At 65.7% G+C, this 50,308-nt stretch carries 55 protein-coding genes and 1 tRNA gene; 25 read left to right on the forward strand and 31 right to left on the reverse strand.

The features are described from left to right. Positions 1-96 precede the first annotated feature (96 nt). Together ACNS84_RS14365 and ACNS84_RS14370 are read right to left on the reverse strand one after the other, a co-directional pair. Positions 97-1,581 carry a sodium:solute symporter family protein gene (locus tag ACNS84_RS14365; RefSeq protein ID WP_435075544.1) on the reverse strand — a complete coding sequence of 495 codons (1,485 nt, stop codon included), beginning with the start codon at positions 1,579-1,581 and terminating at the stop codon, positions 97-99. Next, positions 1,578-1,847, reverse strand: coding sequence for a DUF3311 domain-containing protein (locus ACNS84_RS14370; RefSeq protein ID WP_435075545.1), 270 nt, complete (start codon positions 1,845-1,847; stop codon positions 1,578-1,580). Before ACNS84_RS14370 ends, ACNS84_RS14365 begins: the two co-directional genes overlap by 4 nt. Positions 1,848-2,018: 171 nt before the next feature. On the opposite strand from ACNS84_RS14370, the gene dnaG reads away from it, so the two are divergent. Beyond that, positions 2,019-3,629 (forward strand): DNA primase DnaG, encoded by a 1,611-nt coding sequence (dnaG, locus tag ACNS84_RS14375; RefSeq protein ID WP_435075546.1) that lies wholly within the window; start codon positions 2,019-2,021, stop codon positions 3,627-3,629. Positions 3,630-3,670: 41 nt separating this feature from the next. Here dnaG and ACNS84_RS14380 read toward each other — a convergent pair whose 3' ends face one another. Next, on the reverse strand, positions 3,671-4,681 hold the full coding sequence (locus ACNS84_RS14380) for a prepilin peptidase (protein ID WP_435075547.1): 1,011 nt from the start codon (positions 4,679-4,681) through the stop codon (positions 3,671-3,673). 136 nt (positions 4,682-4,817) lie between these two features. On the opposite strand from ACNS84_RS14380, the gene ACNS84_RS14385 reads away from it, so the two are divergent. Continuing rightward, the gene (locus tag ACNS84_RS14385; RefSeq protein ID WP_435075548.1) at positions 4,818-5,339 is read left to right on the forward strand and encodes an HPP family protein; all 522 of its coding nucleotides are present in this window, start codon (positions 4,818-4,820) and stop codon (positions 5,337-5,339) included. A 322-nt stretch (positions 5,340-5,661) separates the two neighbouring features. On the opposite strand, the gene ACNS84_RS14390 is transcribed toward ACNS84_RS14385, so the two are convergent. The 3 genes from ACNS84_RS14390 to gatD are packed head-to-tail and all read right to left on the reverse strand — an operon-like array spanning position 5,662 to position 8,255. Then, positions 5,662-5,877: a hypothetical protein gene (locus tag ACNS84_RS14390; protein ID WP_435075549.1), complete on the reverse strand. Its 216-nt coding sequence runs from the start codon at positions 5,875-5,877 to the stop codon at positions 5,662-5,664. 24 nt (positions 5,878-5,901) lie between these two features. Continuing rightward, the gene (locus ACNS84_RS14395) at positions 5,902-6,966 is read right to left on the reverse strand and encodes a GNAT family N-acetyltransferase (RefSeq protein WP_435075550.1); all 1,065 of its coding nucleotides are present in this window, start codon (positions 6,964-6,966) and stop codon (positions 5,902-5,904) included. Continuing rightward, positions 6,963-8,255, reverse strand: coding sequence for a Glu-tRNA(Gln) amidotransferase subunit GatD (gene gatD, locus ACNS84_RS14400; RefSeq protein ID WP_435075551.1), 1,293 nt, complete (start codon positions 8,253-8,255; stop codon positions 6,963-6,965). The genes ACNS84_RS14395 and gatD overlap by 4 nt, the downstream gene beginning before the upstream one ends. Positions 8,256-8,515: 260 nt before the next feature. Between gatD and deoC the strand changes: the two genes are divergently transcribed. Continuing rightward, positions 8,516-9,154 carry a deoxyribose-phosphate aldolase gene (gene deoC, locus ACNS84_RS14405; protein WP_435075552.1) on the forward strand — a complete coding sequence of 213 codons (639 nt, stop codon included), beginning with the start codon at positions 8,516-8,518 and terminating at the stop codon, positions 9,152-9,154. 175 nt (positions 9,155-9,329) lie between these two features. Then, positions 9,330-9,581 carry a hypothetical protein gene (locus ACNS84_RS14410; RefSeq protein WP_435075553.1) on the forward strand — a complete coding sequence of 84 codons (252 nt, stop codon included), beginning with the start codon at positions 9,330-9,332 and terminating at the stop codon, positions 9,579-9,581. Positions 9,582-9,712: 131 nt separating this feature from the next. Here ACNS84_RS14410 and ACNS84_RS14415 read toward each other — a convergent pair whose 3' ends face one another. Beyond that, positions 9,713-10,564 (reverse strand): universal stress protein, encoded by an 852-nt coding sequence (locus ACNS84_RS14415; protein ID WP_435075554.1) that lies wholly within the window; start codon positions 10,562-10,564, stop codon positions 9,713-9,715. Between the two features lie 196 nt (positions 10,565-10,760). Here ACNS84_RS14415 and ACNS84_RS14420 point away from each other — a divergent pair, with 196 nt between their 5' ends. Continuing rightward, positions 10,761-10,943, forward strand: coding sequence for a hypothetical protein (locus ACNS84_RS14420; RefSeq protein ID WP_435075555.1), 183 nt, complete (start codon positions 10,761-10,763; stop codon positions 10,941-10,943). Positions 10,944-10,998: 55 nt separating this feature from the next. Here ACNS84_RS14420 and ACNS84_RS14425 read toward each other — a convergent pair whose 3' ends face one another. Genes ACNS84_RS14425 through ACNS84_RS14435 form a run of 3 tightly spaced genes read right to left on the reverse strand, consistent with a single transcriptional unit; the run spans position 10,999 to position 13,696 of the window. Next, the gene (locus ACNS84_RS14425; RefSeq protein WP_435075609.1) at positions 10,999-11,856 is read right to left on the reverse strand and encodes an ABC transporter ATP-binding protein; all 858 of its coding nucleotides are present in this window, start codon (positions 11,854-11,856) and stop codon (positions 10,999-11,001) included. Between the two features lie 11 nt (positions 11,857-11,867). After that, a complete protein-coding gene (locus ACNS84_RS14430) occupies positions 11,868-12,671 on the reverse strand; it encodes an ABC transporter permease (RefSeq protein WP_435075556.1) in 804 nt (267 codons plus the stop codon). Beyond that, on the reverse strand, positions 12,671-13,696 hold the full coding sequence (locus tag ACNS84_RS14435) for an ABC transporter substrate-binding protein (RefSeq protein ID WP_435075557.1): 1,026 nt from the start codon (positions 13,694-13,696) through the stop codon (positions 12,671-12,673). The genes ACNS84_RS14430 and ACNS84_RS14435 overlap by 1 nt, the downstream gene beginning before the upstream one ends. A 221-nt stretch (positions 13,697-13,917) precedes the next feature. Between ACNS84_RS14435 and ACNS84_RS14440 the strand changes: the two genes are divergently transcribed. From ACNS84_RS14440 to ACNS84_RS14450, 3 genes are all read left to right on the forward strand, one after another. After that, on the forward strand, positions 13,918-14,829 hold the full coding sequence (locus ACNS84_RS14440) for a 1,4-dihydroxy-2-naphthoyl-CoA synthase (protein ID WP_435075558.1): 912 nt from the start codon (positions 13,918-13,920) through the stop codon (positions 14,827-14,829). A gap of 138 nt (positions 14,830-14,967) precedes the next feature. After that, on the forward strand, positions 14,968-15,189 hold the full coding sequence (locus ACNS84_RS14445; RefSeq protein WP_435075559.1) for a hypothetical protein: 222 nt from the start codon (positions 14,968-14,970) through the stop codon (positions 15,187-15,189). Between the two features lie 99 nt (positions 15,190-15,288). Beyond that, positions 15,289-15,657, forward strand: coding sequence for a cupin domain-containing protein (locus ACNS84_RS14450; protein ID WP_435075560.1), 369 nt, complete (start codon positions 15,289-15,291; stop codon positions 15,655-15,657). An 11-nt stretch (positions 15,658-15,668) separates the two neighbouring features. Here the strand turns inward: ACNS84_RS14450 and ACNS84_RS14455 are convergent, their stop codons facing one another. From ACNS84_RS14455 to ACNS84_RS14465, 3 genes are all read right to left on the reverse strand, one after another. Continuing rightward, positions 15,669-16,391 (reverse strand): hypothetical protein, encoded by a 723-nt coding sequence (locus ACNS84_RS14455; RefSeq protein WP_435075561.1) that lies wholly within the window; start codon positions 16,389-16,391, stop codon positions 15,669-15,671. A 76-nt stretch (positions 16,392-16,467) separates the two neighbouring features. Further along, complete coding sequence (locus tag ACNS84_RS14460) at positions 16,468-17,019, reverse strand: hypothetical protein (RefSeq protein WP_435075562.1); 552 nt, start codon at positions 17,017-17,019, stop codon at positions 16,468-16,470. Between the two features lie 56 nt (positions 17,020-17,075). Continuing rightward, positions 17,076-17,420: a hypothetical protein gene (locus ACNS84_RS14465; RefSeq protein ID WP_435075563.1), complete on the reverse strand. Its 345-nt coding sequence runs from the start codon at positions 17,418-17,420 to the stop codon at positions 17,076-17,078. A gap of 114 nt (positions 17,421-17,534) precedes the next feature. Here ACNS84_RS14465 and ACNS84_RS14470 point away from each other — a divergent pair, with 114 nt between their 5' ends. Next, a complete protein-coding gene (locus tag ACNS84_RS14470; protein ID WP_435075564.1) occupies positions 17,535-20,231 on the forward strand; it encodes an AAA domain-containing protein in 2,697 nt (898 codons plus the stop codon). 396 nt (positions 20,232-20,627) lie between these two features. Here ACNS84_RS14470 and ACNS84_RS14475 read toward each other — a convergent pair whose 3' ends face one another. The 3 genes from ACNS84_RS14475 to ACNS84_RS14485 all read right to left on the reverse strand — a co-directional run bounded on the left by ACNS84_RS14475 (position 20,628) and on the right by ACNS84_RS14485 (position 23,015). Then, entirely contained in the window at positions 20,628-20,966 is a 339-nt protein-coding gene (locus ACNS84_RS14475) for a DUF7344 domain-containing protein (RefSeq protein WP_435075565.1), read from the reverse strand. A gap of 49 nt (positions 20,967-21,015) precedes the next feature. Next, positions 21,016-21,819, reverse strand: coding sequence for a helix-turn-helix domain-containing protein (locus ACNS84_RS14480; protein ID WP_435075566.1), 804 nt, complete (start codon positions 21,817-21,819; stop codon positions 21,016-21,018). A 98-nt stretch (positions 21,820-21,917) separates the two neighbouring features. Beyond that, on the reverse strand, positions 21,918-23,015 hold the full coding sequence (locus ACNS84_RS14485; protein ID WP_435075567.1) for a phosphoribosylaminoimidazolesuccinocarboxamide synthase: 1,098 nt from the start codon (positions 23,013-23,015) through the stop codon (positions 21,918-21,920). A 162-nt stretch (positions 23,016-23,177) separates the two neighbouring features. Here ACNS84_RS14485 and ACNS84_RS14490 point away from each other — a divergent pair, with 162 nt between their 5' ends. After that, positions 23,178-23,765 (forward strand): tRNA (cytidine(56)-2'-O)-methyltransferase, encoded by a 588-nt coding sequence (locus ACNS84_RS14490; protein ID WP_435075568.1) that lies wholly within the window; start codon positions 23,178-23,180, stop codon positions 23,763-23,765. 12 nt (positions 23,766-23,777) lie between these two features. Here the strand turns inward: ACNS84_RS14490 and ACNS84_RS14495 are convergent, their stop codons facing one another. Continuing rightward, positions 23,778-25,259, reverse strand: coding sequence for an ATPase domain-containing protein (locus ACNS84_RS14495; protein ID WP_435075569.1), 1,482 nt, complete (start codon positions 25,257-25,259; stop codon positions 23,778-23,780). Positions 25,260-25,530: 271 nt separating this feature from the next. On the opposite strand from ACNS84_RS14495, the gene ACNS84_RS14500 reads away from it, so the two are divergent. Beyond that, positions 25,531-27,069: a PAS domain-containing protein gene (locus tag ACNS84_RS14500; RefSeq protein WP_435075570.1), complete on the forward strand. Its 1,539-nt coding sequence runs from the start codon at positions 25,531-25,533 to the stop codon at positions 27,067-27,069. Positions 27,070-27,115: 46 nt separating this feature from the next. On the opposite strand, the gene ACNS84_RS14505 is transcribed toward ACNS84_RS14500, so the two are convergent. Continuing rightward, positions 27,116-28,123 (reverse strand): hypothetical protein, encoded by a 1,008-nt coding sequence (locus ACNS84_RS14505; RefSeq protein ID WP_435075571.1) that lies wholly within the window; start codon positions 28,121-28,123, stop codon positions 27,116-27,118. A 124-nt stretch (positions 28,124-28,247) separates the two neighbouring features. On the opposite strand from ACNS84_RS14505, the gene ACNS84_RS14510 reads away from it, so the two are divergent. The 5 genes from ACNS84_RS14510 to ACNS84_RS14530 all read left to right on the forward strand — a co-directional run bounded on the left by ACNS84_RS14510 (position 28,248) and on the right by ACNS84_RS14530 (position 32,444). Further along, positions 28,248-28,772 carry a transcription factor gene (locus ACNS84_RS14510; protein ID WP_435075572.1) on the forward strand — a complete coding sequence of 175 codons (525 nt, stop codon included), beginning with the start codon at positions 28,248-28,250 and terminating at the stop codon, positions 28,770-28,772. After that, the gene (locus tag ACNS84_RS14515; RefSeq protein WP_435075573.1) at positions 28,772-29,467 is read left to right on the forward strand and encodes a DUF2110 family protein; all 696 of its coding nucleotides are present in this window, start codon (positions 28,772-28,774) and stop codon (positions 29,465-29,467) included. Before ACNS84_RS14510 ends, ACNS84_RS14515 begins: the two co-directional genes overlap by 1 nt. Before the next feature lie 4 nt (positions 29,468-29,471). Beyond that, positions 29,472-30,236, forward strand: a complete 765-nt coding sequence (locus ACNS84_RS14520; protein WP_435075574.1) for a DUF5803 family protein — start codon at positions 29,472-29,474, stop codon at positions 30,234-30,236. Positions 30,237-30,303: 67 nt separating this feature from the next. Next, positions 30,304-30,996, forward strand: a complete 693-nt coding sequence (locus ACNS84_RS14525) for a competence/damage-inducible protein A (protein ID WP_435075575.1) — start codon at positions 30,304-30,306, stop codon at positions 30,994-30,996. Between the two features lie 311 nt (positions 30,997-31,307). Further along, the gene (locus ACNS84_RS14530; protein WP_435075576.1) at positions 31,308-32,444 is read left to right on the forward strand and encodes an ATP-NAD kinase family protein; all 1,137 of its coding nucleotides are present in this window, start codon (positions 31,308-31,310) and stop codon (positions 32,442-32,444) included. A gap of 178 nt (positions 32,445-32,622) precedes the next feature. Here the strand turns inward: ACNS84_RS14530 and ACNS84_RS14535 are convergent, their stop codons facing one another. Then, positions 32,623-34,911, reverse strand: a complete 2,289-nt coding sequence (locus ACNS84_RS14535) for a nitric-oxide reductase large subunit (protein ID WP_435075577.1) — start codon at positions 34,909-34,911, stop codon at positions 32,623-32,625. 180 nt (positions 34,912-35,091) lie between these two features. On the opposite strand from ACNS84_RS14535, the gene ACNS84_RS14540 reads away from it, so the two are divergent. Further along, entirely contained in the window at positions 35,092-35,535 is a 444-nt protein-coding gene (locus ACNS84_RS14540) for a MoaD/ThiS family protein (protein WP_435075578.1), read from the forward strand. A 142-nt stretch (positions 35,536-35,677) separates the two neighbouring features. On the opposite strand, the gene ACNS84_RS14545 is transcribed toward ACNS84_RS14540, so the two are convergent. From ACNS84_RS14545 to ACNS84_RS14565, 5 genes are all read right to left on the reverse strand, one after another. Next, positions 35,678-35,992, reverse strand: coding sequence for a HalOD1 output domain-containing protein (locus tag ACNS84_RS14545; RefSeq protein ID WP_435075579.1), 315 nt, complete (start codon positions 35,990-35,992; stop codon positions 35,678-35,680). A 226-nt stretch (positions 35,993-36,218) separates the two neighbouring features. Continuing rightward, a tRNA-Leu gene (locus ACNS84_RS14550) sits at positions 36,219-36,303 on the reverse strand. Positions 36,304-36,380: 77 nt separating this feature from the next. Beyond that, on the reverse strand, positions 36,381-36,731 hold the full coding sequence (locus tag ACNS84_RS14555; protein ID WP_435075580.1) for a ferredoxin: 351 nt from the start codon (positions 36,729-36,731) through the stop codon (positions 36,381-36,383). 91 nt (positions 36,732-36,822) lie between these two features. Then, on the reverse strand, positions 36,823-37,062 hold the full coding sequence (locus ACNS84_RS14560; protein ID WP_435075581.1) for a DUF7508 domain-containing protein: 240 nt from the start codon (positions 37,060-37,062) through the stop codon (positions 36,823-36,825). A gap of 40 nt (positions 37,063-37,102) precedes the next feature. Then, the gene (locus ACNS84_RS14565; protein ID WP_435075582.1) at positions 37,103-37,561 is read right to left on the reverse strand and encodes a DUF5796 family protein; all 459 of its coding nucleotides are present in this window, start codon (positions 37,559-37,561) and stop codon (positions 37,103-37,105) included. Between the two features lie 192 nt (positions 37,562-37,753). Between ACNS84_RS14565 and ACNS84_RS14570 the strand changes: the two genes are divergently transcribed. From ACNS84_RS14570 to ACNS84_RS14590, 5 genes are all read left to right on the forward strand, one after another. Next, positions 37,754-39,046, forward strand: coding sequence for a hypothetical protein (locus ACNS84_RS14570; protein ID WP_435075583.1), 1,293 nt, complete (start codon positions 37,754-37,756; stop codon positions 39,044-39,046). Then, positions 39,046-39,507: a hypothetical protein gene (locus ACNS84_RS14575; protein WP_435075584.1), complete on the forward strand. Its 462-nt coding sequence runs from the start codon at positions 39,046-39,048 to the stop codon at positions 39,505-39,507. Before ACNS84_RS14570 ends, ACNS84_RS14575 begins: the two co-directional genes overlap by 1 nt. A 53-nt stretch (positions 39,508-39,560) precedes the next feature. Further along, positions 39,561-40,175 carry a hypothetical protein gene (locus ACNS84_RS14580; RefSeq protein ID WP_435075585.1) on the forward strand — a complete coding sequence of 205 codons (615 nt, stop codon included), beginning with the start codon at positions 39,561-39,563 and terminating at the stop codon, positions 40,173-40,175. 86 nt (positions 40,176-40,261) lie between these two features. After that, positions 40,262-41,167, forward strand: coding sequence for a shikimate kinase (locus ACNS84_RS14585; RefSeq protein WP_435075586.1), 906 nt, complete (start codon positions 40,262-40,264; stop codon positions 41,165-41,167). Positions 41,168-41,180: 13 nt separating this feature from the next. Further along, a complete protein-coding gene (locus ACNS84_RS14590) occupies positions 41,181-41,474 on the forward strand; it encodes a chorismate mutase (protein ID WP_435075587.1) in 294 nt (97 codons plus the stop codon). Positions 41,475-41,655: 181 nt separating this feature from the next. Here the strand turns inward: ACNS84_RS14590 and ACNS84_RS14595 are convergent, their stop codons facing one another. The 7 genes from ACNS84_RS14595 to ACNS84_RS14625 form a co-directional block, all read right to left on the reverse strand. After that, complete coding sequence (locus tag ACNS84_RS14595) at positions 41,656-42,243, reverse strand: hypothetical protein (RefSeq protein WP_435075588.1); 588 nt, start codon at positions 42,241-42,243, stop codon at positions 41,656-41,658. Positions 42,244-42,249: 6 nt separating this feature from the next. Beyond that, positions 42,250-42,444, reverse strand: a complete 195-nt coding sequence (locus ACNS84_RS14600) for a hypothetical protein (protein WP_435075589.1) — start codon at positions 42,442-42,444, stop codon at positions 42,250-42,252. A 146-nt stretch (positions 42,445-42,590) separates the two neighbouring features. Beyond that, the gene (locus ACNS84_RS14605; RefSeq protein ID WP_435075590.1) at positions 42,591-42,839 is read right to left on the reverse strand and encodes a DUF4242 domain-containing protein; all 249 of its coding nucleotides are present in this window, start codon (positions 42,837-42,839) and stop codon (positions 42,591-42,593) included. 540 nt (positions 42,840-43,379) lie between these two features. Further along, positions 43,380-43,892, reverse strand: a complete 513-nt coding sequence (locus tag ACNS84_RS14610; protein ID WP_435075591.1) for a cupin domain-containing protein — start codon at positions 43,890-43,892, stop codon at positions 43,380-43,382. A gap of 251 nt (positions 43,893-44,143) precedes the next feature. Continuing rightward, positions 44,144-44,941: an alpha/beta fold hydrolase gene (locus ACNS84_RS14615; RefSeq protein WP_435075592.1), complete on the reverse strand. Its 798-nt coding sequence runs from the start codon at positions 44,939-44,941 to the stop codon at positions 44,144-44,146. Between the two features lie 126 nt (positions 44,942-45,067). Next, entirely contained in the window at positions 45,068-45,565 is a 498-nt protein-coding gene (locus ACNS84_RS14620) for a cupin domain-containing protein (RefSeq protein ID WP_435075593.1), read from the reverse strand. A gap of 572 nt (positions 45,566-46,137) precedes the next feature. Beyond that, complete coding sequence (locus ACNS84_RS14625) at positions 46,138-46,971, reverse strand: alpha/beta fold hydrolase (protein ID WP_435075594.1); 834 nt, start codon at positions 46,969-46,971, stop codon at positions 46,138-46,140. A 337-nt stretch (positions 46,972-47,308) separates the two neighbouring features. Here ACNS84_RS14625 and ACNS84_RS14630 point away from each other — a divergent pair, with 337 nt between their 5' ends. The 3 genes from ACNS84_RS14630 to ACNS84_RS14640 all read left to right on the forward strand — a co-directional run bounded on the left by ACNS84_RS14630 (position 47,309) and on the right by ACNS84_RS14640 (position 49,916). Further along, positions 47,309-48,649, forward strand: coding sequence for a cytochrome P450 (locus ACNS84_RS14630; RefSeq protein ID WP_435075595.1), 1,341 nt, complete (start codon positions 47,309-47,311; stop codon positions 48,647-48,649). 610 nt (positions 48,650-49,259) lie between these two features. After that, positions 49,260-49,490: an AF_0619 family ribbon-helix-helix protein gene (locus ACNS84_RS14635; protein WP_435075596.1), complete on the forward strand. Its 231-nt coding sequence runs from the start codon at positions 49,260-49,262 to the stop codon at positions 49,488-49,490. Between the two features lie 9 nt (positions 49,491-49,499). Further along, positions 49,500-49,916, forward strand: a complete 417-nt coding sequence (locus tag ACNS84_RS14640) for a PIN domain-containing protein (protein WP_435075597.1) — start codon at positions 49,500-49,502, stop codon at positions 49,914-49,916. Positions 49,917-50,308 lie beyond the last annotated feature (392 nt).

The following is a 50,308-nucleotide window of genomic DNA, read 5'->3' on the forward strand; positions in this document are numbered from 1 at the left end:
CGCACGTGTGCTGTCACGGTTGCCGGGTAGTTATTCGAACATTAACCGGACGGTAGCACACAACCTCCGGGAGACAACTCAGCCGTCTCGGGCGGGTCAGTCGCCCGCGACCGCGAACCGGGAGGCATCGCTCCCGGCGGTCGATGCGGTGAGGAGCGAGACAACGACCGTGAGGAGCCCGGACAGCGCCATCAGTCCGAGCGCGACGTCCCACCCGCCGAGGACGGTCCGCGGGAGCGTCGGGACAGAGCCGACCACCGCTGATAACACAACTGCGAGGTACGCCAGCTGCGGGACGAGCACCCCGGTTACCATCCCGGTTCGAGTGGTCCGCTCCCAGTAGAGCGCGCAAAGCACCGGGAGCGCGAGCAGCGCGAACCCGGAGAACGCGGTGCTCCCGACCTCGATCAGGGTTCCGGGGCGGTACAGGCTCGCGGCGAACGCGAGCAGCGCGAAGGCGGCGACGCCGAATCGGGCGATCCACGCCTCCCGGCGCTCGGAAGCGTCGGCGTTGATCACGGGCCGGTAGAGGTCGCGCGTGAAGTACGACGACCCCGACAGCAGCATCGAGTCCGACGAGGACATCATCGCGGCCATCGCCCCGGCGATCACGAGCGCCGCGAACCACGCCGGCGTGTATTGGTTTAAGACCACCGGGAGGACGTTCGCACCCTCCGGCACGTCGACCGGCATCCCGGCGGCCCACGCGCCGAGCATGAACGCGGGGACGAACAGGAGGAGGACGAGCACGGGCCACAACACGAACGACCGTTTCAGGGTCTCGCCCGACTTCGCGACGAAGAACCGCTGGTTGATCTGCGGGAACATCGTCACGCCGAACGCGATGGTGATCACCGTCGAGACGATGAATCCGACCGAGTAGGTGCCGCCACCGAAGCTCCCGAAGTCGGGGCGCGCGTCGAGCATCGCCCCCGTGGCCGCGCCGACACCGCCGACGGCGGAGACGACCCAGGCGGCAGCGAGCCAGACGACGGATAGCATGAACAGCCCTTGGAGCGTGTCCGTCCACGCGACCCCGCGCATTCCAGCGAGGACGACGTAGAGGATCATGAAGAGCGTGATGAGCGCCGCGCCGCCCCAGTAGGGGACGGCGCCGTCGGTGAGTCCGACGAGCGCCTCGCCGGCACCCATCTGTTGGAGCATGACGTACGGGAACAGCCAGAGGAGGCTCACGCCGGCGACGAGCGCCCGGAGGCCGACCGAGCCGAACCGGTCGCCGAGCATCTCGCCGAGCGTCACGTACCCGTTCCGATTCCCGATCAGCCACTGCTTGTAGCCGATCACGTACCACAGCACGGCGAACAGCACGCCGTCGAGCGTCCCCATCACGATCAGCCACTCGGGGCCGGCGGCGAACGCGAGGTTCGGCCCGCCGAAGAACGTGAACGCCGACAGCAGCGTGGCGAACGTAGTGAACAGCAGGACGGCGGTCCCGAACGACCGGCTCGCGAGGTAGTAGTCCTCGGCCGTCGTCTCGGAGACCCGGTAGGCGACGAGGCCGACGGCGAGCGCGAAGAGGAGGTAGCCGACGATCACCCCGAGCGAGAGCCCGAGCGTCACGGTCGGTCACCTCTCTCGGCGACGGGGCCGCCGCGTCGGTCGTCGTCCGCTTCTGGGCGCAGCCCCATCCCTCGTTCCCACGCGCCACTGCGGGCAAACCGCGAGAACAGGACCGAGCACAGACCGAGCCAGGCGATGTGCCACCAGATCCAGACCGGGAGTCCGGCGACGACGCGGTCGACGCCCCACAGCGGCCACGGCACTGCGAACGCGACGAGCAGCGCGAACGTCGGTATCCACGCGAGATCGCTCACTGATCGTTGCATGTCAGATGGAAGCCGTTAGGTTCGGTTAAACATTCTGAGGCATCTTTTGGGAGGGGCCGCGCCGCCGCGTCTCGGCGGGAACGGCGGTGTCGGGTGCGATAACTATTTTCGACGACGCGCACAACGACACACGGGCGGGCGGTACCGCCCGATCATCACGATTCACCACTCATGAAAGACACAGAAAAATACCTTATCCACGCCACCATCGCGGCCGACGGCGTCGTCGAGCGGAGCGACGTCGTCGGCGCGGTGTTCGGGCAGACCGAGGGGCTCCTCGGCGAGGAGTTGGACCTCCGCGACCTCCAGGAGTCGTCGCGGGTCGGCCGGATCGACGTCTCCGTCCAGTCGGAGAACGGCCAGTCGTTCGGCGAGGTCACCGTCGCGTCGAGCCTCGACAAGGTCGAGACCGCGATCCTCGCGGCCGCGTTGGAAACGATCGACCGCATCGGCCCCTGTCAGGCCTCCGTGGAGGTAACGAGCATCGAGGACGTGCGGGCGGCGAAGCGCCGCGAAGTCGTCGAGCGCGCGAAGGAGCTCATCGCCGGCGGCTTCCAGGAGACGAACCTCGCGAGCAACGACATCCTCGAGGAGGTCCGCGAGGCCGCGCGCGTCGAGGGCATCGTCGACTACGAGGGCCTCCCGGCCGGCCCCCGCGTCGGCGACTCAGACGCCGTCATCGTCGTCGAGGGGCGCGCGGACGTGCTCACGCTGCTCGAGTGCGGCATCAAGAACGCCGTCGCCGTCGAGGGGACGAACGTCCCCGACGCGGTGGCGGATCTCACCGCCGACCGCACCGTCACCGCCTTCCTCGACGGCGACCGCGGCGGCGAACTCATCCTCCGCGAGCTCGCACAGGTCGGCGACGTCGACTACGTGGCGTTCGCGCCGCCCGGCGAGTCCGTCGAAGACCTCGATCGCAACGCCGTCTTCGAAGCGCTCCGCGGAAAGGTCCCGTACAGCAGCCTCGCCGACGCGCCGAACCTCCGAAAGGCCGCTGCGGACGACGAGGGTCCCGAAACCGACGAGGCCTCGACGAACGGCGGGGCCGCTACCGACGCGACCGGTGAGGACCGACGGGCGCGAGGCGACGACGGCGACTCGGAAGGGGGTCGCGCCAGAGCCGCCGGCGAGGAAGGGACAGGGCTCGACGGCGGCGGATCCGAGGCGTCGGTGTCCGAGGTGTCAGCCCCGTCTGACCCGACGTCCGAGGGCGTCGTCGCCGGGACGACGCGCGCCGAGGCCGAGAGCGGGCTTGTGGAGGCCGTCGAGGAGGCGTCGGCGATCGCCGACGCCGAGTCGGCCGAGAACGCCGAGTCGGCCGAAAGCGACGCGCCAAACGGCGACACGGCCGCATCCGAAACGGTCGAGGAGACGGCCGAATCGGAGGCGACGACCGAAGTGACGGAGACGGCCGAAGAAGGAGCAGTCGAGGAGGGCGACGACGCGCCCGACGACGACGCACCCGACGACGACGAGCCGCGATCCATCGAGGAACACGTGCAGGAGGTCGTCGACTCGGGGAGCGACCGCGCCCGCCTGCTCGGCGACGACCGCGGCGTCCTCGCGGAGGTCGCGGCGGTCGACGCGTTCGACGCGGTCGAAACGGCCGAGAAGGCCCCGCACACTGTCGTCGTCGACGGCCGGATCGACCAGCGCCTGCTCGACGTGGCGGCCCAGCGTGGCGTCAGCGAACTCCTCGGCCGCGAGGTCGGCGAGTTCGTGAAGCGTCCCGTAGGCCCGCGGGTTCTGACCGTCGGCGATCTCCGGGCCGGGAGCTAAGAGCGGTCCTGATCGGCGACGACCACTGCTCCGTTCACCACTCAGACGAGTCCGACGACGCCGAGCAGCGCGAACAGCGCGTCGCCGTACGTCAGCGAGATGAGCAGCCCGGCCGCCATCGGGACGATGAACGGCATCCCCGGCGACACCAGCACGCGGTCCTCGCGCGCGACGACTGCCAGCCCGCCGCGGAGCGTCTCGGCGTCCGTGCCGTACGCTCCGCGGTCGATCTCGGAGAGGAACCGCTCGGCGGCCCATGGGTCGTCGCACGTCGACTGTCGCTTCGCGTCGTCGCCCGCTCCACTCGCAGACCCGCGCTCGACTTCTGCCCCGCCGTCGGTCCGGGGGCCGACATGGGTCCCGCCATCGGTCGGATCGAACGTCTCGCCCACGCTCTCCGGGTCGCGGAGGCGGTCCGGGTCGGCGCGGAGTCCGTCGAGCGTCGCCCCGCGCCAGCGAAGGTACATTCGGAGCGCGTCGAGGTCCAGCCCATTTCGGGTTTCGCCCGCGTCGTCCTCGAACAGTCGCCCGTGGCGCTCCGGCAGCGACTCGGTCGCCACCGGGCGGGCGAAGAACGCGTTCACCGAGAGCTCGCCGCGGCGGAGGTTGAGCGCGGCGAGCCCAAACGGGTACGCGAGCCCGAGGAGGACGGTGTTGGTGAGGATCGTGAGCGAGAACACGCCGATCTGTGTCTCAACCAGCGGGAAGACGACGCCGGCAACCTCGTACGCTGGGAAGGTGGGAAACAGGAGGGCGAGCGCGATCAATGCCTTCGCGTCCGCGCCGCCGAAGGCCCCGACGTACCAGAACGCGTAGCCGAGCGGCGCGACAAAGAGCACGCTGATCGCGGCCTGCACGAGGAACAGCCGCCCCTCGAACCCGGCGAGCGGCCACAGCGACACCGCCTCCCAGACGAGGAGCAGCGCGCCGAACGCGTACAGCGGCGGCCAGATCCGGTTCGGAAGGCGTCGGGTCCGGACGTCCCGTAGCGCCGCCCACGCGAAGACGGGGACGGCGACCAGCCGCAGGAGATCCGGCAGCGTGGCGACCATGTCCCCACGGGCGCCGCGGGCGTAATTAGGCGTTCGGGTTCGGGTATCGCGATCGATAGCGGGCGGGTCCGCGGTCGACCCGACAAGCGACAACGAATCGCCGGCGATTTGTGGACCCGTCTCCGACCGCTCAGTAATGCGCCGTCGCCTCGGGACAAGCCTGCACGCCGGCCTCTTGTTTACTGCCCTCAGCGCGATAGCGTGGGCCACCGGGCAGCCGTTCATCTTCCCGAGCCTCGGGCCCTCCGCGTTCGTACTCGCGTTCGACGCCCGGAACGAGCGCGGACGGAGCGCTCGGATCGTCGGGAGTCACCTCATCGGCGGGGTCGCCGGGCTCGCGGCCTGGTGGCTGATCGCGCCCGGGGTGAGCCTCACCGCGACGCCGGCCGCATTCTCGCCGGCTGGGTTCCGGCTGGCCGCGAGCGCGACCGCCTCGGTCGTGGCGACGAGTTGGGCGATGATCGCGACCGACGCGATTCACGCGCCCGCCTGTGCGACGACACTCATCGTGTCGCTCGGGCTGCTGTCGACCCCGAGGGAGGTGGCGATAATCGTCGTGAGCGTGACCGTGCTCGTTGGCTTTCACGCCGGCGTCGTCGCGCTGCTCACTCGGATCGCGGGCGACGCACACCACCTCTACCGGGCCGAAAGGAGCTGACCGACGCGCACAGCCGTCCCACCGATTCGGTCACTCAGATCGATCAGGCCGCCTGTCGAAGGCGCCGGAGACCGGGTCGGCATCGCGTATCCCGGAATCCGATACGTGTCGCCGCGGAGGTCGATCACGACCGTCTCGGTGCCGAGTCGACGGTCGAGGGCGCCCCCGATCCACGCGCTAATCGATTCTCTTCTCACGGATCGACGCTTCGCACCGAGCGTACAGTCGGGTTGCAAACCCTACCATCCCAAACCAGCGGGACGGTGTCGTGGGACTCCCGCATATTCAGGCGCGGGAGGCTGTCAAAAGGGGTCGCCGTCCGTCACGGCGACGGTCCCGCGTCGCGATGGAGGTATAAGTAGATCAGCACCGGAACGATGGTGAACGCGAGCGTCGCGACTGCCCAGAGCGGTGCGTAGCGGCTCCCGCGCGCCTTCGCGTCGCGGTAGATCCATGCCGCGGCGGCGACGACGATGGCGTACACGATGAGCGTGAGCGGGAGGGACCACGGAAGCGTGATTCCAGAAAGGGGCGTCATGGTACCGTGTTCTTCGGGCGGCGCTTATAACTCGCCCGTGAGGTCGGCGCGCATAACAAAGTCGGGCTCGGCGGCGACGGCCACGCGGTTGGCGCCCGTGTCGCTCACGTGTTCGACGGTCTCGGGAATCAGCACGCGGGTGGCGTCGGCGTCGACCGCGGCCGCGTCAGCGGCGATCGACTCATAAATGGCTCCGGCCGCGTCGACGTCGCGCCACGCGGCGACGCCGTACACGGCGACTCGCTCGGGTGCTTCGCTCTCGTCGTCGCCCGGCCGTTCCGAAACGCGGGTGCGAACCGCGAACGCGGCGAAGTCCTCCGCGTCGGCCACCCCGAGGAGGCGGTCGTCGTCTGCCGCGACCCGGAGCCGTTCGCGGGTGAGCTCGGAGCAGGCCCACGACTCGCCGTCGTCGAGCGCGAGGCCGCGGAGGTGGTCGCGGGCGTCGCTGTCGGTCCAGAGCGCCCACGCCGCGTTGGGGTCGGGGTCGTCGACGGCGCGGAGCGCGGTCGAGTCGCCGCCCGGCTCCGCGGCCGGCTCCGGCCGCGCGAACCGGAACTCGGTCTCCGGTTCGAAGCCGACCGCCCGCGACTGGCCGAGTCCGGCGACGTTCCACGAGAAGACCATGTTCCGGCAGACGGTGGCCCCCTGCTCGCGAGCCCAGTCGAGTGCGGCGGTCGAGAGGGCGGTCCCGACCCCGAAGCCGCGGGCGACCGGATCGACGCGGATCCCCTGCCCCCACGCCTCCCACTCAGTAAGCAGCGCGCCCTGGATGCAGCCGACGACGGCCTCCATCTCGCCGGGGGCGGCCGCGCCGGAACCGTCGCCCTCGACCAAGGTGTCACCCGCCTCGCGGCCGTCGCTCTCCGCGACCGCGTCGCTTCCTTCGATAGCTTCGGGCGGAAGCGTCGCGACGAGAGTGCCGCGGTTCGGGTCGTCAGAAGCGACCCATTCGGGGAACACCCGCGGGAGGTAGTCCTCGTGGCGCTCGCCCCACGTGTCACGCGTGAACGCCGCGACCGCGTCGACGTCGACCGGGCGCGCCTCGCGGACGACAGGCGAGAGCGACGGCTCCTCGTTCGGGTTCGTCATCGCCAGGGCTGCGACTCCTCGGTGAGTTCGCCGGCGAGGTCGCGCCCCATCGCCTCGGCGGGGTCCGACAGGTTCGCCAGCGCCCACATCAGCTTCACCTTCGCGGTGCCCGGGAGGGTGTCGCCCGCCTCGACGACGCCGGCGTCCAGCAGGTCCCGGCCGGTGTCGTACACCCGATCGCAGACGCGGCCGGAAAGGCACTGGCTCGTCATCGCGACGACGGCGCCGTCGTCGACCAGTTCCTCGATCCGCGGGATGAGGTCGGTGTGGACGTGACCGAGGCCGGTTCCCTCGATCACGACGCCGTCCTTCCCGTCGAGGTAGTCCCACGCGGCCGGGTCCATGCCGGGCGTGAACTTCGCGAGTTCGACGTCGCCGTCGAGGTCGGCCGCGACGTCGGCCACCGCGTCCCCGTCGCCGCGCGGGAGCGGGTCGCGCCGCCACTCGATGGCTTCGTCGGCCGCCTCGCCGTCAACGCCGGCCGCGGCCGCCGTCTCGTAGTCGACGACTCCGATCGGGGCGGCACCGACCGTCTCGAAGGCGTCGCGTCGAGAGGTGTGGTTCTTCCGGACGCGGGTACCGCGGTGGAGCGCACAGGCGTCGTCGGAGGGGCTCGCGTGCATGCAGACGAGCGTCTCGGCGTGGTCGGCCTTCGCTGCCTCGACCGCGCACACCGCGTTCATCACGTTGTCGGAGGAGGGTCGGTCGGCGGAGCGCTGGCTCCCGGTGAAGACGACCGGGACGGGCGAGTCGAGCATGAAGGAGAGCGCCGACGCGGAGTACTGCATGGTGTCGGTGCCGTGCATCACGACGACGCCGTCGGCGCCGGCCTCAACTTCCTCGGCTACGGCTTCGGCCAACTCGCGCCAGATGGCCGGCTCCATGTTCTCCGAGAGGATGTTGGCGACGACGCGCCCGCGGTAGTTCGCTCGGCCGGCCAGGTCAGGCACGGCCCGCAGGACGTCCTCGGCGTCGAACTGGGCGGTGACCGCGCCCGTCCGGTAGTCGACCGTCGAGGCGATGGTCCCGCCGGTGGAGATGAGCGATACCGTCGGGAGGTCTTCGTCGAAGGTGATCTCGGAGGCCTCGCCGCCGCCGGCGTCGGCCCCGTCGTCAACGTCGCGGGCGCCCGATTCGAGCACCTCGACGTCGGCCGCGTCGCGGTCGACGCCGACGTTGTACCCCCCGTCGAGCTTGACGACGAGGTGGTCGCGAGTCGTCGAGGGGAGCAGTACGCCCTCGTTCGTGACGTCCCCGCGTTCGACGCGGACGCGATCTCCCGGTTGCATACCCCCCGCTTCCCCTGCGGCGGACTTGAATCCAACCGTTCGGGCGCGCCGACCTCAGAGGGACCCGACGGAAACCGATCCGCCGAGTTGTTGGTAACACACCGCACAGCCTAACTAGTTCATAGAATCGCTACCCCACTTCCCACGGCAATAGATGGATAGAGATCGAGACCTGACGTGAGGGGCCGGTCGCTGACCGCTCACGGATCGACGCTTCGCAGGCCGGTACGCATTTGAAGCGGCGCGCGAACCGTGAGCGCATGAACCGCGATGAGTTCGCCGCCAGCATCGACCACACCGTCCTCGGTCCGGAAACGACGTGGAGCGACGTCGAGACCGTCCTCGCCGAGGCGGCCGAACACGGTATGAACGCCTGTATTCCGCCCTGCTACGTTGCGGAGGCGATCGACAGCGACGACGTGCCGTCCACCGTCGCGACCGTCGTGGGATTCCCGCACGGCCAGCACGCGCCGAAGGCGAAGCGCGACGAAGCGGTCCGCGCGTGGGACCACGGCGCCGACGAGGTCGACCTCGTGATCAACGTCGGCCGCCTGAAGGCCGGCGAGGACGACGTGGTCGCCGCCGAGATCTCAGACGTCGTCGCCGCGGTACCGATCCCGGTGAAGGTGATCATCGAGACTGCGCTCCTGACGGACGACGAGAAGCACCGCGCCTGTGCGGCCGCCGTCGACGCCGACGCCGACATGGTGAAGACCTCCACCGGGTTCGCCGACGGCGGCGCCACGGTCCCCGACGTGGAACTGATGAGCGAGTATCTCCCGGTGAAGGCCTCCGGCGGCGTCGGTTCCTACGAGGAGGCGACCGCGATGCTCGAGGCGGGCGCGGAGCGGATCGGCGCGTCCTCAGGTGTCGCCATCGTCGAGGGACACCCCGAGTAGCGGGCGGGCGACGCGTTCCGTGATCCAAGCCGTCCACACCCGGGTGCAACCCGTATCGTCCTAGCCCGTCCGCTCGACTCGTACCGACCCGATTGGTCCTTATTGCCCGCCTCCCGTTCCCTCACCGTGAGAACGCGGTCGTGAGGATTTATATACAGACCATGTAGCGGGAGGTATGAGCCATTCGAGCGGATCACCGCGTCTGGACCTCGACACGGCATTCAAGGCGTTCGGTGCGGTCGGAATTGTCATCTCGCTCGTGTTAATCGTCGGCGTGTTCGCCCTGACGAACCCGTTCGGCGAGTACGTCCGCACCTCGCCGGCGGTGTACGGAACCATGCTGTCCTTCGGCCTGCTCGTCGCCGTGGGCTACGCGGCCTACGCGCTGCGCCGCCGTCGCACCGTCCCTCAACGGCACCGTCGCTGAGCGACCGCGCTTCCTGCGGACCGTTCGATCGACACTATCAGGGAGGTCACCGGCAGGTCGGGCATTCTTTCGAAGCCGACTCTGATACTCGATGAGTCGAGAGACGGAGCCGAGAGCGGCGAGCAGACGGGTTACGCCGTCCGCGGCGGCGGCACGAGGAAGACGTTGCCCGTCGCGCGGACGACCACGTCCTCGGAGACGCTCCCGAGCAACAGTCGGCGCAGTCGGCTGCGGCCGCGGGAGCCGAGCAGCAGCGTGCTCGGGTCGTGCTCCGCCTCGGCGGCGAGGATCTCGTCGGCGGGGTCGCCGCGGCGGATCTCCGTGCGGGCGTCGAGGTCGAGTTCGTCGAGCCGTTCGACGAGGTCGTCGAGGCGCGCCTGCGGGTCGTCGCCGCCGGTCGTGTCGTCCTTCGGCGATTCGACGTGGACCAGCGTGACCTCCTCCGTCGCGTGTCGGAGGTACTCGAACGACCGGAACGCCCGCTCGGCGTTCTCGGAGAAGTCCGTCGCGAACAGCGTCCGCTTGAACAGATGTCGGCGAACCGGCTCGGGTTCGGTGACGCCGCGCTCGATGCGGTCGACGAGAAGCGGGACGACCGTCGTGCGAGCGAGGTTGCGCGCCGTCGACCCGATAACTCTGTTCTCCAGCGGGCTCTTCCCGCGCGACCCGACCAGCACCATGTCGGCCCCGACGGCGCCAGCGATCCCGTTGATCCGCCGGTGTGGCGTCCCGCGGACGACGTGCGTCTCGACGTCGAACCCGGCGGCCTCGACCGTCGAGCGGTAGCGACGAAGCGCCTGCTTCCGACGCTTCTCGAACCCCATGCCGGGCATCCCCGAGTGGACGTTCGAGGGAACGACCGTCACGAGGTGCACCTGGTCGACGCCGATCCGGCCGAGGCAGTGCAGTCCGGTCTCGGACTCGATCATCGACTTGCTCGCCGTCGAGAGGTCGGTCGCGATCACCGCCGACTTCCCCGTCATCGCGGCCACCGGGACCGAGCCGTCACGAGGCGGCTAGCAATATTTTTCATATTGTACAATACCGGAGGTCGCAGCATAAATCACCCGGTGGAACGGACCTGCCCCGGGAGAGCGTCGCGAGGAGACCAGTGTCCGAGACGCTTCCGATCCGCCGCGAGTCCGGAGGTATAACCGACCGCGAATCGAACGCGGACGCATGACCGACGACACGATAGCAGCGGCCGCCGAGGAGTTCCTCACCGAGACCGAGTCAGCACTGGACGACTACGATCAGGGGTACGCCGACGCCGACGCGACCCTCACCGTGGTGCGCACGCACATCGACGAACTGGCCGCAGCGGTCGACGAGGCGGACGGGTCGGAAGCGGACGAGTCGTAAGGAGACGAGAACAGAACGACGGGAACCGAACGACGGGCAGCGAGCGGACCCGAAGCTACGGACGCGCGCCGATCAGTTCCCGGACGCGGGCCACGTGTTCCCCGAAGGCGGGGTCGTCACGCTCGCGGGGACGAGCGACGTCGACGTCGACTACCTCGGCGACGCGGCCCGGTTCGGCGGCCATCACGACGATACGGTCGGCGAGCGTCACCGCCTCCGCAACGTCGTGGGTGACGAACAGGACCGTCTTCCCGGTCGACGCCCAGACGTCGAGCAGTTCGCGCTGGAGCATCTCTCGCGTCTGGGCGTCGACCGCGCCGAACGGCTCGTCCATCAGCAGCAGCGACGGGTCCACGGCGAGCGCGCGTGCGATGGCGACGCGCTGTTTCATACCGCCGGAGAGGGACTTCGGATACGTTTCCCGGAACTCAGAGAGCCCGACGAGGTCGAGCATGGCGTCGATCCGCCGCACGCGTTCGGCTTCGGGGCGGTCGGTCCGTTCGAGGCCGAAGCCGACGTTCTCCTCGACCGTGAGCCACGGGAACAGGTGGTACTCCTGAAAGACGACCCCCATGTCCGTTGTCGGACCGGTAATCGGCGTGCCGCCGAGTCGGACCGCGCCGTCGGTGGCCTCGGTGAGTCCGGCGATGATCCGGAAGAGGGTCGTCTTCCCGCAGCCGGACGGCCCGACGAGACAGACGAACTCGCCCTCTTCAGCCGCGAAGGAGACGTCGTCGAGCGCACGAACCGGGTCGCCCTCGCCCGTGTACGTCTTCCCGACGCCGTCGACCTCGACGCCCGAGACGCCGTCAGCCGGAAGGACTTCGGCCGCGTCCCCGGCGGACGCGGTCCGCTCCCCGTCGGATGCCGGGTCCTCGCTCGCTGACTCGTCGGCGGCCGCTTCGTCGGTCATCGGGTCCTCGTTCACGCTCGCCACACTAACACTCTCCGTTGGACCACGCGGAACGCCACGTCGACGAGGAGGTACATCAGGCTCAACACGAGGATGTACGCGATCACTTTGTCGACGAGGAGGTTGTTGCTCGCGCGCAGTATCTCGCGGCCGACGCCCGGCACGCCGAAGATCTCGGAGGCGACCACGAGCATCCAGCAGCGGCCGAGTCCGGTTCGAATCCCCGTCAGAATGCCCGGCAACGACGCCGGAAGGACGACCGAGCGCACCATGTCGAGGTCGCCGCGCACGCCGAGCGTGCGACCCACGTCCAGCAGGTCGGCCGAGACGCCCTCGACGGCCCCGTACGACGCGTAGTAGTTGATCCAGAACGCGCCGACGGCGATGATGAACGCCGCGCCGGCGTCGTTGATCCCGAACCACGCAATCGCGAAGCCGATCAGCGCGAGCGGCGGGACCGGCCGGAGCGTCCGGACGAGCGGGGCGGTCACGTCATCGAGGAAGCCGCTCCAGGAGAACGCGACGCCGGCGGCCACGCCGAGCCCCGTGCCGACGATCGTGCCGGGGACCCAGTGGCGGATACTCGACCACAGGGCGGTCGTCATCGTCCCGGAGGCGAGCTCCGCCGCGAACGCGTCGGCGACCGCCACGGGCGACGGCAGAACGTACGACGGCTGCGTGAGCGAGGCCACGTACCAGAGGAGCACGAACCCGGCGATACCGACGGCGCTGCGGCCGAGCCGCCGGGGATCCTCCGGGACGAGGCCGGTTCGCAGTTCGCTCGCGTCGAACCGATCGCCAACGTCGGTCGACATCAGAGCGACTCGTACACCTCGAAGTCGAAGATCGCCTCGTTCGAGAGCTGTTCGTCGATCTGTCCGTTGCTCGCCGCGAACTCCGAGAACACGGGGGTCGCCTCAGCGATCGCGTTGGGGTCGGTGACGAAGTTCGACAGCGGCGAGTCGAGCGCCGTCCGGGCGCGGTCGGCCGGCATGCCGATCCCCGACTCAACGTGTCCGGCGGTCGCGTCCGGGCTCTCGCCGATGAACTCGGTGGCGCGGCGGTGCTGTTCGAGGAACTGCGCGGCGAGCGGCGAGTCGCGGACCGCGTCGCTCATCAGGGTAACCGCCGCGGGCTGGCCGGGGAGGATCTCCGCGGCCGTCCGGAGCATCGTGACGGACGATCCCTCCTCGGCGGCGATCGTCGGCACCGGCTCCATGATCGAGGTACCGTCGATCTCGTCGTTGGCGATCGCCTGCCAGACGGCGCTGGCGCCGTTGATCTCGATGATCTCGACGGCGTCGTTCGAGGCCGGGTCGACGCCGGTCTCCTGCAGCCAGTAGCGGAGCAGCACGTCGGGGACGCTCCCCTGCGGGAAGGTGCCGAAGCGGAACGGGCGCCCGTTCTCTTCGGCCCACGTCGCGAACGCGTCGCCGCCCTCGGCCTCGAACGTCTCGTGGAACGACTCCTCGGCCATGATCCCCATCGGCTCGCGGATGTTCGCCGCCGTCACCTGCGCGGAGATCCCCCGGTCGATGACGATCATCGCCGGCACGATACCGAACATCGCGACGTCGATGTCGCCGCCGCCGAACGCCTGAACGATCGCCGGGCCGTCGGTGAACTCCTGCCCGGTGACCTCGGCGTCGATCTCGGAGAAATACTCCTCGCCCTCCATCACGTACCACTGGAGGTCCGGGTAGATCGGCATGTGCGCGACCGTCAGTTCGTCGAGTCCGCCGCCGCTGCCGCCGAGGCATCCCGCGAGGCCGAGCGTGGCGGAACCGCCCGCGGCCGCGAGGAATGACCGGCGAGTCGTCGAGGAAACCGTCTCGTACATACTAACGCAACGGTTTCTGGGGTAAACACCCTCGCGCCACCAGCAACGACGGCGCGTTCCGGTGACGGGCGACAGGACGTTCATGGCTCGATCGCACGCTCGGGAGGCCCCTGCGGGGGAGTCCGACCGATCGCCGCCAGTCACAGGACGACGCAATACTTGCGATCGCCGATCGAAACCTATTCGCCGTCGTTTATTTGCCCGCCCGTTAACGGTGCGGTATGGTCTCGGATATCTTCGACCCCGACGCGTGGGAGCCGGTCACGGACGAGTTCGACGACGTCACCTACCACCGCGGCGTCGACGTGCCGGTCGTCCGTATCGCGTTCGACCGGCCCGAGGTCCGGAACGCGTTCCGACCGGGCACCGTCGACGAGCTGTACGCCGCGCTCGACCACGCCCGGAAGCAGGCGGACGTCGGCTGCGTGCTGCTGACGGGCAACGGCCCCTCCGAGAAAGACGGCGGCTGGGCGTTCTGTTCCGGCGGCGACCAGTCGGTTCGGGGCGGTTCCGGCTACGAGTACCGCGACGACGACGAGGCGGGCGACGAGGACGACCCGCTCGTCAAGGAGGCCCGCGCCGGCCGGCTCCACATCCTCGAAGTCCAGCGGCTGATCCGGTTCATGCCCAAGCCCGTCGTCGCGGTCGTCCCCGGCTGGGCGGTCGGCGGGGGCCACTCGCTCCACGTCGTCTGCGACATGACGCTCGCCAGCGACGAGCACGCGAAGTTCCTCCAGACCGACCCCGACGTGGCCTCCTTCGACGGCGGGTTCGGCTCGGCGTACCTCGCGAAACAGATCGGCCAGAAGAAGGCCCGCGAGGTGTTCTTCCGCGGGAAGACCTACTCCGCCGAGGAGGCCGCGGACATGGGGATGGTCAACGAGGCGGTCCCGCACGAGGAGTTGGAGGAGGTGGCGCTGGAGTGGGCCGACGAGATGACGAAGAAGTCGCCGACCGCGATGCGCATGCTGAAGTACGCGTTCAACATGGCCGACGACGGGCTGGTCGGCCAGCAGGTGTTCGCGGGCGAGGCGACCCGCTTGGCGTACATGACCGACGAGGCGCAGGAGGGCCGCGACGCCTTCTTGGAGAAGCGCGACCCCGAGTTCCGCGACTACCCGTGGCATTACTGAGGGGCGCCGCAACTCGCTCGAGGTCGGCACGGGTGGTGGCCCCGGCGAACGCGTATCGACGCGGCGCGCCGCCGGGCGTTATCGAACGTCGATTCCAGTTCACCAACACTTAGACCCGCGGAGCATCTGCCCAGAGACATGGTCTTGGAACCGACGGGGCTGGGGTGGTCTCTGAAAGGCCGGATCGCTCTCGGCGTCTGGGGGCTCGCCGTCCTCGCCGTCCTCAGTTTCGCTTTCGACGTGTTAGGCATAACGGGCGTGGAGCTGGCCGTGGTCGGCGTCGTCGTCGCCGCGGGGTCGTTCTACGGGATATTTATGCCGCTCTGGCGGCGCCTCCCGGAGGACGCGAGACGGAGTTGACCGCGCGGCGACCGAAGCGTGCCCGCGGAGCCGGAAGGCCGGGGACGAAACAGGCGTCCGCCGCGGCCGTTTATAAGCGTGAAGCGCCCAGCGGAACGCATGGAAAAGGTGAGCCTCGCAGACGCGTTCGCGTCCATCGACGAGTCTTGGAACCCCCACCTCGCCGGGGAGCTGAACGGACAGGCCGTGAAGCTCGCGAAGGCCGAGGACGAGTTCGTCTGGCACAGCCACGCCGACGCCGACGAGCTGTTCCTCGTCACGGCGGGGCGGCTCCGGATCGAGTTCCGGGACGACGACGACGCGGTGTTGGACGCCGGGGAACTGATCGTCGTCCCCCGCGACACCGAGCACCGCCCGGTCGCCGAGCCGGAGGCGGAGATTCTGCTGTTCGAGCCGGCCGGCACACGGAACACGGGCGACGTGGAGAACGAACTGACGCGCGAGGAGTTGGAGCGCGTCGACGGCTGACGCGGACGCGACTACTCCTCGGGCAGCCACGCCGGTCGGGTCACCGTCGCGTTCCCGAAGTCGGTGACTTCGTACGTCGTCCGCCGGGAGAATCCGTCGTTCCCTCTCGTGACGTTGTACGCCGCGATGTACCCTGCCTCGGTGACGACGACGTGCCCGGTCGCGTTGTCCGCCGGGACGCCGACGGGGTCCTCGATGCCGGTCACGTTGTACCTGACGGCGGTTCGCCCCTCCACCGTGACCGTCTCGGTCGCGTCGAGGTCGAGCTCCGTCAGCGGTCGCCTGACCCCCTCTTGCGAGGCCACGCCGGCCGGCGTCCAGCGCTCGTCGGGGTTCCGGGTCAGCTCTCCCGTCGCCGGATCGTACTCGAACGCGCCCTCGGCGCTGAAGTAGTAACGCATGGGACCGCCGAACTGGGTGTCAGACCACCGCACCGAGACGGTGCCGTTCTCGGCGTCGAACGTCCGCACCACCGTGCGGTTGCCGTCCTCGTCGACGATGGCCAGCCGACTGCGACGGGAGGTGTTGTGCAGCGTCTCCTCGTGCGTTCGCAGCGCGACGGAGAGGTCCGCGATCCCGTCCTGTGACCACCCGGACGGGTACGAGAAGTCGTCCACCGTCGAGTCCGGCCCCGACGCCTGTCCGTCGGTGACGGGCAGGGCCGTACAGCCGGCCGAGAGGACGAGCGCGACCAGTGCCATGGCTCGGAGGGAGCGTCGAAGCGGGAGGGCCATGCCGAACAGTGACCGGCCTCGGGTGAAGACGTTTGTGGGCACTCCGCGGCGGGTCGCGGGTCGCGGCCCGCCCGCCTCAGTGGAACCCGCGGTCGACGTCGTCCTCGTCGATGAGGTCCTCCAGCTCCGACGAGAGGAGCGCCTCGGCCTCGTCGAAGGTGTCTGAGAGCTCGTCGAGCTCGTCGGGGCGCCCGTCGAACCGGTAGTCCATCGGGCCGAACGCGGGTGAGTCGACCGCCTCCATCACGTCCTCGAACAAGTGGTCCGGGCTCGTCGGCGCCTCCGCGTGGACCTTCAGCGTCTCGCGCAGCCGCGTCGCGACGTCCGTCGCCGCCGCCTCGTCCTCGGGCACCGATTGCACCGCGAACCGACCGGGTGACTCCTCGTTCGGGAGGAGGGAGTCGAGTTCGTCGTCGACCTTGCGGGCCACTCTCGCGCCGACGCCGCGGAGGTCACGGGGGTTCTTCGCGTACGTCTTGAGGTGGTAGACGCCGACGTTCGGGTGGCCGAAGTAGAGGTCCTCGCCGAGGCCTTCGCGTCGGGAGCCGGCGACGGCCCGCCAGCCGTCCGGGTCGGTCGAGTCGCTCGCGACGTCGGCGAGGATGTCGTCCCAGTCTCGTACGCGCATGTCGGCGTATCCTTATAAGTGAACGCGCATGAGCGTGTCGGTCGCTGACGCGGGTCTCACTCGCGCGTGCGCCGGTATCCCAGCCGCGCGAGCAGCGCCGTCCCGGCCGCGAGGAAGACGAGCGAGACCGGCGTGACGCTGCCGACCGCGACGTCGACGACGCCCCACAGCACGAGCCCGGCGTACAGGGCGACACGGAACCGGTCCGTGTCGAACCCCTCGACCGCCGCGCCCCAGACGACGATGGCCGCGATGTAGCCGTTGACCACGACGTCGCCGAGAGCGGTGAGCCCCTGCGTCTCCAGTCGGGCGTAGCCGCTGACCGCGGACAGCACCGCCAGCGAGAGGACGAAGACGACGACCGCGGGGCGCCCGTAGCGGGAGAGGGTCGAGTCGGTCATGGAGTCACGTCGCGACCGCAGTCGCAAGTCGATTTCGGGTCGGGTCGGACGGCCTCGACGGGAGAGCGGACGATCCACCGACAGCGTTTTTCGAGCCCGTCGCGGATGTCGGCCGTGAACGTTCGGGGGCCGATCCTCTCCGTCGGAGAGTCGCGGACGGTGTCGACGTCGTACGGAGATCGCGATCTCCGCGAGCTCCGGGTCCGGCCCGAGCGCGGCGCGGGCGACCCCGTCGACGTGACGCTGTGGGGAAAGTGGGCGGAGACCGCCGAACACGCCGAGACGGGCATGGAACTGCTCGTCACCGACGCAGAGGAGGACGAGTTCGGCGGCGAGACGGGGTACGCGACCACCGGGGAGTCGTGGGTCGTGCTCGAGCCAGACTTCCTCGTCGACGTGACCGGAATCCGCTCGTGGGTGCAGTGCCCGCGGATGTACTATTTAAACAAGCTGTCTGGAATCCCGCTCAACTACCCCGTCGTCAAGGGGACGGTCGTCCACGAGGTGTTCGGCGACCTGCTCCGCGGGATGGACCTGGAGGACTCGGTCGCGGACCGCGTCGAGGAGGCCGGCCTCGAACTCGGGCTGCTGGGCTACGAACCCGAGGAGGTCGCAGACGAGGTGCGCCGCAACGCGGCGGCTATCGAGGGGTGGCTCGCGCAGGGCACACTCTCCGACGCGGACACGTGGCGGTCGGAGTTCACCCTTATCTCGCCGACGTTTGGCTTGAAAGGGCGCGCCGACGCGCTCCGGCGCGGCACCCCCGTCGAACTGAAGACGGGCAAGAACACCAAGCGGGAGCCGCGCTTCCACGACAAGATCCAGGCGGCCTGCTACGCGCTGATGCTCGACGAGCGCGGCGTCGACCCCGACATCGGAACGCTGCTGTACACGAAGAACACCGCCCTGGACCGCAACGAGGAGAGCGGTGACTTGGCGCCCGCGAAGGAGTTCTCGGTGGGGCGGGGCCTGCTGGAGTTCGTCGTCCGCGAGCGCAACGCCCTCGCGGCGATGGAGTGGCGCGCGCTCAACGACCCCGGCGAGCGCCCCACCGTGCCCACGGGGTACGAGGCCGACGCGAAGTGCCAGTACTGCTTCGAGCAGGATACCTGTATGGTCGTCTCCGGCCGTCTCGATCAGGAGTCGAAGGCCGGCTCGGTCGGGACCCCCGTCCCCGACGAGGAGCGCGAGTACTTCGACCGTTTTTATAAGGCGCTGGAGGAAGAGCGCCGCGAGACCCACGCCGAGTACCGGAAACTGTGGGAGCAGACCCCCGAGGAGCGCGCCGCGGACGACCGCGCGCTGATCGACCTCGAACCGGTCTCACAGACCGAGATCGACGACGCCCGGTGGCGGCTCCGCGCCCGGAAGCACGACGACGCCGTCTCCAAGCTCCGCGAGGGAGACGTGGCGCTCGCCAGCGACGGCGACCCGATAGGCGGGCACGCCGAACTCGGCCGCATCGTCGAACTCGGCGACGAGGTCGTCGTCGTCGAGACCGACGAGCCCGTCGAACTGCGGCGGCTCGACGTTTACCCCTCGGAGATATCCGTCGACCGGTCGCTCACCGCCCTCCACGACGCGATCTTAAAAGGGAGCGATCGGCGGAAGGACGTGCTGTTCGGACGACGCGAGCCGAAGTTCCGGACGGAGAGCGAGCGTCCCGCCGACGCTCCCGACGCCTACATCGACAACAACGCGTCGCAGAACGAGGCCGTCGAACTCGCCGTCGACGCCGAGGACTGCGCGCTGATCCACGGCCCGCCGGGCACCGGGAAGACGTACACCATCGCCCGGACGATCCGCGCGCTCGTCGAGGAGGGGAACCGGGTGCTGCTCTCGGCGTTCACCAACCGCGCGGTCGACAACGCCCTCGAGGCGCTCCGCGACCAGGGGTTCGACGACGTGCTTCGCGTGGGGAGCGAGACGGGCGTCCGCGACGACATGCAAGACGTGCGGCTCGTCCAGCGCGGCGACCCGAACGAGAAGGCCGCCGAGCTACGGGACGCGCCCGTCGTCGCCGCCACCACCGCGGCCTGCGGCTCCCGCGTCGTGCGCGAGTGCGAGTTCGACGTGGCGCTCGTCGACGAGGCCTCGCAGCTCACGGAGCCGGGGACGCACGCCGCGATCAACCTCGCGGACCGGTTCGTCCTCGTCGGCGACCACGAGCAGTTGCCGCCCGTCGTCCGCGCCGAGAACGACCTTCGGACCTCCCTCTTCCAGCGGCTCATCGAGACCTATCCCGACGCGAGCGTCATGCTCGACCGGCAGTACCGCATGAGCCAGCGCATCCAAGCGTTCGCCTCCGCGGAGTTCTACGACGGCGCGCTCCGGCCGGCCACGCCCGAGGTGGCGGGACAGACACTCCGCGACCTCGGCGTCGACCCCGACGACCTCCCCGACGGGCTTGCCGACGGCGTCAACTTCGTCGATCCGGACGGGAGCCGCGACGGCAACCGGAACGTCCGGGAGGCCGAGCGCGTCGCCGAGGTCGTCGACGCCTACCTCGCGGCGGGCGTCGACCCGGACGACGTGGGCGTCATCGCCCCCTTCCGTGCACAGGTCGCAGAGATCGGTCGACGGACCCCGGTGACGGTCGACACCGTCGACCGCTTCCAGGGCTCCTCGAAGGAGGTTATCGTGTTCTCGCTCGTCGCGACCGGCGACCTCGACGGACCGATTTTCGACGACCACCGCCGGATGAACGTCGCGCTCACGCGGGCGAAAAAGCAGTTGACCCTCGTCGGCGACGCCGAGGCGCTCGGCTCGGAACCGTTCTACGAGCGCATGCTGAACTGGGCGCAGCGATAGGAGAGACCGGCTCTGTTGAAACCCTCAGTCGCGGATAGTTTGTTGAAAAGCGTGCTGAATAGAGCGCGCGAATCGGTCAAGTCCGTTGGGTCAAACGAGCGCAGAGGGATTACTCAAGTTCTTGCTCAGAAGTTGGGATCAAACTGTCGGGTCGATGCCGGAAGTTCGACTGCTGAAGAGATTTTTCGCTGTCAGACTGGGGTCATTATGTTCTTCTTGTTCGCCAATCATGGACATTGAGTAGGCCGGTTTGTGTTTGAGAGCACGCATCAGCCGGATGAGTGGGCCACCTGGTCGAATCGTGGCCCGCTCCGAGTGGAGCGTGAACCAATCTCACTTGATATACCTTTCTGACAATCGGACGCTTTTGAAGCGGCTAATCTCCCCATCCGGTGGTCAGAGCCCTCCGTCCGGTAGTTCGTCGGAATGGTTGTGGATCAGTTCCAGCAACGGACGGATTTCATCGAAGCGCGGTCCTTTTCGCACCTCGTTCATCTCCCTGTTCCATCTGATGAATCCCGCGTCTTCCATCTTCGGGAGGTGCACGTGGGTCATCTGCACCCTGAGGGTTTCCAAATCCCCATCCTCTACTGTGGCTTCGACCGGAGTCTGTGTATCGTCGTCATCCTGTGGATTGTGTTCCAGAAGCGCGATCAGTAGTCTGCGACGATAATGGTTCGCAAGGATGTCAAGAGTGACATCAAGTGGCCGCTGATTAGTTCCCGGACTCGTCATATCGTCCCTACTAGAGATAGGTACGGCACCAGAACAAAAAATTAGAGCCTTACGAGTCAACCCAGCTGTACCTGTCACCGTTTTCGAGCAGTTCCCTGAAGATGGTCGCGTAGGCTTTGCGAAGGTGTTCGTGGAACGCCTGCTTCGAAATTCCCATACGGTCGGCTAGCTCCTCACCTGTACTCATACGCGGTTGCTCGTAGTAGCCCCCGAAGTATGCCAACCGTAGTGCCGTCTGTTGACGACCTGTCAGCTGGTCTTCGATGAGGGGGCGCAGGATACTTGTCGTGCGGATTTCTTGCAATGAGACGAGTTCGAGGTCGGGAAAAAGGTCGTGAACGGTCTCTTCGACTTCGTCGATATTTATGTCGGGTCGAAAGTCCGCGACTATGTGGACACCTTGCTCATCGTAGACCGCCGATTTGGTTTCTCCATCGAATTCATTGAATGCTGAGAATAACGACCGGGACGACCCGTGTACCTCAAATCGGTGAGTGTTGCCCACAGTGCTCAACAGTCGTGCATCCAAGGTTGTCGGAAACTCTACTACCGTTTCAGCTATATTCGTCTGAGAGCCTCCAGTGACCGTCCAATACTGGAGATGTGTATCGTCGGGCAATTGCACGATAGAGTCCACGACAATCGTTAATTCCTCTTCGAATTGTTCCCGAAACGGCTCTGCGAGGGCCTCGGAACGAAACTCGAATCTGAGGCGCGGTTGTCGCTGAAGGTGTTCCTCACTTACGTCGGATTGCCCTGCTGACTCCGGTGGACTCCCCGATGTCATTATGCGACAGTACGTGATGGAAGTACATTCAATCTTTCCACCCGGTCCCTTCACAGGGAAGGACATGGGGGTTAACCAATACGGCCTCTGTATGTGTCACGCCACACCTATCAAATTCTGAGAGTTTCAACAGAGCCGAGAGACCGACTTTCGGGGGAACGCCTTCAGAGCCCGTCGACCGCGTCCAGCGCGGCCTCGATATCGGGGACGTCGAACCACTCCCGGCCGGTGTAGGCGTTCGTGCCGGCCGCGTACAGCGCCGAGACCGCGTCGACGACCACCGAGGGGAGCGGGTCGGGGTCGCGCTCGCAGAGTTCGCGCCAGTCGTCGATCTCGCGGCCCGCGACCGCCGTCTTCGCCTCCTTCACGGCGTCGACCCACTCGGGGTCGTTCGCCCGATACCACTGCCGGACGACCTCCTTCGAGATCCCTCGCCCGTCGTACGAGAAGCGGTTCTCGTCGAACGTGCCGACCACGTCGGCGACGCGCAGTTCGCCCTCGGCGTACAGGCACTCGATCTTCCCGTCCTCGTGGGCGAAGCCGGCGGCCTCGGCGCGCTCGGTGACGACGCGGTTCACGTCCAGCGCGAGCGATTCGAGGGCGTCGATGTCAGCGGCGCCCGCGATCCGGTCTGCTTCTTCCCGGGTCAGGTAGCGATCCTGCTCCTCGTACTTCGTGGAGAACTCCACGACCGGCTGCGGGAGGTCCACGGGCTCGTCCGGCCACTCGTCGGCGTCGATAGCGGGGTCCGCATCGAGGCCGAAGTCGGTGGGGACGGTGCGTCGGCGCAGGCTGGACCCGATCGGGACGCGGTTCCGAAAGACGACCTCCAGCGGGACGAGGTAGTGCTCCCCGCCCGCGGCGTGGAAGGCGTCGTAGTCGTAGTCGGCCTCCGGCCCGTCGTACGGGAGGTCGGGGACCTGCGTCAGGTCGATGGCCATCTCCGTCGGTGGGGCGGTGGCGTCGGCGAGGGGGACGGGGTCGGGTTCGCTCTCGCCGGCCGCTCCCGACTCGCTCCCGGCCTCGTCACCCGTCTCGCCCGGGTCGACGACGCCGCGGTAGTGGGTCGGGACGCCTTCGGCCTCCAACAGCTCGAAGTTGAACGCGCCCATCGTGCAGAGGCTCGCGCCCTTCCGCGGGATGGCGTCGGGCATCTGCCCCCAGTCGAACACCGAGTACGCGTCCGTGAAGACGAACCGACCGCGGCCGAGGGAGTCGGCGGTCGCGGGCTCGTCGACGCGGAACTCCTTGACGCTCGTCATACCTCACCCGGCGACCGCCTCCCCCATGAATCTTTCACTTACGTGGTCACCTGTTCGCTCTGACGCGGATGATGATCCACGAATGTGGAGTACGACCGACGCCGGGAGCCCCCGTACGACCGCATCGAAAGGACCACACTTGTCGCGGGCGCATCGCCGTCCATGCACGAGGCGCGCGAGGTCGTCGTCCTCCGGTACGGCCACCGACCGGGACGCGACGACCGCATGACGACGCACGTGGGGCTCACGGCCCGGGCGCTGGGGGCGGACCGCGTGGTCTTCCCCGACAACGCCGGCCAGTCCGCGGAGACGGTCCGGGACATCACCGACCGGTTCGGCGGCCCGTTCGCGGTCGAACTCCGGGAGGACCAGAAGGCCATCGTCAGAGACTGGGAGGGCGTCGTGGTCCACCTGACGATGTACGGCGAACGGGTACAGGACGTCGAGGAAGCGATCCGCGAGGCCGTCGGGCTGAACGACGGGGACGAGGGGCCGGCGACACCCCGCGACCTCCTCATCGTCGTCGGCGGTGAGAAGGTGCCGTGGGCGCTGTACGAGCGCGCGGACTTCAACGTGGGCGTGACGAATCAGCCGCACTCGGAGGTCGCCGGGCTCGCGGTGTTCCTCGACCGGCTGTTCGAGGGTGCGGAGCTGGATCGGGAGTGGGCCGACGCCGACCGCGAGGTGATCCCAGAATCCACCGGGAAGACCGTCGTCGACGCCGACGAGGCGGACGCGGAGTCGGGCTGAGGCCGCCCCCGGTCAGTCCTCGTCGTGCGGTTCCCACCCGTCCGCGCCGTCGACGAGCTCGGGCGCCCCGCTGAGGATGCCGCGCAGCCCCGACATCGGCTCGCCGACCGTGACGCCGTCCGAGGTGATACGGAACTCCCGGATCGTCCGCTCGAAGTCGCTCGTCCGCTTTTTCAGCACGCCGATCGCCTTCCGCATCTCGCCTTGTACCTCCAAGTGTCGGAGGAACACGATGTTGTCGGCGAGGTAGCTGATGTTCTCGACGGTCGCCTGGAAGTCGCCGGTGATGTTCCGCGTCTCGTCGATGAACACCGCTGTCACGCCCATGTTCTTGAGATACCGGCCCAGCGCGTGGAGCTGTTGGAGCATCATTCCGTCTTCGCCGCGGAGCGTCAGTCGGTACCCCGCGATGCCGTCGACCATCACGAGGTCGGCGTCGCGCTCTTCGACTTCGGTCCGGACCATCCGGGCGAACTCCTGTGGCGACCGTTCGAGCGCTTCCACTTCGATCACATCGAGCGTCCCGCGCTCCATCATCTCGTCGACCGGGATGCCGACGGCTCGGGACCGCGTGAGGAACGTCTGCCGGTTCTCCTCGAACAGGTAGATAACCGAGCGCTCCCCGCGTTCGGCAGCCTCCTTCATGAACTGCGTGCTCAGCGTCGTCTTCCCGACGCCGGTCGGACCGCTGATGATGCTGACCGTTCCGCGTTCGAGTCCGCCGTGGAGTAAGTCGTCAAGCCCCTCGATCCCCGACGACAGCTGTTTGGAGGTGAACTCGCCGGTGTAGTTCCCGGGTTGGAGCGCCGGGAACACCTCGATCCCCTCGCCGGTCACGCGGTAGGCGTGCTCTCCTCTCTGCGTCGACGAGCCGCGGAACTTCGGCACCTCGACCGTCTTCCCGTACTCCTTGACTCCGAGCCGGATCGTCCCGTCCGTGATGAACTCCAAGTCGTCGGTCGGTAGCGAGTCGGTGTTCTGGACGGTGAAGACCACGGTCGCGCTCTCGTCTTTCAGGAACCGCATGAACCCGACTACCTGCTTTCGGAACTGGTAGTCGTCGGACAGCAGGAATCGGAACTGAGTCAACGGGTCGACGACGACGCGGTCCGGGTCAACGGCGGTGACGCTCTCCACGATCCGATCGGTGAGCGGCCCACTCTCGACCTCCTCCGGCACGAACACCTCGTACGACTGGTCCTCGGTGAACACGTCGGCACTCGGGCTCAAATCGAGAAACTTGATCGCGTCCGTGTCGAACCCCAGCGCGGCCGCGTTCGCCTTGAGGTCGCGGACGTCCTCCTCCAAGTTGATGAACAGCGACGTCTCTCCCTGCTCGACGCCCTGCTGGAGGAAGTGAAAGCTCATGATCGTCTTCCCGCTGCCCGCTTGACCCCGTATCATGTAGCTCCGCTCCGGAATGAACCCCCCGTCTAGTACCTCATCTAGGCCCGCGACCCCGGTCGAAAGCCGATCGGGCAGAGAATCAGACATGGCGATCACTCCGCGCGAGGGTTATTAAAAATGGGCCTTGTTTACTCTTCAGATGGTGATAGGTATCGGCGGCCGCACCGAGTACGGGGCGCAATTCAGTCAGTCGTCGGGTGACTTGGCCTCGCCGTCGGGTGTTTTCGACGCGTGCAAACCCCGTCGAAAGACGGCCGTCAACCCGCCCGCCGCTCGCCCATACTATTTCTAAGCTGTCACGTCAACGAGGTCAAGAATGGGTAACACTTAGTGGCCGTACGCTCAGAGTTTAAGGGTAATGGACACGGGTTCCGAGCGGTCCACTGCCGATCCATCCTCCGGGGACGGCAACCCGGCCGCCGAGGAGGCCGTCGGCGACGCCCCCGAGAGGGGGCCGCTCCCCCCTGAGGACGATCCCTGTGTCCTGCTGTTCATGCGTCCGGGTCGCGATCGCGAGTTGGTGGCCAATGCTCTGAGCGACCGGTTCACCGTCGAGTCGACGACGGACGTGGAGACGCTCGATTCGAATTTCGACTGCTGCGTGTTCGACGCCAACGAATTCAGCCGGGCCGCCGGGTCGATCCAGCGCCACCGCGACCGTGCCGATCCCGTCTTCCTCCCGTTCGTCCTACTCCTGAGCGACGGCGCGACCGAGGGGACCGTTGGGAACGCGTGGGACTACGTCGACGACGTGATCACGCTCCCGGTTCGGCGGCGGACCCTCTCCGGTCGGATCGCTAACCTCGTCCAGCGGCGGCGCACCTCGCTCCAACTTGCGGCTCGCGAGCGAGAGCTCTCGGACACCGTCGAGGACCTCCGCCTAAAGGAGCAGGCGATGGACGAGGCGCCGGTCGGGATATCGATCGCCGACCAGTCCGAGATGGGAGAGGCGGACAACCCGCTCGTCTACACGAACCTCGAATTCGAGTCGCTCACCGGCTACGGCTCCGAAGCGATCGGCGTCGACTGTCGGTTCCTACAGGGCGAGGCCACCGACCCGGAGACGATCGCGACGATCAGGGCGGCGATCGACGCGGAGCGACCGGTGGCGGTCGACATCCTGAACTACCGGCGCAACGGCCAGGCGTTCTGGAACCAACTCACGATCGCCCCGGTCCGCGACGAGGCGGGAGAAGTCACCCACTTCGTCGGATTCCAGTCGGACATCACGGACCGGAAGATTCGGGAACGACGATTGGAGGTGATGAACCGCGTGCTCAGCCACAACCTCCGGAACAAGATGAACCTCATCACCGGGTACGCGGAGCTGCTGCAGCAGGACGCCGCTGACATGTCGATGCAGTCGTCGCTTGATCGGATCGCCACAGCGGCGAACGAGTTGACGAGGATCGCCAACGAGGTCCAAAAGGTCGACCGCGTCCTGTCCACCCCGTCGCCGGCGAGGACGAAGACCGAGCTTCGAAGCCACCTAACTCAGCTGCGATCGCGTCTGGAGGACGCGTATCCCGACGTGACGATCGAGCTCTCCATGCCGTCGGGCGACCCGCTGGAAACCACGGCCGTCGGCCTGTTGGAAGCCGTCGAGGAGGCCGCGGAAAACGCCGCTAAACACATCGACGCGCCGGGCGGGTCGGTCGAAATACACGTCGAGCGCGAGTCTCCCGAGTGGATCGCGATCGAGGTCACTGACGACGGCCCCGGCATTCCCGACCACGAGACGAGCGTGCTCGGTCGGGGAGAGACGTCCGTGACGCACGGGTCGGGGCTGGGGCTGTGGAAGATACACTGGATCGTGGGCAAAGCGGGCGGGGATTTCACGATCGAATCGTCGAGCGAGGGGAGCACGCTCCGGATTCGGGTGCCCGCGCACCCCTGAGCGTCGGCGTCTAAGCAATGGCCGAGGGTCCGCGTGGCGAGACGCTTCAGAGCGGTCGCTTCGATCGCAGCAGCGCCAGCCGAAAGCGCGCCTCCTGCCGACTCGTCCCGCGCACGCGTCCCGTCTCGGCGTCGGCCATCGAGACGAACGACAGTCGGTCGAGCAATGGCGGCCAGTCGGCGGCGCCCGCCGCCTCGCCGGCGAACGCGACCGCGTTCCCGAGGCCGTCGCGTTCGGCGCTCCCGCGGCGCGCGACGGCGGCGTCGGCGTCCCGGCGGCCCCCGCTGACGTAGAGACGCTCACCGAGGACGGCCGGGACCCACGCCGGCAGCAGCAGCACCCACAGGAGGACGCCGGCGACCGTGTACGCCTGGTGAGGGATCCGGTTTCGCTCGGGCTCGTACCCGTGGATCCGGTTCACGCGCCGATCGGCCGCCGTCCGTTCTGGGCGGCGACCGACGAGCAGCGTCGCCAACAGCGCGACCGTCTCGACGAGCGCCAGCGCGGGCAGCAGGGCCGTCGTGATCGCGGCCTCGCGGGTCCGGAGCCGGACGAGCGCGTGGCGGAGCGCGGCGTCGCGGTCGGCGGCCGGGAGGTGGAGCAGCCGCGTCGAGACGACCAGCCGCGAGCCGCGGTAGCCGTCGGCGACGGCGACGTTGGCCGCGTCGGACCGGACGACCGTCACCGACGGGGCCTCGACGCCGACGTCAGCCGCGACGGTCGCGACGCGGTCGGCGACGAAGTCGGTCGGCCGGTCTTCGAGGTCGGCCTCGGGCAGCCGAGCGATCCGTCGGTCGACGAGCACCGGTCCGACCAGTGCCGAGGCGCCGAGCCCGAGGACGGCCGCGGCGAGCACGCCAGCGAGTGCCGGAGGGAGGCCGCCGAACGCGCCGGGACCGAGAACGCCGAGGCCGGCGGGGCCGAGGAGAACGGCGACGAGGACCAGCGGCACCGCGGCGAGCAGTACCGGGACCGTCGCGAGCGCGAGGCCGGCGACCGCTCGGCGGAGACGGATCCGGCCGGTCGAGTCGGCGGCAGCGCGGGACTCGCTCATTACGAACGGGTGTCCGAGGGACGGCGTAAAGCTTTGCCGGAGCCACCGGCGACCGACATCCGCGACCGCGCCAGCGGTGGCCCTTTCGGAGCTTTTAACCCGGTTCCACCACCAAGTTTAGGCAATGGCTTTTGAGGATCTACTGAACGACCCCGTCATCCAAAAGTACCTCCACGAGTTGGTGGGGCCGACGGGGATGCCGGTCGCGGCCGCGCCGCCCGACGGTGAGGTCACCGACGAAGAGTTGGCCGAGGAGCTCGGATTGGAGCTTAACGACGTCCGACGCGCGCTGTTCATCCTGTACGAGAACGACCTCGCGACGTACCGTCGGGTTCGCGACGAGGACTCGGGGTGGCTCACGTACCTCTGGACGTTCCACTACGACAACATCCCGGAGAACCTCGAAGAGGAAATGTACCGCCTGCTCGAGGCACTCGAGGAGCGCGAGGAGTACGAGCGCACCCACGAGTTCTACCTCTGTGAGGTGTGTTCGATCCGCTTCGAGTTCGGTGAGTCGATGGACTTCGGGTTCGAGTGTCCCGAGTGCGGGTCGCCGCTCGACGCGATGGACAACGACCGACTCCGCGATGCGATGGGCCGGCGAGTCGAAGAGCTTCGTGACGAACTCAACGTGGATGTGACGGGCTAATGGTCGTCCTCGCAACCAAGTGCTACGTCAAGGGCGACGCTCGCGACCGCGCGCTGGACGGTATGGGATCGCTCGTCGCCAACGACGTCGGCGAACTCGCCGTCGACTGGCAGGTCGGCGTTCGAGACGACGACTTCGTACAGGTGGACTTGACTGGCGAAGACGCCGAAGTCGCCCGGAACGTGCTCGCGGAGACGTGGGGCGAAATCGTCGCCCACGACGACGGGCTAACGGCCGGCGAGGAGTACGTCGGCACCTTAGAGTCGTGGGACGACGACGGCTTCGTCATCGACGCCGGCGTCGACGTTCAGATACCCGCCGACGAAATCGGACTCGGAAGAGGGTCGCCCGCGCAGGTCGTCGAGCGGTTCGGCCTGGTCCAACACCTCCCGCTGCGATTCGTCTACGGCGGCGACGTCGGCGATCCGGACGCCGAACCGAGCCGACTCGCGGACGCCGAGCGCGACCGCCTGTACGACTGGCAGCGCGGGAACGGCCGGCTCAACGTCAACTCGGCGACCCGCGGCGAGGTGCGCGCGACGGTGAACCGCGCGGGCCACGCGCAGGACATCGTCACGGTCGAGCGGCTCGGCCTCCTCGAACAGAGCATCGTCTGCACCGAGAGCACCGATCCGCCGGGACTGCTCGCCGCGATCGGTTCGTATCTCCCGGCCGAGATGCGTTGTATCGTCTGAATTCGTGAACCGACGCTTCGCCCTTGCAGTCGCCGTCGTCGCCCTGTTGGCCGTCAGCGCCGGCTGCCTCACCTACGTCAACGACGGCGGCGAAGTGGCGAACGAGACCCTCGACGCGGAGCCACCGAGCGAGTACGAGTTCGATACGGACCGCGACGCAGCGTTCAACCTCTCGACCGGAACCCAGTACATGGTCGTGTACGACGTCGCCGAGGTCGAAGAGCTTCGACTGTACATACAGACGCCGTACGCCGGCGATCAGCCCCTTGAGTTCGAGGCGTTCCGGTACCGAACCGCCGACGGCGAGGTGCTCAACGGCACCGAGTTCCGCGCTCGCGGCGGGGAGGTCGACCGGACGCCCGACGAGACGTGGATCCGCTTCCCGGACGGGATGGACGGCGGACAGGTCGCGTTCTCCGCGGCCGGGTCGCCCCGGCGGTTCACCACGCTGGCGTACGTCGACGGCTCGTACGCCGTGACGCTTCCTCCCGGCTTCAGCACCGACTTCCCGGTCGTGGGTCACATCGCCCCGCGCGACTACGAGATAGAGACGGTAGATGGTCGCGACCGGATCACCTGGGAGTCGGTCGAGGGCGGCTCGGTCGTGGTCCAGTCGTACCGCGAGACCGACCTGGTCGTCTTCGGCGTGATTCTCGTGATCGCCCTCGTCGCGGCGGTCGTCGGGGTCGTCTACTTCCGGCGGCAGTTGGAGGCGCTGCAGGAGCAGCGCCGAGAGTTGGGGCTCGGCGTGTACGACGACGAAGAGTAGTCGGTCACTCCCGAAGGGCCGAACACGAACGCGGATACTTTTGAGTGCAGGCCGCCTTCTAGAAGCTATGAACGCCGCAATCGTCACCGTCGGGGACGAACTGCTCGTCGGTGACACCGAGAACACGAACGCGACGTGGCTCTGCGACCGCCTCGACGAGCGTGGGGTCGTCGTCCGCCGGGTCACCGTCGTTCCGGACGAGGTCGGCGAGATCGCGAGAGTCGTCAACGAGTATTACGCCGAGTACGACACGGTGATCGTCACCGGCGGGCTCGGCCCGACGCACGACGACGTGACGATGGACGGGGTCGCGGCCGCCTTCGGGCGAGACCTGGAAACGAACGACGAGGCCGCGGCGTGGCTCGCAGAGCGCGGATACAGCGCCGGCGACCTCGCGGCCGAGACGACGCACCTGCCGGCCGACTGCCGACCGCTCGCCAACGAGAGGGGGGTGGCGCCCGGCGCCGTCGTCGAGTCGGTGTACGTCCTCCCCGGCGTCCCGACCGAGATGAAGGCGATGTTCGAGTCGGTCGCCGACGAGTTCGAGGGGACGCCGACCTACACCGTCACGGTCGACGTCGACGAGCCGGAGAGCGCCCTCTTAGAGCGGTTCACTGAGCTGCAAGAGGCGTTCGACGTCAGCGTCGGCTCCTATCCCGGCGAGAGCGTCCGCGTGAAGATCACGGCGACGAGCGAAGCGGAGGCCGAACGCGCCGCCGAGTGGATTCGGGAGCGGTCGACACTCGTAGAGTCGCAGTGAGCCGACCGGCGGCTGAGCGGCGTCCGAGCCGAAAACCGGGCGACGGCTATCGGTAGAGGTACGCGAGCCACACAGCGGTGATGACGAGGCTCACGAGGAGCACGGCGGTCGCGGTCGCGTCGATCGGAAGCGGCTCGGTCACGGCGGCTTCGAGGAGCATGGTTCGCGATTGCTCCGGGGGCGTCTTAAGTATTGAACTTCCGCGATCGGTGAGGTCCGGAGCCTCCCGGGCGGCGGTTCGGGCCGATGCGCTGGTCTCGCGCGGCCGCCGAGACGCGCCCGCTTAAGGTTCCGCCGCCATAGGTCGGAGCATGCACGTCGGATTCGTGATGAACCCGGTGGCCGGCATGGGCGGGCGTGTCGGCCTCAAGGGTACCGACGGGAAGGTCGCCGAAGCCGTCGCGCTGGGCGCGGAGCCGCGGGCCCCCACCCGCGCGCGGCGGACGCTGGACCGCCTCGCGGCAGTCGCACCGGGGATGACCGTCTCGACCGCGGCCGACCCGATGGGCGAGGAGGTGGTCAGGGCCGCCGGCTTCGACCCGGTCCGCGTCGTCGATCCGTTCGGGGACGAGATCGACGGGCCGCCCGGTCCCACGGAGACGACCGCCGACCATACCGCGCGCGTCGTCGAGGCGTTCGTCGGCGGCGACGGAGGGGACGACGAGCGGGACGACGACGCCCCGGTCGACCTGGTCCTGTTCGTCGGCGGCGACGGCACCGCAGGCGACGTGGCGACGGCGCTGGAGGCGGCGGACAGCGAGGTCCCGATGCTCGGCGTCCCCGCGGGAGTGAAGGTGTACTCCTCGGTGTTCGCCGTCTCCCCGGAGGACGCGGCCGAGATCGCGGCGACGTTCTCGCGTACGGAGCGCCGCGAAGTGATGGACATCGACGAGGACGCCTACCGCGAAGGAGAGGTCCATCCGGAACTGCGGGCGGTCGCTCGGGTGCCGGTCGCCGACGACCTCCAGTCGTCGAAACAGACCGCGAGCGGGACCGTGGAGTCGCTGGCGGAGGGCGTCGCCGCCGACATCCGCGAGCGCGACGGTGAGGGCGTCACCTTCGTCCTCGGGCCGGGGTCGACCGTCGGCGCCATCAAGGCCGAACTGGGGTTCGAGCCGTCGCCCATCGGCGTCGACGTGTGGCGCGATGGCGAGGTCGTGGTGTGGGACGGAACGGAGGCTGAGATACTCGACGCGCTCGGTGACGAGAACGTGATCGTCGTCTCCCCCATCGGCGGACAGGGGTTCGTCTTCGGCCGCGGGAACCCACAGCTGTCGCCCGCCGTGATCCGCCGCTGCGATCTCCGGATCGTCGCCTCGCGGACGAAGCTCGACGATATCCGCGCGTTGCGGGTCGACACCGACGATCCCGAGCTCGACGCCGAACTCGCCGGCTGGGTCCGCGTTCGCGTCGGGAAGTTCGAGACACGGATGATGAAGATCGCGTGAGCGGGGCGTTCGGGCTGAGGGCACGGTCCCGGCGCTGGCGGTACCGGTGTGACCGCACGGTCCGGGCGCCGGCGGTACCGGTGTGACGGCACAGCCCCGGCGCTGACGGTGCGTGACACCGATCAAGCGAGAACGGATGCGCCGGGAATAGCTCGCGGGCGAGGACGCGGCCGTTCCGTCAGTCGTCGTCGCCGACGATCCCCTCGGCGACGGCCATGTCGTCGACGGTCGGGTCTTCCTCGGAGTGCCGGAGCACGAACCGTTTCCGAAGCACGTCAGCGAGGTAGACGACGGTTCCGGCGATCAGGAGCGTGTCTCCGGGGAGCCGCGCCCAGAACAGCCACTGAACGGTCTCGCGCTCGTAGAACGCGAGGCTCCGGGCCGCCGCGTAGCTCTCGGTGAACGCGACGTCGAGCTGGAGGAACCCGACCGGGAGCACGGAGACGAACACCATCAGTGCGAGCCCCACGTTCCAGAGCCAGAAGGACGCGCGAAGCCACGACCCGTCCCAGCGGTCCGGGTCGATCGAGAGCTGCAACATGTACGCGACCATGCCGAGCGCGAGGAAGCCGAACGCGCCGAACATGGCCGCGTGAGCGTGCCCGACGGTGAGGTACGTGCCGTGTTCGTAGTAGTTGATGAGGGGGAGGTTGATGAAGAACCCGAGCACCCCGGCGCCGACGAAGTTCCACACGCCGCTGGCGACGATGAACATGAACGGGAGGGTGTAGGGGAACCCGCCCGAACTCGTCATCGCGCGGTACTGACCGATGGCCTCGTAGAGGATGAAGATCAGCGGGAGCAGTTCCAGCGTCGAGAAGACGCTCCCGATCGGCACCCAGTAGTCGGGCATCCCGATCCACCAGTAGTGGTGCGAGACGCCGATGACGCCGGTCCCCATCACCAACAGCGCCTGCAACATGACGGCCTTCTCCGCGCTGCGTCGAGTGAGGAGGTTCATCGAGACCAGCGTGAGTCCGATGATCGCGACGATGAAGAACTCGAAGGCGCCCTCGACCCACATGTGGACGACCCACCACCGCCAGAACTCAGTCACCGCGATGTTCGTCGACGGGGTGAAGAGGAAGCCGGCGACGAACAGCAGGGTGATCGAGCCGCCGGCGTAGAGGATCATGTGCGCGAGTCCGTATATCGGCTCGCGGTCGAGCAGGGGTTTGAGCCCTCGAACCGCGAGGACCGCCCAAAGGACGAACCCGACCAGCAGACCGGCCTGCCACACCTTGCCGACCTCGAGGTACTCCAGTCCCTCGTTGCCGAGGAGCCACCAGAGTTCGCCGGGGAAGTACCCGTTGGCGCCGAGCCAGATGCCGGCCATCCCGCCGCCGACGACGACCACGAGCGCACCGAGCAGGACGTTGACGTACCGCGCCTGATTCCTCGGCTCATGGCCGGTCAGGAGCGGCGGGAGGAACAGGCCGGCCCCGAGCCACGTCGACGCTATCCAGAGGATACCCAGGTCGATATGCCACGTCTTCGCGATGGCGAACGGGAGCAGTTGGAGGATGTGAACGCCGAACAGTTCCTCGATGCCGAAGAAGCCCGCACGTTCGATGTAGAAGTGGGCTAAGAGTCCGCCCAACAACACCTGTGCGAGGAATAAGGCGGCGGCGACGGGGACGAATCTGAGCGCCGCGCGCTGGCTCGGGAAGACGCTCACTTCGCCGGGCTCCGGCACCGTGATCCCCTCTGCCGACGGCTCCGGGAGCTTCACCGACTTGTACAGGAGGATGGCGCCGCCGGCCGCGCCGACGAGGAGGACCATCGAGATCACGCTCCACAGCATCGCGGCGCCGGTCGCGTCGTTGCCGGCGGCGGGCGAGTAGGGCCACTCGTTCGTGTAGGAGTTGTCGGCGCCGGGGCGGTCGGTGTGCGAGAACCACGCGGTCCACAGCGCGAAGTCGGCGAACTCCTCGGCCTCGTCGGACGTCGCGATCATTCCGTCCGGCACGCCCCGGTCGTGATCGCCCTCGTGATATCGCTCGACGTAGACCTCGCGGACCTGTTCGTGGGCGTAGACCTCCGCGGCCGAGTACTCGATCGCCCCGCCGTCGTGCGCGCTGTCGAGGTCGGCCCGAACCGTCTGTGCGACCGCGGCCCGTTCCGAGTCGGAGAGCGAGTCGTAGCCGGCACCGTACTCCTCCCGGGCGTAGTACTCGCGCATGTACTCTGCTTTGCGGTCCAGCGCGTCGGCGGTGTAGTCCTCGCCGTAGTACGCGCCGTTACCGAGGATCGAACCGTGATTCATCAGGCCGTTTCGCTGGAACGCCTCCTTGCCCTCCTGGATCGAATCGCCGGTGGCGATCACCTCGCCGTCGGGACCGACGACCTCGTCCGGGATCGGCGGCGCCTCCTGATACGCGAACCACGCCCCTGCACCCATGACGACTAGGTTGAGCAGAAACGCTGCGACGATGACCTTCGCAATGGATTTGCGTGTGATCTCCATCGACAGGGAGTTGGCCGCCATCACCCAATCCGTTTAGCGGCAACATGTTCGGAGGGCGTTGCCGGAGCGTGGGATTCCTCTCTCCCGATCCGAGCCACCCAGTTCGTTCGCCGAATCCGCACTCAACACGCGAACACGTTCGCGAGTGCGCTTACCCTCGAAAGAGCCGTACGCCGGAGTATGTCACCGAGTCAACAGTCGGCGGAAGCCGCCGTCGAAGCGGAGACGCGAGACGTCGGGACGGCCGAAGACGCCGTCGCCGAGACGACCGTCACGGTGCGGTGTACCGGACACGTCCGGACCGAGCTCGGCGTGTACGAGTTCGAGTACACGTTCGAGGGCGACACGCTCCGCGCGTTCCTCGACGAACTGTTCGAGGAGTACCCGGAGCTACAGGACATGCTCATCGCGGAGACCGAAGCGGACGCGACGCACAGCGGCTGGGCACCCGCTCCCGAGGAACTGCCCGGCACGTGGACGAAGAACCCGGTCGGCGAGCAGACCATCGCGTACGCGCGTATCCTCGTGAACGGCCACTTCAACGAGAACGAGAACGGCTTCGACACGGTACTGGAGGAGGGCGACCGCGTCGCCTTGGTGTACCCGTTCATGTTCTGCTGTTAGTCGAGCGGCTTCGACGCGGCGCCGTCGGCCGCCGCGGTCCGGACGCGGGTTCGGCGAGCCGTACGTCCGTCGGCGGAACCGGTCAGGTCGTCACAGGGAGGCGGGCCTCGCGGGAGGCGTCGCAGTAAACAGCGGCCCGACGCTACGGCATCGGGGACGAGAGCGGCTCCCTCTTCGCGGTGAGGCGAAGCCGCCGAGCCCCGATGAGCTCGACCTCGTATCCCTCGTACTCGAAGGCGATCCGACACGGAGTCGAGCGGTCGCTCGCGTGGTCCACGAACGAGTCCAACGCCTCCGGGTCCACGCTGTCCCACAGCGGGTCGAGGTCGTTCGGGTCTCGGCCAGTCAGCTCCGCGATGCTGCTGACCACGCTATGGCTCGCCGAACGGTCTGTGTCCTCGTGTAAATTAACCTTGCATACAGGGACGTCTCCGTCCACATTCGTTTCGATATTCATAATGAGTGGGTGACAGAATCCGCGTTGGTGTTCTACGCCTCTGCTACCCGGTGATGTGATAAAGCCTTGCCACCAAATATATTTGGTCAGTCGGTTGTCAACAGTACTCAGTGCAAGCCGTCACCGGTCCTGATCGGCGTCTAATCGTCGAAAACGGGCGTAACAGGGCTCGACAGGAAAGCCGGTACGTGGACGCCCGCGGATCGCGAACTGCTCGCCGTGGGAGTGCGGGGGAAGGGATTCGAACCCTCGAACCTCTACAGGAGCGGATCTTAAGTCCGCCGCTTTTGGCCAGGCTCAGCCACCCCCGCGCGGATTTCCGTTCCGGCGGCGGGGTCAAACCCCTTTCGGATGGTCGCCACGACCCTGGCGACGGACTCCCTCAACGCTACCAGTCGACGGAGAGCGTCCCGTCGCCGTGCGGGTTCGGCGCGATCTCCTTGTCGGTGCGGCGGTCGACGACGTGGATGACTCCCTTGTCCTTCTTCGCCGGGCAGACCTCTGCGGCCCGGACGTTCTCCGCCAGTTCGTCCTCGCCGATGTAGTACGACCGTGGCTTCGCCATGCCGCTCTGTACGTCCATGACCCAGTTCTCGCCGACCTCGGCGCACTTCCCGGCCCCGAAGCATTTGTTCGCCTCGAAGACGATCTTGTACGGCTTCTCCTCGATCGGGGGCCCCTCGCCGCCGATGTCGCTCGCGCGCAACACCTCGTCGTCGGCGTCCGCCTCGTCGCTCATGTCCCACTCTCGGCGACCGCGGGACTTTCGTCTGTCGGTCGTTTCCGGCGCCTGTGGTTCGCCCCGTCGAGGCGAGCGTCGTCGCGCCCGGCTACTCCTCGACGTGCTCCGCGAACAGTCGCTCCGCGTGCTCGGGCGAGTCGGCGAGCGTCCATCGAACCTTCGACGCGTCCCCGTACGCCAGCGCCTCTTTGAGTTCGTCGCGGAGCACGCCCGTTCCGAAGCCGACCGTCTCGCCGTCGGCGTCCCCCAACTCGTACAGCGCATAGCGGCTCGGCGCGCTCCCGACGGTCGCACGGTCGAGGTCGCGCCAGGGCTTCGCGAGGCTCATCGCGTCGGGGTCGACGCCGCCGAAGCCGACCGTGCGGCGGTCATCGGTGCGCGTCGAGCCCGTCTTCGGGGCCCTCGACGATCTCGAAGCTCCCCTCAGTCCAGCCGTCCTCGACGAAGACGAACACGCGTCCCCCAGCGATCTCCGGATCCGCGATTACCTCGTTGCGCTGGCCGGTTCGGCCCACGATCACGCCGGGGAACACCTCGTCGCGCTCGCCCTCCTCCACGATGACGCGGCCGACGCCGGAGTCCTCCAGTATCTCGTCGTCGGTGTTGTAGTCGTTGACGTACGTCATCACGCCCTCGGTCTCGGTCGGGTCCGTGACGAGGACGTGGGTCTCCTTGCCGGGGCCCGCCGTCACCGACCCCTCGGTCGCGTCCGGAACGCCGCGGTAGAGCGTGGTTCGGCCGTCGAGGTACTCGACGACGACCCCCTCCTCGCGGAGGTCGATCCCGATCGACGTCGGCGGGACGTCGCTGCGTGAAGGCGCTGACATACGCGTCGCTCGGGTCGCGCCCCTCAAAAGGGGCGCGCTCGACGGTGGGCGAGCGCTCCGAGGCTATGGCCGAACCGAGAGGGGCCGGTCCCTCGGGAGAGGCCGGCGTCCCGAGGACGACGTCGACGCGCGGCCTCACTCGCGAGAATCGGGTATACCACATTTAAGTCCCCGCCGGGAGGACCACACCGCATGCAACGGACGCGACGGGGTCTGTTGGGTGCCGGCGCCGGATTCGCCGCCGGACTCGCGGGGTGCCTCGGCGTGCAGGGCGTCGAGTACCCCGACGCGGCCCCGGCCGAAACCCCTCCGAACTCGGACGACGGCAGTGACGGTGACGCGGACGGCTCCGAGAAGGACGTCGACGACGAGCAGATCGGCGACCCTGAGCCGGTCGAAAACGACGCGCTCGCGGCGGCTACTCGGCGCGTCGTCGACGAAATCGTCTGGTTCGCGACCGAGTACCCCGCGGCGGTCGCGGCGTATCGCACTGCGGTGAGCGATCTGATCGACGAGATCGACGCGGTCCGCGCGACGGCCGACGAAACCAACGCGGTGAGCGTCGAACTGGTCGACCGGCTGGACGAGGCCGTCCGCGTGGGAGCCGACCGCGCCGCCGAGGCGCTAGAGCCGCATTTCCACCCGGAAGCGCAAATCCACGCTCGCGGTCGCCCACACGTCGAAATACTCCGGACGGTCGCCCCGCGGAACGACGTGGACCGGTTCCTCGAAGAGGTTGACCGGATGCGTCGGCAGTACTCCGGAATGGACACGATGACGTACGTCTCGGAGACGTTCTCTCGGGACCCGATTCGCAATCGCCTGCTTGACCGGCTGCTGTATCCCCTTCCGGAGGACGACGACCAGCGACGCGAGGTCCGAGGAGACGCGTTCGTTGAGGTCGCGCTCGCGAGCCGCGGGTTCGCGAGCTTCTCGCACGAACCGTACGAGGGCTCGCGGCGCCCGCGGATCTACGGCGGTGCTTTCGCCGCGGACCGCCGCGAGGAGCTCCGCGCCCGACTCGGGCCGGTACCTCGCTCCGAGGACCGGACCGAGGAACTGTTCGTCGCCTTCGCGGCCCGCCCGAGCGAGACGTTCCGCGGCTGGGCGTACGAGCTCGGCGGAACCGCGGCGTACGTGCAGCGCTATCCGGACGCGACGGTCGCGAGCGACCGACTCGACGCCGTCGTCGCGGACGCGTCGACGGAGGGACGCACCCCGATCGATCCCGACGCGACCGCCGCCAACTCGAACTCCTCGGGAGACGGGTCGAGCAACGACGCCGACGGCCCCGCCCGCTGGCACCGGCTGTACCACGACGAAGCGGAAGGGGAGCGCTACGGTTTCGACGAGCACGCCGGCGTGCAGTACGGCTACGTCGTACAGGCCGGCGAGTTCCTGCTCGCGACGGGATTCTCCGGCGACGCGTGGGAAGAACGCGCCGGGTGGCAGGGACGACTGGCCGACGGATGGGTGGTGGCCTGATGAACGCGAATGGCGTCGGCCTCACGACGGCGGTGTTCGCGGTCGTCGGTGTGGGAGTCGGCCTCGTCGCCGCGGTCGGGACGGGGTGGGCTGAGACCGCCCTCGCGACCGCCGCGACCGGCGAGACCGCGCGGTTCGGTCCGGTGTTCGTCGCGCAGTCGTACCTCGCCGCCACCGCCACGGCCCTCGTCGGCGCGCCGCTCCTCGCCGGCGTCCTCGGCGTGCTCTTCGGGTCGCGGGCGTACGACGCGCAGGAGGCGGCCGCGACCGCGGGCGTTGGCGGCGGCGTCGGGGCGCTGCTGTACGGGATCGTCGTCGTGGTCCTCGTCGTCGCCTCGCAGGGCGACGCCGCGACGCAGGCGCACGGCATCGGGGACGCGCTCGCTCCGATTCTCACCACCGCGGTCATCGCCGCCGTGGTCGGCGCCGCGGCCGGCGCGCTCGGATCGGTGGCGGGGTGACCGATGCGGGCGCGAACCACGTTGTTCGGTCGGACCGCGTCGAGGAGGGAGGAATGAACAGCCCACGCTCCCGGCGGCGACTGCTGGCCGCGACCATCCCCGCGCTGCTCGCCGGCTGTCTCGTGGAGTCGGGCGAGGGCGGCGAGGAGGGAACCAGCGGTGCGCCCGATGATGAGCCGGACGATGCCGACGACGGCGAGAGCGACGCCGAAGGCGAGCGGACCGCGGAGAGCGAGGAAACGGCGGACGCGGACGACTCGACCGCCGAACAAACCGACGCCGAACAGACCGACGAGGAACCCGTCCCCGATTCGGTCGGGCCGGACGGCTCCGGGCTCGTCATCACGAACGTCGACGTGCTCGATGTCAGCGACGACGGGAGCGAGACGACCGTCGAAGCACGGCTCGTCGTCGAGAACCGAGGCCGATTCAGCTACGGGACAGTCGAGTTCCGCGTCGACGCGTACGCGACGCGGCCGAACTCCCCCGAGCGCACCGCGGTCGGCCGCGGGTACGTCACTCGCCGCTTCCTCCTGGACGACCGGTTCGATGACGGTGCACGACGGTTCGAGACCTCGATCACGTTCCGGAGCAGCGAGTCGAACGTCCCGGCCAACACGGACTGGTACGCGGTCGACGTCGCGGTTCGGCGCGCCGAACCGGTCTGAACCTCCCACATGGGGAGGACGAGCGCGGCGGCGAGAGTCTCGCCGTGATCGCTACCTCTTTGTCCGCGCTCGCGAGCCGTGAGTGCATGGAGGGACGGGCCGCGGCGCTCGGCGCCGGTACGGTGTTGAACGCGCTCGCGACGGGCACCGGCGCGGCCTTCGGTATCGACGTCGAGACGCGCGCGACCGTGACGCTCGACGCGACCGCCGAGGGCGTCGACGGGATCATAAGCGAGGCGCCCGACGCGGACACCGCCCTGATCGAGCGTTGCGTTGCGCTCGCGACCGACCGGTGGGGCGACGGCGAGGGCGGAGCCGTCCGGACCGACAGCGACGTGCCTCTCGCGGCAGGACTGAAAAGTTCGAGCGCGGCCGCCAACGCGACCGTGCTCGCGACCTGCGACGCGCTCGGGTTGACCGTGGGCGACGAGGCTGACGGCGACGACGCCGACCCGGCGGTCGACGTCACCCGATTGGAGGCTTGTCGGCTCGGCGTGCGGGCGGCCCGCGAAGCGGGCGTGACGGTCACGGGCGCGTTCGACGACGCGACGGCCTCGATGCTCGGCGGCGTCACCGTCACCGACAACGGCGCGGACGAACTGCGCTCGCGAGAGACCGTCGACTGGGACGTCCTCGTGTGGACCCCGCCCGAGCGCGCCTACAGCGCGGACGCGGACGTGGCCCGCTGCGAGGCCGTCGCGCCCATGGCGGACCTCGTGGCGGACCTCGCGTTGGACGGCCGGTACGCGGAGGCGATGACGGTCAACGGCCTCGCCTTCTCGGCCGCGCTCGGGTTCGACGCCGACCCCGCGGTCGAGGCGATGCCGCACGCGACCGGGGTGTCGCTGTCGGGCACCGGCCCGAGCGTGGTCGCCGTTGCGGACCCGATCGACCCCGAGACCGACCTCGACGCGGTCGCCGACGCGTGGGACGAGCGACCCGGAACGCTGCGACGAACGACGACCAGAAACGACGGCGCGACCGTCGAGTGACAAATTCAGTACAATGAGTGACACACCGAACACGGAGGACCGGAGCCTCGACGAACTGCGACACGAGATCGAGGACATCGACCGAGAGATCGTCGAACTGATCGCCCGCCGGACGTACGTTGCCGACACTGTGGCGGCCGTAAAGGCGGAGCGTGACCTCCCGACGACGGACGAGGGACAGGAAGAACGGGTGATGGAGCGCGCCGGATCGAACGCCGAGCGCTTCGACGTCGACGCCAACCTTGTGAAGGCGATTTTCCGGCTGCTGATCGAGTTGAACAAAGTGGAGCAAAGAGAAAGTAGGTAGCCGAAAACGTACTCCTCAGACTGTGTACTGCTGGCCGAGGCGCGATTTCTTCTTCCGATTGTTGCCCTTTGGATTCGCGGTCAGTGAATGACGTTATACTTCGTCGTCGAGTGATTTTCGAGTTCTCCACCACGATCGACGAAATCAAACAGGACGTTTCACTCAGCGGAGTCTGTGGCCACTACTGACGAGTCCAGAGGTAGCGTCCGAAAACTACCCACGCGAGTCCGTAGAGTATCATCGGGCCGGCCCATGGATCAGCACCTTCGCCCATCACGTATGTAGTGAATCCTATTGCGAAAGGGACGCCAACAGGTAGCGCGGCGATGAGGAAATAGGCGCTGAGGCGGGGAATCGTTGCGGCGTCAGAGCGAAGGATCGCAACCCCGAACAGTAGTGCACCGAGCATCGCCACAAGAAGTCCAAGGAGAAAAGCGATGAATCCTGTCTCAGAGAGGGGAGGCATTGTAAGGCTCGTCAGGATTATTCCGACGGTTGCGACAACCCATCCGAGACTCATCAGGCCGTATCCACTTTTGGCGAGGCGACCGAACCAAGACCGCTCAGCGATGTATAACGCCGGGAGTGCGAGTGAGAGGAGCGCCATTGCGAACGCCCCGAACGGCTCAACGATCTCGAATTCCGCTTCGTTCAGAACGCTAAGTAGAGCGATCCCGGTGAGAATCATACTCACTCCGCCGATGAGACCACTGAGGATGCTAATCCTCATCCATCCGCTCACGGCTGATCGTTGTTCGTGCTGAGTCATTTTAGTTCAATGCCTCCTGAACGACAAAGTCGCGTTATCGAAGATGGCGATGTCCATATCCGGTATACCCTGTGCAGCCCAGATCACGATTTGACCGGCAGTGAAGGGGATTCCAAGTGCATAGAGAAGACGCCGGTACACGTTCAAGAGGAGTGCAGCGACTGCTCCGAGGAAGACGACACCCGCGAACAGGAACGGCACGAATCCTTGATCCCAATGCAGATATAAGTGGATCACCCCTGTGACAGTTGCGAGCGCTGCCGCGAGCCAATGGGCCCACGACATCTTTCGGCTGTGAAAGCCGATGTTACCCCGTTCGAATAATCCGTAATACTTGTGGTCTGTACTCATTCGCCCTGTTCGACTTCGAAGATCTCGTCTGCGGTGAGGCCGTGGGCTTCTTTGTGGACTTTCTTACCTGCTTCTTTGCTCGGGCCTTCGAGCAGACAGAAGACAGCTCCCTCATCCTCGTCAACCCAGTAGTTTAGATATTTCACACCGTGTTTCTCCTGAGCCTCGACGTCCTTCTTGTGAGCCTCTACGACGTCTTCGACGCTTGCGTCAACATCTCGGTGGACATCCATGTAAAGTGGCATAGCACAGAGAACTGTGAGTGGGGCAATTCTTAGTTATAATATACCATATTCTCATTAGAACACGATTATCCGGGTGACTGTGCATCAGTCTAAGGGTGGCCGGAGACGCACCCAGCGGCAAAATTGCACACTATATTAATCGATGGTACAGAGATCGTAGTACGTAATGAAAGTGTGCGCCCTAATTGCTGGTAACACTCGACACACATCACGCGATACACCCTAAATCGTCAATACAAGATAGACCGTTCGCCCCAACTGTTACATAAGGGTTGTTCGGAAACCGGAGAAGTGCACGCAACCGTGTAATGTGAGTTATAGACCTGAACAAAGTGGAGCAACGGGAGTCCAGGTAGCTTCAAACAGGCGGCTTAGGCTGTTTATTGCCTGTTTGGCTGCCGAATTCCCTTCCGTTAGCTGTTCTTTGAATTCGCGGTCGATGAATGATGTTACAGTTCTATCTCCGAAGGACTCCCGATTCACTGCCACGTTTGACAGAACCACATATAACAACCCCAGTTATTGATACGAGGGAGATACTTATTGTGGCGGGTTTTCACCAGCAGTGAGAGGATCTCCGACAATCTCAATACCGTACTGTTCGAGCTGCTCAGCAACGCGATCCTTCTGTTCTTCGACTTCTGAATCGTCTGGAATTGTCCACGAGTCGGCGGGGCTCCCAACCGACGCCCACAGTTGTTCGAGGCCGGGTTCGTGAACGAACATGAGCCATCGCGTTTCTTCTTCAGTGATGTAGCTATGTGGAAGTCCGTGAGGCGCAAACACGGTCGAGCCGCTAGTTGCGGTAAACCGTTCGCCATCGACTTCGAACGTGACTCTCCCGTCGATGATGTACCACATCTCGTCGTCGGATTGGTGGACGTGCAACGGTGGCGACTGTCCCGCAGGGATTTGCTCTTCTATCAGAGAGAACGACCCATTGGTATTCTCTTCTGTAGCTTTCAGGACAGTGAGCGATCCGAGAGACCAATACGCATCACCGTCTCGGCTGTCAAGCATCCACGCTCGCGGCGTATCACTATCCGTTTCCATATTCATGTTATTTGTCCACATAGCATAAGCTCCACCCCGGGCCTTTGCTGAATCCAACTCCATCTGTTGGAATCAGAGAGTTTGGTCGGTTCGTGGTGCTATATCTGTTAACAACGGTCGATGACTGTTTCAAGATTCGAGGCAATACATGGTGCTATTCGTCCGCATACGAGAGTAGTGGGTGTATCCATACGGCGAACTACCGACCGACTCAGCCAGTTCACCGTCGCGTTCAAGGTCGTGAGTCGTGGTCAGATTGAGTCCAGAAACTCTGTCAGGACTTGATTGAAACGCTCGGGCTCCTCAACGGTTATACAATGTCCGCTCTCCTCGAAAAGTTCGAACCGTGCGTCCGGAATGAGCTCAGCCGCGTATTTCACATTGGCGACACCCCGCCATTTCTCATCAGCTCCAGCACAGACGAGGGTCGGGACATCAATATTGGGAAGCACGTCCCGGTAATCTCGCATCAAACCGAGAAGCATCGAGCCCTGCACCGACGGCGGCGTTCGGGTTTCTTCGTCGAACATCATGTTCCGGAGTTCCCTCGACGGTGGGTCTTTGAGCAGTGCCTCTATTGATTCGTCGGTGAGTTCCAGTGGGTTCGATTGTATCCCGTCGAGTGCCTCCCGCATTCCCTCTATCGTGTATGTTCCGAACTCGTAATCCTCTCGCTGAAACGGTGATGGTTCCATATCGATGTCAACCAGTGCACGAATTCCGTCTGTGCCAAACTGATCGACGTACTCCCAGGAGACGAGTGCCCCCATCGACCAGCCGACGACCGCGACGTCTGTCAGGTTAAGCTGTTCGAGGAAGGCCCGAAGATCGCGGGCATGTTGTGGAAGCGTGTGGCCCGTCTCCGTCTTCTCCGATCTCCCGTGTCCTCGGAAATCGAGCGCCACTGTGCGAAAATCCTCGCTGAGTCCAACCACCTGAGGTTCGAAATACCGCAGACCGGCAAACCCTCCGTGAAGGAATACAATCGGTGGCCCTTCTCCCTGTTCCTCATAATATAGGTCGGCTCCATTGCACTGAATGACTGGCATGTTCTCGGTAAACCCTTCCACAGAGAAGTAGGCTCTATGACCTCATAGGTTTTCAGACGCATTGCTGAATACACGGCCTGATTTCAGTATCACCCCGGATCGAGCGAACTCGCCTCCGGGGAACTGTCACGTCGGCCGCGGAAGCGGGCCGAGCCGTTTCATGTCGTGTCTCGGACTGGCGGCCATCATGCGTTCGAGTTCCTCCTCAGTCGGGCCGTGGTAGTCGGGTATCTCAAGTGTCTCGATCGGGGTACCGACGTCTCGGAAGAAACCCGCCATGCCAGCAGGTACAAAGATAGCGAGGACGTGAAGAGGGGTATCGCCCACGACGCGAAACCCGTGTGGCCGATTAGCCGGAACGAATCCAGTCATGCCCGTCGTCAGGTGATACGGCTTCCGATCTACATACAGCGTCATCTCCCCGTCAAGGACGTAAAATAATTCGTTTGGCGGGTGGGTATGCAGGTTATTCTCGTACCCTGGTGGTGCGTCAATTTCGGTAACAGTGACCGAGCCGTCCGTCGCGGTACCGTCTGTGACGATGGTGATAATTGCCCCGAGGAAAAGATAGCGTTCGGCAGAGTCTCCCCCGAAACTGTACTGACCGGTCGAATCGTCGGACATGGATATGGTATGACGGCCGGCGTAGTGGTAAATGTTCACATGGTATGGTGGATGGATCATATCCGCCCTGAATTCTGCACGAGTCGCGGAACCGATCACTGCTTGAGGGCCTCAAAGAGGCCGATACGACGACAACCAAGTTCGGCCATTACCCCGACGGGAGGAGGTCTTCCCACTCATCAAACGTCGAAAGCTCAAATCACTCCTCTTGTAACGTCAGTCCGAGACCTGAACAAAGTGGAGCAGCGTGAGTCTCGGTAACACGCAACAAGGTTTGGTTTACGCTTCAACCAGTATGCCGTGCTTCGAAAAACAGTGTGGAGTAATTCTATTCGGATGGCATTCGGAGCTTGATCGAGTCAATCTCACTACTGATTGCTTCGCGTTTTAACAGGACGAATCCGATAAAGATCACGACAAAGCCGATGATGGAGACGATATCGAGTGACTCGTTCAGAACGCTAAGCAGAGCGAGCCCAGTGAGAATAAGACACACTCCGCCGATGAGACCACTGAGGATGCTAATCCGTATCAACCCACCCAGGGCTGATCGCTGTTCTTGCTGAGCCATGTTATTTCAATACCTCCTGGACGATGAACTCGCGCAACACCTTGGAAAAGATTGCAGGGTTGTCGATGTTCGAGGCGTGGCCCGCATCCGGTATCACGGAGATCTCTACGTCCGCATTCGTGAGTTGTGTGGCGAGTCTTTTGTGCATGTCCTGAAGGACTGGCGGTACATTTTCTCCGTGCATCACTAACGTAGGGACGGTGATCTGCGAGGCATCAAAGTCACTCTCCGGGAACTGTGCTACCGAGTTGGCAATCTTAACGAATTCCGCGTGGGATATCGTCGGTGCTTCGTCCATGAGCCGCTGCGTGGTCACGCTGTCGCCGGCAATCCCAGGAGCTAGACGTTGCCCGACCCACGTCTGTAAACGGTTTAGCGTGGTGTATCTCACGATACGATCTAGCAGACCGAAGAACCGCAGGTTGGCGAAGATGAGCCGTCCTTTCAACGGTAGTGGAGCGGCGGTGAACGTATCGGACACTACGAGGCCAGCTATCTTCCCGGGATACGTCGCAGCGTACACCTGAGCGATACAGCCACCCATCGAAAGTCCGCAGAGAACCGTATTTTCGACGTTTAATTCTGTGAGAAGCGCGTCGAGGTCTTGGGCGTACACCGACATATCGTACGACTCCCGGTCGGAGCCGCCGGTGTGGCCGTGGCCACGCACGTCGTACGCAATGGTGGTGAATTCGTCACTGAGAGCCTCCATCTGTGGTTCCCACTCGGTGGTGCTCATAGCCATTCCGTGAATAAAGACGATAGGCGGGCCGTCACCACGTCGCACGTAGTACGTCTCGATATCGCCCTTTCGAACGCTCCCAGACTCGCTCACCGTCGAATTCTCGAAACGGTGACCTGCTCTGTTCTCCGTTTCCTTCTGATCGGAGGTGGGACTCTGTTCTCGCACATGTCAAACAAACAGGCTGATGTATTAAGCTAACTGCTGGTCTGCACCGCACCCCCGACAACCGAGTCCATACCGGAAGACGCGCGATCAATGTCCCCACAAAGCTGCAAATGATATCCGGAAACGAAAGATGGCAGGTCAACAGATAACGTCAGATATCAAACTTGTCAGGGTAAAGTGACCGGAAACTCACAGAGACGTCGTCGCAGACTATTTGATGTCGGCCTAACATACTTTTCCGACTGGCTAGTGACTCCTACACATGTCAAATCACATCACGACTACGAATCCTCCGGGCCCGAAGGGCCTCCCTGTACTCGGCAACACGTTGCAGTTCGGACGGCATACGTTCAACTTCCTTCAGCAGTGCCGTAAGGAGTACGGCGATGTCGTCTACTTCGAGGTGCTCGGTCAGCCGTTCTACCAGCTGAACGATCCGGAGGACATCCATCACGTCTTGGTTGAGAACAATACAAACTACACCAAAGGCTCGTTCTTGACCAAGCAGTTCGGCGAATTCCTCGGCAAGGGGCTCCTATTGAACGAGGGTGACGACTGGCGACGACAGCGTCATCTCGTCCAACCAGCATTCGACCCGGAGCGCATCTCCATCTACGCGGAGATGATGACCGACTACACAGAGCGCCTGCTAGCTGGCTGGGAAGCGGGAACTCCGCGGGATATTCACACAGACATGACACGACTCACGCTCGAGGTCGCCGCCAGTACACTACTCGACATCGACATTCGAGAGGAGTCGTCGGAATTGCGATCGGCGTTTCACGATATCATGGAGGAATTTCGCAAGAGAACCGCTCGCCCAGTCTCCCTTCCACAATGGGTTCCAACGCCTCGGAACCGCAGGTATCAGCACGCACTCGAACAGATCAATGAGATCGTGTACGATATTATCGCACGGCGACGCGCCGAGCCCGGGAACGGCGTCGTTTCCATGCTTCTGGAGGCCAGCGACGAACCGGACACAACGGTGAATGACAAACAGCTCCGTGACGAAATCGTCACGCTGCTGTTCGCAGGTCACGAGACGACGGCGATCGCGCTCACGTTCACCTGGTATCTACTTGCAACGCATCCGAGACAAGAGGAACGGCTCGTCGCTGAACTCGACGATGTGCTGGACGGTGAGCCACCCACGATGTCGGCTGTTCCGGATCTCGAGTACACCCGAAAGGTTCTCAAGGAGTCTCTCAGACTCTATCCGCCAGTATTCGGTATTCTCCGGGAACCCGTCCGGGATGACCAAATCGGCGGATATCAGATTCCATCGGGTGCAACGGTGGCAATGAATCAGATCGCGGTGCATCACGACCCGCGGTTCTTCGACGACCCGAAGGCGTTCACACCTGAGCGGTGGTCTGACGCGTTCGAGGAGTCGCTCCCGCAGTTCGCCTATTTCCCGTTCGGTGGCGGCCCACGCCGGTGTATCGGTGAACGATTCGCGATGCTCGAAGCAACGCTGGTTGTCGCAACTATCGCTCAACAGTACCACTTGGAGTTAGTTTCCGACCGAGACCTGACTCTGAAACCATCGGTGACGACGCGCCCCGACAAACCAATCAGAGTTCGTCCGGAACTACGATAGGAAGTATCGCTACATAGTGCTACCCGAAATGGAAGTGTGCCACTCTCGACTCCCACAGTACACCATGCCAACACACGACTGTGTAGGAGAAACAATCTCAGGCACCTGCACCCCTCTGGAACGCGTACTAGAACTTCTGCAACGTGCTGGACGGCTAGCTTTATCGGCTCTTCTTTGGTCTGCCGATCGACACAGAAGTTTGCCTAAAATCACGCAATACTCCCGATTTCGACACCAAGATATAGAAATTTCGACCGAGCTGGTATATAGGTGTTGTTCGGAAACCGGTAAAGTACACAAGACCGTGTTACGTGAGCTATCGAACTGAACAAGGTCGAACAAAGAGAGAGCCGGTAGACAATAAAAATGGCTGTTAGAAGGCCTCTAGATACACATTAGTAGGTTGGTGCGTCGATTTTTGACGCAACCTTACGAATTTCGGACTCAATGAGCAGCCGGAAGATCGGATACTCGGCCGTATTACTCCAAGAACTCCGCTCACATATCCTGCCCAGTCTTGGCGAGAGAACTACCGCGAAGCTGGCAGTCAGTTCTTGTTGATGCGTTTTGACCCAAAGACACAATATTCTGTGCCTACATAGTTTTCTGTATGCCCAGTATCACCGTCAACGTTGACGACGATCTCAAAGACCAGATGGAGAGACACCCGGAAATCAACTGGAGTGAGGTTACCCGCCAGGCCATCCAGGAAAAAATCGAGGCACTCGAAGTGATGGACGAACTCACGTCCGGGAGTGAACTCACCGAGAGCGACGTTGCCGATATTGCTGATAAGATCAACGAGAGCGCACGCGAGCGCGTCGAAGAGGAGTCGGAGTAGCTTCAACGAATGAAGCTGGTCGTCGATGCCAACGTCGTCATATCCGCGCTCATCGCTGACTCGAAAACCCGTGAACTAATCGTCACGCTCGAACCCGACCTCCTGACGCCCGAGTTCGTCCACGACGAGATCGAGAACTACACCGAGTTGATCGTCGAGAAATCCGGCATGAGTCCAGAGCGAGTCACCCAGTTCGTCGACCTTCTCTTTCAGTATATTGAGGTCGTCCCCGCCGACGAGTTCTATCCGCACATCGAAGAGGCCGAAGCAGCGATTGGTGAGACTGATCCCGACGATGTGCTATATGTCGCGTGTGCCTTGGTCAAGGACGCAGACATCTGGAGCGATGACACAGACTTCGACGAGCAAGATGTCGTCGAGACCCATTCGACGACCGACGTGATCGGCTCGTTCGACACGAGATAGCTGACGGGTACTAACGATTGTCGGCCCTGGCAGTTTTGATTATATACGCTTCCCAGTGAAGGACGCTGTCCCCTGTCTTCGATAGTATGTGTTATCACCAGACGTTGTTTTCACGAGAATCCATGGTGGATTTCAGCGAGCTGAACAAGGTGGAACAAAGACAAAACCGGTAAACCGCAAGACAGCGCGGTTATGATGGTTTTTGCAGAAAGTCTTTTAAATAGGGTATAAGTAAACGAGACCGGTATCCGACATAACTGAATATTCGGAGTTGTTGAACCCCCCAGGGAGTGACAGGTGGTGCGTGCTGAATATAGAGGGTGTCGTCAGCGATGTGCCCACGTTCAACACGGGCTATTGATGGTGAACACGCTATTGGCATTGCTAATCGT

The organism is Halorubrum wangae, from assembly GCF_051194135.1.
Lineage (GTDB): Archaea > Halobacteriota > Halobacteria > Halobacteriales > Haloferacaceae > Halorubrum.

What these genes read in the sequence shown, in the direction of transcription:
- ACNS84_RS14425 (WP_435075609.1), bottom strand. Translation starts at nt 11,856, where the DNA reads ATGACCGACGAAGCGGCCGCCGACGAGTCAGCGAGCGAGGACCCGGCA.
- ACNS84_RS14395 (WP_435075550.1), bottom strand. Translation starts at nt 6,966, where the DNA reads ATGACGAACCCGAACGAGGAGCCGTCGCTCTCGCCTGTCGTCCGCGAG.
- dnaG (WP_435075546.1), top strand. Translation starts at nt 2,019, where the DNA reads ATGAAAGACACAGAAAAATACCTTATCCACGCCACCATCGCGGCCGAC.
- ACNS84_RS14605 (WP_435075590.1), bottom strand. Translation starts at nt 42,839, where the DNA reads ATGCCACTTTACATGGATGTCCACCGAGATGTTGACGCAAGCGTCGAA.
- ACNS84_RS14570 (WP_435075583.1), top strand. Translation starts at nt 37,754, where the DNA reads ATGCAACGGACGCGACGGGGTCTGTTGGGTGCCGGCGCCGGATTCGCC.
- ACNS84_RS14525 (WP_435075575.1), top strand. Translation starts at nt 30,304, where the DNA reads ATGAACGCCGCAATCGTCACCGTCGGGGACGAACTGCTCGTCGGTGAC.
- ACNS84_RS14595 (WP_435075588.1), bottom strand. Translation starts at nt 42,243, where the DNA reads ATGACTCAGCACGAACAACGATCAGCCGTGAGCGGATGGATGAGGATT.
- ACNS84_RS14620 (WP_435075593.1), bottom strand. Translation starts at nt 45,565, where the DNA reads ATGTCCGACGATTCGACCGGTCAGTACAGTTTCGGGGGAGACTCTGCC.
- ACNS84_RS14495 (WP_435075569.1), bottom strand. Translation starts at nt 25,259, where the DNA reads ATGTCTGATTCTCTGCCCGATCGGCTTTCGACCGGGGTCGCGGGCCTA.
- ACNS84_RS14480 (WP_435075566.1), bottom strand. Translation starts at nt 21,819, where the DNA reads ATGTCCTTCCCTGTGAAGGGACCGGGTGGAAAGATTGAATGTACTTCC.
- ACNS84_RS14510 (WP_435075572.1), top strand. Translation starts at nt 28,248, where the DNA reads ATGGCTTTTGAGGATCTACTGAACGACCCCGTCATCCAAAAGTACCTC.
- ACNS84_RS14410 (WP_435075553.1), top strand. Translation starts at nt 9,330, where the DNA reads ATGAGCCATTCGAGCGGATCACCGCGTCTGGACCTCGACACGGCATTC.
- ACNS84_RS14450 (WP_435075560.1), top strand. Translation starts at nt 15,289, where the DNA reads ATGGAAAAGGTGAGCCTCGCAGACGCGTTCGCGTCCATCGACGAGTCT.
- ACNS84_RS14370 (WP_435075545.1), bottom strand. Translation starts at nt 1,847, where the DNA reads ATGCAACGATCAGTGAGCGATCTCGCGTGGATACCGACGTTCGCGCTG.
- ACNS84_RS14505 (WP_435075571.1), bottom strand. Translation starts at nt 28,123, where the DNA reads ATGAGCGAGTCCCGCGCTGCCGCCGACTCGACCGGCCGGATCCGTCTC.
- deoC (WP_435075552.1), top strand. Translation starts at nt 8,516, where the DNA reads ATGAACCGCGATGAGTTCGCCGCCAGCATCGACCACACCGTCCTCGGT.
- ACNS84_RS14385 (WP_435075548.1), top strand. Translation starts at nt 4,818, where the DNA reads ATGCGCCGTCGCCTCGGGACAAGCCTGCACGCCGGCCTCTTGTTTACT.
- ACNS84_RS14530 (WP_435075576.1), top strand. Translation starts at nt 31,308, where the DNA reads ATGCACGTCGGATTCGTGATGAACCCGGTGGCCGGCATGGGCGGGCGT.
- ACNS84_RS14610 (WP_435075591.1), bottom strand. Translation starts at nt 43,892, where the DNA reads ATGGAAACGGATAGTGATACGCCGCGAGCGTGGATGCTTGACAGCCGA.
- gatD (WP_435075551.1), bottom strand. Translation starts at nt 8,255, where the DNA reads ATGCAACCGGGAGATCGCGTCCGCGTCGAACGCGGGGACGTCACGAAC.
- ACNS84_RS14415 (WP_435075554.1), bottom strand. Translation starts at nt 10,564, where the DNA reads ATGACGGGGAAGTCGGCGGTGATCGCGACCGACCTCTCGACGGCGAGC.
- ACNS84_RS14465 (WP_435075563.1), bottom strand. Translation starts at nt 17,420, where the DNA reads ATGACCGACTCGACCCTCTCCCGCTACGGGCGCCCCGCGGTCGTCGTC.
- ACNS84_RS14500 (WP_435075570.1), top strand. Translation starts at nt 25,531, where the DNA reads ATGGACACGGGTTCCGAGCGGTCCACTGCCGATCCATCCTCCGGGGAC.
- ACNS84_RS14635 (WP_435075596.1), top strand. Translation starts at nt 49,260, where the DNA reads ATGCCCAGTATCACCGTCAACGTTGACGACGATCTCAAAGACCAGATG.
- ACNS84_RS14430 (WP_435075556.1), bottom strand. Translation starts at nt 12,671, where the DNA reads ATGTCGACCGACGTTGGCGATCGGTTCGACGCGAGCGAACTGCGAACC.
- ACNS84_RS14460 (WP_435075562.1), bottom strand. Translation starts at nt 17,019, where the DNA reads ATGCGCGTACGAGACTGGGACGACATCCTCGCCGACGTCGCGAGCGAC.
- ACNS84_RS14490 (WP_435075568.1), top strand. Translation starts at nt 23,178, where the DNA reads ATGCACGAGGCGCGCGAGGTCGTCGTCCTCCGGTACGGCCACCGACCG.
- ACNS84_RS14420 (WP_435075555.1), top strand. Translation starts at nt 10,761, where the DNA reads ATGACCGACGACACGATAGCAGCGGCCGCCGAGGAGTTCCTCACCGAG.
- ACNS84_RS14555 (WP_435075580.1), bottom strand. Translation starts at nt 36,731, where the DNA reads ATGAGCGACGAGGCGGACGCCGACGACGAGGTGTTGCGCGCGAGCGAC.
- ACNS84_RS14455 (WP_435075561.1), bottom strand. Translation starts at nt 16,391, where the DNA reads ATGGCCCTCCCGCTTCGACGCTCCCTCCGAGCCATGGCACTGGTCGCG.
- ACNS84_RS14475 (WP_435075565.1), bottom strand. Translation starts at nt 20,966, where the DNA reads ATGACGAGTCCGGGAACTAATCAGCGGCCACTTGATGTCACTCTTGAC.
- ACNS84_RS14435 (WP_435075557.1), bottom strand. Translation starts at nt 13,696, where the DNA reads ATGTACGAGACGGTTTCCTCGACGACTCGCCGGTCATTCCTCGCGGCC.
- ACNS84_RS14540 (WP_435075578.1), top strand. Translation starts at nt 35,092, where the DNA reads ATGTCACCGAGTCAACAGTCGGCGGAAGCCGCCGTCGAAGCGGAGACG.
- ACNS84_RS14640 (WP_435075597.1), top strand. Translation starts at nt 49,500, where the DNA reads ATGAAGCTGGTCGTCGATGCCAACGTCGTCATATCCGCGCTCATCGCT.
- ACNS84_RS14630 (WP_435075595.1), top strand. Translation starts at nt 47,309, where the DNA reads ATGTCAAATCACATCACGACTACGAATCCTCCGGGCCCGAAGGGCCTC.
- ACNS84_RS14485 (WP_435075567.1), bottom strand. Translation starts at nt 23,015, where the DNA reads ATGACGAGCGTCAAGGAGTTCCGCGTCGACGAGCCCGCGACCGCCGAC.
- ACNS84_RS14565 (WP_435075582.1), bottom strand. Translation starts at nt 37,561, where the DNA reads ATGTCAGCGCCTTCACGCAGCGACGTCCCGCCGACGTCGATCGGGATC.
- ACNS84_RS14535 (WP_435075577.1), bottom strand. Translation starts at nt 34,911, where the DNA reads ATGGAGATCACACGCAAATCCATTGCGAAGGTCATCGTCGCAGCGTTT.
- ACNS84_RS14560 (WP_435075581.1), bottom strand. Translation starts at nt 37,062, where the DNA reads ATGAGCCTCGCGAAGCCCTGGCGCGACCTCGACCGTGCGACCGTCGGG.
- ACNS84_RS14390 (WP_435075549.1), bottom strand. Translation starts at nt 5,877, where the DNA reads ATGACGCCCCTTTCTGGAATCACGCTTCCGTGGTCCCTCCCGCTCACG.
- ACNS84_RS14590 (WP_435075587.1), top strand. Translation starts at nt 41,181, where the DNA reads ATGAGTGACACACCGAACACGGAGGACCGGAGCCTCGACGAACTGCGA.
- ACNS84_RS14440 (WP_435075558.1), top strand. Translation starts at nt 13,918, where the DNA reads ATGGTCTCGGATATCTTCGACCCCGACGCGTGGGAGCCGGTCACGGAC.
- ACNS84_RS14515 (WP_435075573.1), top strand. Translation starts at nt 28,772, where the DNA reads ATGGTCGTCCTCGCAACCAAGTGCTACGTCAAGGGCGACGCTCGCGAC.
- ACNS84_RS14580 (WP_435075585.1), top strand. Translation starts at nt 39,561, where the DNA reads ATGAACAGCCCACGCTCCCGGCGGCGACTGCTGGCCGCGACCATCCCC.
- ACNS84_RS14380 (WP_435075547.1), bottom strand. Translation starts at nt 4,681, where the DNA reads ATGGTCGCCACGCTGCCGGATCTCCTGCGGCTGGTCGCCGTCCCCGTC.
- ACNS84_RS14545 (WP_435075579.1), bottom strand. Translation starts at nt 35,992, where the DNA reads ATGAATATCGAAACGAATGTGGACGGAGACGTCCCTGTATGCAAGGTT.
- ACNS84_RS14615 (WP_435075592.1), bottom strand. Translation starts at nt 44,941, where the DNA reads ATGCCAGTCATTCAGTGCAATGGAGCCGACCTATATTATGAGGAACAG.
- ACNS84_RS14445 (WP_435075559.1), top strand. Translation starts at nt 14,968, where the DNA reads ATGGTCTTGGAACCGACGGGGCTGGGGTGGTCTCTGAAAGGCCGGATC.
- ACNS84_RS14585 (WP_435075586.1), top strand. Translation starts at nt 40,262, where the DNA reads ATGGAGGGACGGGCCGCGGCGCTCGGCGCCGGTACGGTGTTGAACGCG.
- ACNS84_RS14575 (WP_435075584.1), top strand. Translation starts at nt 39,046, where the DNA reads ATGAACGCGAATGGCGTCGGCCTCACGACGGCGGTGTTCGCGGTCGTC.